Here is a 56,882-nt window from a genome sequence, read left to right as displayed (position 1 = left end):
CCCGACTATGACACTTATGTCGAGCACATGCAGACCAAGCACCCGGACAAGCCGGTGATGAGCTACGAGGCGTTCTTCCGCGAACGCCAGGAAGCGCGTTATGGTGGCAAGTCCGGGCCCAAGTGCTGTTGAACCCGCGACACATGTGAATCGGTGGGAGCCCGGGCAACCGGGCTCCCACTTTCGTTTTCAGCTCCAGGAGACAACCGCGTGCAAACGCCGATTCCCGTTACCGTGCTGACCGGCTTCCTCGGCGCCGGCAAGACCACCTTGCTCAAACACATGCTCAAGGCCGAGCACGGCCTGAAGATTGCCGTGATCGAAAACGAGTTCAGCGAGGCTGGTATCGACAGCCAGCTGCTGGGCGACGAACCGGTGCAGGTCATGACCCTGGCCAACGGCTGCGTGTGCTGCAGCATCCATGGCGATCTGACCCGCGCCCTGTACCTGCTGCTGGAGCGCCTGGATGCCGGCGAGATCGCCTTCGACCGCCTGGTGATCGAGTGCACCGGCCTTGCCGACCCGGCGCCGGTGGCGCAGACCTTCTTCATCGACGAGGAGCTGCGCGAGCGCTACATCCTCGATGGCATCATCACCCTGGTCGATGCGGTGAACGCCGATGTGCACCTGACCCAGGCCATTGCCCAGGCCCAGGTCGGTTTTGCCGACCGCCTGCTGCTTAGCAAGACCGACCTTGCCGAGCCTGCGGCAGTGAATGCACTGAGCGAGCGCCTGGCCCGCATCAACGGCCGGGCGGTAATCCGCGTAGTCGAGCATGGCCGTATCGACCTGGCCGAGCTGCTAGATGTGCGAGGGTTCAACCTCAACCCGGAGTTGGGCATCAGCCTCAAGCCCAGCCTGCGTCCGGTACTCAAGCCGGCAACGCCGGACCGTATCTCCACCCTGGTGCTGCGTACCGACACGCCGCTGGACATCGACCGTCTCAGTGACTTCATGAACGCGCTGCTGGAAGAGCACGGTAAACAGCTGCTGCGTTACAAGGGCGTGTTGAATATCGTCGGTGAAGATCGCCGTTTGGTATTCCAGGGAGTGCTCAAGCTGTACGGCTTTGACTGGGATGCCGACTGGAAGGACGACGAGGGGCGAGAAAGCGTGATGGTGTTTATTGGTGATGAGCTGCCGGAGGAGAAGATCCGGGCAGGTTTCGAGGCCCTGAACCACGCCTGAGTGAGACCTGGCTGACTGTTAGATGCCGCCGTAAGGCGGCATTTTTTTGGCCTCGTTTCAGCAATCAGGCCATTAGAAGTGGCCACTTGCAGGGAGTACTTTTTTTGGTACACTTGGCCGCGTCGGATCTAAAAGTAGATGTGCAGTTCTTCCGCAGTGCATTGGGTAATGAGCCCGTGAGGGAGTGGCTCAAGGGCCTGGCACGCGAGGAGCGCTACCTGATTGGTATGGAAATCAAGACCGTTCAGTTGGGATGGCCGCTTGGCATGCCCTTGGTCAGAAAGCTGGAGCACGGACTCTGGGAAATCCGTATCGACATGAGGCATGTCATTGCCCGTGTGCTGTTCACGATCATGGATGGAGTGATGTTCCTGCTCCATGGATTCATCAAGAAAAGCCAGAAAACGCCCTCGGCAGATCTGGCACTCGCCAGGCAACGCAAAGCCAGCTTACGGAGGTCAATCACATGAACCCGCATATCGGTTCGAACTTCGATGATTTTCTCGCCGAAGAGGGCATCCTCGAAGAGGTCACGGCCGCTGCGCTCAAACGGGTGATTGCCTGGCAACTGACCCAGGCAATGAAGCAGCAAAAGATCAGCAAGAAGGCCTTGGCCGAGCGGATGCACACCAGCCGGGCGGCGGTAGATCGAGCCTTGGATCAGACTGACGCTGGCATGACCCTGGCAACACTGGCCAGTGCAGCCAGGGCCTTGGGCCAGCGTGTGGAAATACGCCTTGTACCCGATTTCGTACCTGCTCAATGACGTAACAGCACCCACAAAAAAGCCCGGCATCAAGCCGGGCTTTTTCACATCAGGCAATCGCCAATCAGTTGCCGTACACCGGCAGCTTCTTGCAGATGGCCTTGACCTTCTCACGCACGGCGTCGATCACCGCTTCGTTGTTCAGGTCAGCCAGGATGTCGCAGATCCAGCCCGCCAGCTCTTTGCACTCGGCTTCTTTGAAGCCACGGGTGGTCACGGCTGGAGTGCCGAAACGCAGGCCCGAGGTGACGAACGGGGAACGTGGGTCGTTCGGCACCGAGTTCTTGTTGACGGTGATGAAGGCCTTGCCCAGGGCGGCGTCGGCGTCCTTACCAGAGATTTCCTGCTTGATCAGCGACAGCAGGAACAGGTGGTTCTGGGTGCCGCCGGAAACCACGTCGAAACCGCGCTCGATGAACACGCTGGCCATGGCCTGGGCGTTCTTCACCACTTGCTGCTGGTAAGCCTTGAACTCGGGCTGCAGGGCTTCCTTGAAGCAGATCGCCTTGGCGGCGATGACGTGCTCCAGCGGGCCGCCCTGGGCGCCTGGGAAGACGGCGGAGTTCAGCTTCTTCTCGATGTCGGCGTTGGCACGGGCCAGGATCAGGCCGCCACGTGGACCGCGCAGGGTCTTGTGGGTGGTGGTGGTGACCACGTCGGCGAATGGCACCGGGTTCGGGTACACGCCAGCGGCGACCAGGCCGGCCACGTGGGCCATGTCGACGAACAGGTAGGCACCGACCTTGTCGGCGATTTCGCGGAAGCGTGGGAAGTCCAGGACCTGCGAGTAGGCGGAGAAGCCGGCAACGATCATCTTCGGCTTGTGCTCGACGGCCAGGCGCTCGACTTCGTCGTAGTCGATCAGGCCGTTGGCGTCGATGCCGTACTGGATGGCGTTGTACAGCTTGCCCGACGAGCTGACCGAGGCACCATGGGTCAGGTGGCCACCGTGGGCCAGGCTCATGCCCAGGATGGTGTCACCGGCCGACAGCAGGGCCAGGTAGACAGCGGCGTTGGCTTGCGAGCCAGCGTGCGGCTGGACGTTGGCGTAGTCGGCGCCGAACAGCTCTTTGGCGCGGTCGATGGCCAGTTGCTCGACCACGTCGACATACTCGCAACCACCGTAGTAGCGCTTGCCCGGGTAGCCTTCGGCGTACTTGTTGGTCAGTACCGAACCCTGGGCTTCCATGACGGCGGGGCTAGTGTAGTTTTCCGAAGCGATCAGCTCGATATGCTCTTCCTGGCGCAGGGCTTCTTGCTGCATGGCTTCGAAGAGCTCGGCGTCGTACTTGGCAATGGTCAAATCACGGCTGAACATGGCGGTCCTCAAGGATCGGGCTGGATTGGGGGGGCATTCTAACCGATTGATTCGCCGCTGGCATATGAAGTGGCATCAAGTCGCGGACCAATGGCCCTCATGTTGCAACCCGCGTGGGGACTGGGCTGGAGTTGACCTTTGGGTCCGATTTTGCAGGGGCCTGTAGGAGCGGCCTTGTGTCGCGAAAGGGGCGCGCAGCGGCCCCAGGTTCATGCGTTTCAACATAAATTGCCGGGGCTGCTACGCAGCCCTTTCCGGCCGATCCGGCGCCCCGGCAAGGCCGCTCCTACAGGGACCGTGTGGCACCACAGTCACTGGAACATGAACAACGTCTCGTTGCTGAACTGCGCCTCGAACTGGTTGGCCGGCATGGGGCGTCCGAACAGGTAGCCCTGCACCTCGTCGCAATCATGTTCGCGCAGGAACTCCAGCTGTTCATGGGTTTCCACGCCCTCGGCGATCACCGCCAGGTTGAGGCTATGGGCCATGGCGATGATCGCCCGGGCGATCTGCGCGTCCTGCTCGCCCTCGGGCAGGCCATCGACGAAGGTACGGTCGATCTTCAGCACGTCGATGGGGAACTGCTTGAGGTAGTTGAGCGACGAGTAGCCGGTGCCGAAGTCGTCGACCGCGATGCTCAGGCCGAGGTTCTTCAGGCTGTCGAGGATCTGCATGGCTTCGTTGACCTCGCGCATCAGGATGCTCTCGGTCAACTCCAGCTCCAGGCAGGCCGGTGGCAGGCCGGTCTCTTCCAGGATGGTGGCGATGCGCGTGCCCAGCTGGCCGTCGGAGAACTGCCGGGCGGAGATGTTCACCGACACTTTGGGCACCCGCACCTTTTCCTTGTGCCAGGCCTTGAGCTGGCGACAGGCCTCACGCAGTACCCAGTCGCCGACATCCACCACCAGGCCGAGCTCTTCTATCACCGGGATGAAGTCGCCCGGCGGTACCAGGCCGCGGGTTGGGTGCCGCCAGCGCAGCAGCGCCTCGGCACCGGTCAGGCGCTTGCCGTCACCGCTGAACTGCGGCTGGTAGTAGAGGATGAATTCGTTCTGCTCCAGGGCGTGGCGCAGGTCGCTTTCCAACTCCAGGCGCTCCAGGGCACTGGCGTTCATGTCGGCCTGGTAGAACTGGAAGTTGTTCTTGCCGCGTTCCTTGGCGTGGTACATGGCGGTGTCGGCGTTTTTCATCAGCTGGCTCAGCTCGCCGCCGTCCTGGGGGCTGAGGGCGATGCCGATACTGGCGGTGACGAAGAACTCGCGGTTTTCCAGGACGAACGGCGTCACCAGGCTGGCGAGGATGTTCTCGGCGACGTGGATGGCACGGTTGAGCGCCAGCTCGCGGGTGGCCTTGGGTTGCAGCAGCAGGGTGAATTCGTCGCCGCCCATGCGCGCCACGGTATCGTCATTGTCGACACAGGCCAGCAGGCGTTCGGCCATGTCCTTGAGCATGCGATCGCCTGCGGCATGGCCGAGGGAGTCGTTGATCGGCTTGAAGCGGTCGAGGTCGAGGAACATCAGCACCACCCAGGCCTTCTGCCGCTCGGCCTGCTGCAGGGCGGTGTACAGCCGGTCCTGGAACAACGTGCGGTTGGGCAGGTGAGTCAGGGCGTCGTAGTAGGCCAGGCGGTGGATGCGTTGCTCGCTGGCCTTGCGTTCGCTGATGTCGGTGAAGAAACACACATAGCTGGCCAGGTCGCCTTCATCGTCGAGCACCGCGGTGATCCCTACCCAGGCCGGGTAGTGCTCGCCATTGCGGCGCTTGAGGAACACCTCGCCCTCCCAGCTGCCACGCTGGTTGAGTTGCTTGAGCACGTAGCCCAGGTGCGCGTCCTGCTGGTGCTCGACGGTGAGCATGCCAGGCAGCTGGTCCAGCACTTCGGCGACCGCGTAGCCGCTGACCCGGCTGAACGCCTCGTTGGCCTGGACGATATAGCCTGCCGGGTCGGTGATGAGGATGGCCGAGGTGGAGTGTTCGAATACCGTGGCCGCCATGCGCAGGTCTTTCTCGGCCCGGCGCTGCTGGCTGATGTCGCGGCCCACGCCCAGTACGCCCTCGAAGCGTTCGTGCTCGTCCCATACCAGCACCAGCCGCAGCTCGATGGGGATCTTGCGGCCATCGGCGCGCAGGCAGTCGAACAGGAACAGTTGCGTGTTCAGCGTGGTGCGCAATTGAGCCAGTTGCTGCGCGTCGCCCAGTGCCTTGCTGACCCGTTCGATTAGTGCATAGGCGCCCGTGAGCTGGGCCGGGTTGGCGACGATCGACTGCCAGCCGTTGGCGAAGATCCAGTCGGCCTGGTAACCCAGCACCGCCTGCACCGAAGGGCTGACGTAGTTGAGCTGCAGCAGGCTGTCGGTGGAGAAGATCACATCGCTGATGCTCTCGGCGAGCATGCGGTAGCGTTGTTCGCTGTCACGCAGCGACTCGCTGGCCTCGATCTGCACGGTGACGTCCTTGCCGACCCCGATGATGCGGGTGATTGCACCATCGCTGTCGCGGCTCAGTACCTGCTCGCGGATCTCGTAGCAGCGCCAGCGGCCATCGCGGTGGCGGAAGCGCAACTGGCAATGCAGCGATTGCTCGCGGTTGCTGTCCAGTTGTCGCCGGCGCAGGTCCTGGTAATGCTCGGCGTCCTCGGGGTGCAGCAGCAACTCCCAGAAGCGCTCGCCCATCTGTGCCAGCTCCGCGCGCTCGTAACCCAGGGTCTGGCCAAGGTGACGGTTGCTGAAGATCATCCGCTGGCTATGGACATCCTGCACATAGAGCTGGTCGGGCACGGTGCGCACCACATCCGACCAGAAGCTCTCACGTTCGAGCAGCGACAGTTCCACCTGCTTGCGGCTGGTGATGTCGCTGATGCTCAGGATCACCGCCTGGTAGTCCCGGCGTTGCTGGGGCAGGCGTACCATCAGCCACAGGTGCAGCTCGCCGCCCAGTGGAGCCGGCAGGCGCACCTCCAGCTCCAGCTGCTGGCGCTCCTCGATCAATGCGTCGAGCAGTTTCATGCCCACGCTGTCACGGCCATCGCCGCTGCCGTCGATCAGGCGCTGCCAGGCACCCTCGTGGCACTGGACATTGAGCAACTGGCGGGCAACCTGGTTGATCTCGGTGATCTTCAGTTCGCCCAGCAGCGAGCGCCGCAGGTTTGGCTCGAGCGCCAGGCTCTGTTTGAGCGCGGCGCGATTGCGCAGGTGGTAGCGGTCCAGTTGCCCCGGCAGGCTGGAAAGGTCGAGCACGCACAGGGCGACACCGGTGCCTTCGAAAATCTCGTGGTAGCGCCGACGGTCTTCCTGCAGGGCGCGCTGGCGGCGGCGCATGTTGATCAGCGCCAGCACCGGCAACAGGGCGCAGAACAGCACCAGCACGCACTTGCCGATCAGCGCGGGGAGCAGCCTGTCACGGGCCAGCCCCGCATCGAACAGGCCACGCAGTTGCCAGGTGCTGTTGTCGATGAAGGCCAGCATCACGCTTTGCAACGGCTCGTCGCTGGTGGTCGTCGGGCCGTGGCGCTCGATGACCTCGCCGTTGCGGCTGTTTTCCAACAGCCACAAGGGATGGCTTGGGCCGTCCAGGTGCTGTGCCAGCTCCTTGTAGTAGTCGGTGCCCAGGCGCAGCAGCCAGTAGCCGCGGCCCTGCTCGTTGGGTTGGCGCAGCAGCAGGTAGACGGTCTGGTTGTCGGTGGCGTTGCTGAAAAAGTAGGCGCGGCCTTGGTTCAACTGCAGGAGTTCGTCAATCAGCGGGCGGTCGTTGCCGTTTGCCAGGGTGTCGGCCAGGATCCGCCCGTCGCTACCCAGCCAGGCCACGTGGCGCAGGGCAGGTAGACGCGATTGCAAGGTGTCGAGCAGGGTTGGCAGGGCTACGGGCGCCGGTGGTTTGACGTAAGGCTGCACCAGGTTCAATGCCTGTTGCGCCTTGAGCGACATGTTCAAACCCAGGTGATCGGCCAGTTGAGCGCTGGTCGCCAGGCTCTGCTGGCGCAGGTCGGCCTGGGTGTGGCGGAACTGGGTGAACAGTTGCCACAGCAGCAGCCCCAGCAGCATCAGTGCGAGCAGGGCCAGCGCCCCCTTGAGCGAGCCACGCAGGTGTGAGCCGGCCGTGGCGGTGGCGGGGCGCAGGGATGTAGGTTGCGTGAGGTCGGTCAAGCGGCGGTCCTGCGATTCGCTGGCGGCAGGGAGTGGTACATGCACGGCGCGTGCCGCAGCCAGGCATGTTGCCGGGGGCACTATAAGCCGCACGATCCAAGCCGCCTAGCATGCCTTCAAACATGGCAAAGTGCCAGTCCGTGTATCGCGGGCAGGCTCGCAGTTGGTCACGTCGGTTCGGCAAGTCCCTGCATCCTGTGCGAGAATGCCGCCCGCTTTAATAGTCAACGCATCGGAGAAGTACGGTTTTGGTTACCCACTATTCCACCAATGGCCTCGATTCCGCCTGTGGGCGCAGCAGTCAGACCCTGGTCAGCACTGCCGTGGCCGAGGACGTATCCTGCAAGACCTGCCAGCGCTCGCTGGCCAAGCCGGACGCGGCTGCAACCGCGGCGAACAAGACGCCTTCGCTGGCCGAGCTGCGCAAGTCGGCCCAGGCGGCCAAGGCCGCTGCCGAGCCTGCCGCCGTGGTTGCCGCGCAACCTGTGGCCAAGCCCGCCACGCCAGTCAAGGCCGTGAGCAAACCTGCCACCCAGGCTGCCGACAAGCCTGCCCGCAGCGGCGGCTTCAGCGTCAAGTCGGCCTGGGCCGCGCGCCTGGCCGAGCAGTCAGACCGTTGCCGCCTGCCGCGTGGCAAGGCCAGGCAAGCGCACGTCTGACCAGCGCTACTTCATCGCGGGGCAAACCCGCTCCCACAAGGGGTGACATGACACTTGTGGGAGCGGGCTTGCCCCGCGATGCTTGAAAACGTATCCCTCCTGCCATCTACCCCATCTGTGCAACGCCACGACTTGGCGTAGAATGGCCCACTTTGTTCAACGTATCTGTCCTATTAAATTTTAGTCACGTTTTACGATCTGCAGCCGAGCCCTCATGGCCACTAGTTTTCCAGCCTGCCCAGCATCTTCTTTTTCTCAATCCTGTGTCAGCGCAAAGCTTTTAGTTAGCTTTTGCTGATTTTGAGCCAAGTTTAGGCTCCAAAACTTAACTTTTCTAAGTGTGGCTGTGACCGCTTCTTGTCAAGGTATGCGCGAGATCCAAGCGCATTTGCAGGTGATGTATTGCGCTGATTCTTCCCCCAGTCTTATCTCGTCGGTAGCCAGGCGACCTGTTTGAGTCGGGTACGTTATCTGGTTCCAATCCTGGCTCGTTCGGCAGCCTGCTGGTGATTACCGAGGGCGGCAAGCGCTCGGTAGTGCTTGTCAGCGGAGAGATGCGCAAGTTCCTTGAGGACGGCGATGAAATCATTCTTCGAGCCCGTTGCGTGCGGGCAGGCGTGACCAGCATCGGCTTCGGTGAATGTCGTGGCAGGATCACCAGCGGGCGCCTATCTAGAGCCCAAGTTCTCCTAGCTCTCCTCGGATTCGCTCCAACAGCTCGTCAGCGCTTGCACCGTCTGCTAAGGAGAGGTATCCAGCAAGAATGACACTCGCGGGGTGCACTCCGAGCACATCGGACATTTGCTCGATCTTCTCTAGCGACGGGCTCCACCTGCCCCGCTCGAGGTTGCTGATGTAGGCCTGGCTCGGCCCTAAACTTTCCTGAGAGAAATTTCGTTTCAGCCGATACGACTTGAGCACCGTACCAAGCGCACGCTTGAGTTCCGATCGCATTGAAGCAACTCGCAAAGGGAACGATGAAGCCGCTTCGATGCGTTCTGCACTATACTGCACACAGTATATTTAGAGATGCACTGATGTTTCTGACCTACCAGCACGCAAAAATCGATCAATTTAGTCTTTTTGGAGAGGACCCCGCCGCATGGAGCTATGTGGAACACAGCATCCATAGGCCCTGGTTCTACGTCGCCACCCAGGAGCAGGGCGGGGATTTTGTCCAGCATCCGATGCTGATGCTGAGCAATGACCAGCTCCTCCAATCTCTCGTTAGCGACCAGGAAAGCGGGTTACGAGTGGAAAGTGTGCAACTCATTACTCCGGACCATGTCAATCACGCTGGTCGGTGGATGATGGAACCCTTGGAGTCGATTTTGCGATTCAAATCTGACGAAGGCATTGCATACGTATACAGGGTTCTCGGTGATAAAACCTACATCTATGGGGACGCTGAGATCGCATCCTTGAAAGGAGCAAGCTACGAGACAATCTTCAGCAGCTCGATGCTCTTTGAAACCGCGCAAGAGTCCGTAGCCATGGCGGATCGCGAGTGAGCTACGCGGTCGCTCTAGCCCTCAGCCGGTGATCTCGGCCTTTTCGAGGCTAGGAGAAATATATCTCAGCCGGCCAACCGCCCAACAGGCTCGAAATCCGAGCCGTTTGAAAGGGCCACGTTCAAAAAACGACTGCTCTTCAAGGTTCGCTTTGCAAGTGCAGCTCTTGCATCAGCTCGCAATCTCTCTTCTTCCACAGGCTGCGTTTCCTGCTTTGTTTTTTTCACCTAATACCCCCAATTGCCGTGAACCGCAGGAACGAATGACGTTCCGCCCATGCCGAGCATCAAATATCACCATCGATCTCGGAGCTCGTTTCGAGGACCAGGATACATCAACTCGCCGAGCCGACGACCGCATCTGTCGGTCAAGGGCTGCCGTAATGTCTAGAATTGGGTGCTCGGAATATAGTTTGACACAGCCAGCGACAAGCACGCGCCATGCGACCTCATCAGTGTCACCACTATCCTGTTCAAGCCGTGTGCCGCACGCTAAACCGCCCGGTAGAGAACTCAGCATTGAGGAAGCCTGTGGGAGTACTATTGTCTTGGTGAACCAGCCGAGGCATTTTCATGACCCAATCAGCGCGCACGAAGGTCAAATGCCAGGACCCCGGTGATGGCTCGGGGGATGTGATCGTCGAGTTACCCCCAGACATCCTGAAAGAGCTGAGCCTTGCTGTAGGCGACAGGCTCAGCATCGAATTGGTCGACAGTACGATCGTGCTGAGACCTATCCGTGAGCCTAATCCAGAATAACTGCTGTCTGTGCCTGGTCGGTCTCAGCCAAAGCAGTTTGTGCACGGACCTCTACCATCTCGATCAACTCAAAGTGTTTGGGGAACTCGCGCTTCAGCCAGTCACTCGGCACGAAATGGTGATCAAGATGCACCGCAGTGCTCTGTCCATCACCAGATGCGCAGAGCATGACGTTCATCTCAGTCTCATCACCCGCCATCGCCGCCGGCACAAAATCTACTCCACCGTCACTCACGCCGAAGGACCGTCGCCACTCAGGAAAACGCTTTCCATCTGGGTTGGAAACGCAGAACCAGTGAATCTTGTTCATTTAGTCATTCTCGAATGGCAGTAAAGTGGAGTACGGCAGTTCGTCGCCTTCAACCGCAGCAAGCACCTGGTCAAGCACTGTGGCCGGCGCATCAAGGGCTCCCAATATCACATAGAGCTCGCTCATCAGGTTGGCTCTGGCCTGCCGATCAATACCAGCGTCCCCAGCGACCGTTTCAACCGAATCGAAGGCTTTGTTCACGCATGCCTCACCAATGAGGTAGCGGGCACCGCAGCCACATAGAAACGGATGATTGCCATTGTAGAAGCGGTCTTTTGCCTCCCACCCGCACAGTTGTGGATCGATGGGCTTGCCACATTTGGGACAGAACGCCGGCTGTCCATCGGTAAGGTAAAGCATGCGAGGAGATCCTTTCGCTAAGCCTGAGGTAGGTAATGCCACGTTTCGGAATACCCGATTGTCACGCCGCACATTTCATCCTGTCCACGAAAGGTACAAATGTTCATTGGTCTGGCTCCTCGGAGCGAATTCGCAAGAAAATCAGGCCACCAAGCGTGATGTCACTGGGCTACAATCAGCTGATGACACACGCTCAGCCATCACGAACGCCCCGATGATGCCTGGCCAGAAATATGGATATTTCAATGCCCACGTCTGCTGTACCTCGAACAAATCCAACTCTTTCGCCCCCGCCCCCGTCGCCGTGCACTCCCTCAACGAGCGGGCACCTTGGCGCGCGCCGCCAATAGGAACCACGACTGTCTATGAATTATTTCACCGATACGGCAGCCAACATCCTTGGCAATAAAAAGCTGCGTAGCCCCCAGATCGAGGCCTACATCAAGGCGCAGGAGCATTTCGAAAGCTCCAATGAGGATGCGTTGATCGTCCTGCCAACGGGGACGGGCAAAAGCGGGCTGATTTCCATTGTGCCGTTCGGCCTGGCCAAGGGCCGCGTCTTGATCATCACACCGGGCTTGGTCACAAAACAGAGCATTCGAAAGACCCAGGATCTGCTGGAAGACAACTTCTGGATTAATTTTGATGTGATCTTCAGTGCCGAGGATCTACCGGTCACCTGCGAATTCACCTCCGACACGCATCAGGCCAGCCTGGAGCAGGCCCATTTCGTCTACTCGAACATTCAGCAGGTGTACAACGAGCGCGGACAATCACTCATAAAGCGGGTGCCTCCTGACTTCTTCGACCTGATCATTATCGATGAAGGACACCATGCGCCGGCGGGCAGCTGGCAGAAGACCTTGGCCCATTTCGCCAACGCCAAGAAGATTTTCGTGACGGGGACCCCATTCCGTGGCGACAACCAGGAAGTGCCAGGAAAACTGATCCACAAGACGCCACTGTCTGAGGTGATGCGTGATCGGTATGTGAAATGGCTGAGAAAAGAGACCGTTAGTGCCCACGAGCTCTATTTCACAATCGCTGAGCAGCCGGGGGCCCGCCTCTCCAAGGAGCAAGTCCTCGAATATAAAGACCGAGAGTGGGTAGAGCGCAGTGTCGCTTTGTCTCCAGAATGCTCGATGGACGTTATCGACCTGAGCATTCAAAAGCTCAATGAGCTTCGGAAAACCTCCCCAGAAGTACCGCACAAGATTCTGGCTGTTGGTTGCAGCATCACCCATGCCGAAGACCTACGCACCTGGTATCAATCCAAGAATCTGACTGTGGCTGTCGTGCACAGCTACATGGACCAGGCCGATATCGCTGCAGCGTTTCGGGTGATCGACAACCACCAATGCGATGTCGTCATCTCCGTGAACATGTTGATGGAAGGCTACGATCATCGGTACCTCACGGTTCTCGCGCTGTTCCGGCCCTACCGAAGCGAAAACGCCTTTGCACAGATTATCGGCAGGGTCCTGCGGGCGATTCCGGAAGAAGAAATCACGGCCTTTGAGATCGATAACAACGCCGTGGTGATCTATCACAAGGAGACCGGTCTGGACGCGATGTGGACGGCCTTCCAGACTGAGGTTGATCGGGCAAAACACCAACGGACCCGCGACTACACCATCACGGATGAGGACTACACCCGCAAAGAGCAGGAACTGGGTGGTGTTTCCACCTCCGAAGCGTTTGTCAGTGACCAGGACTCCTACCTTGCAGACTTGGACTTCAACAAGATTTTTTCCGAGAAAAGGGCTGAGGTCGAATCCATTGCGACCCAGAAAGTCCAGGCGCTTACTGGCCTTGAGGGCTACGACGCGGATGTTTTGGCACAGCTGAAGAACGTGTTCCTCAACGCCGAGACGAAGAAAGCGGCTCAGATCATAGACCCCAACCTTGTGGAGAAGCGGCCTGAGATCGCTCGCAAACAGCTGCGCGAGATCCTGACGAAGAAGGCTCAAGACGAGGTCGCGACCTTGCTCAGCGACCTGCAGATCCCAGAGAAAGCTTCTACCCTTTATCCGATATTCAAAAACCACCTGCCGATGGTGAAAGCGAACACACCTAACGACGGTATACTGGTGAGCTTTATCAACACCAAGCTGGCGAAGAAATTCGGTAGGGTTGCTGACCGCGACAATGGCTTGCTGACCAGGTCAATTGAGGACGTGGAAGTGATCATCGACGAACTGAGGAGAATGCTGAAATGAGTCTTGAATCCATCAAAATGTTGGTTGATGAGCTCTCGACTCTTCACGTAACCCGTGGTGTTCAGCCCGGTGAGCTCATCGAAAATCTCTTCGAGGAGGTCTACGTCGAGTCCTCGGCCCGGAAAACCTCTCAGGGCCTAGTGTTCGAGATGACCTTCCAAGAGGCAGACGATGACGGTGCGCCTAGCAAGGTCACCATGCGCTATAGCTATGATCTCAACCGACACCTGGTACTTGTGGAACAAAAAGTCGCGGCCAAGCGATTCAGCATTCAGTGGGATCGTGCTCAAGCCGTCCGGGAACGGCTCGGCAAGCTTGAAGCTTTGCTCGATCAGAAGCTGCCACGAGAGAAGATCGCCGCAATCCTAGCTACCATGCCCCAAGACTACCTTGCACTCGCCCCTCAACTACAGCTGGTAGCCTAACCCTAGACAATGCCCTCGCTGCGGCTGATGCTCAAGCAGTCCTAATTTCGCCGCAGTGAATCTGCTTGGGGAGCCAGCTTTTTGACTCCCCAGCGTTCTCACGCAATTCTCTACTTCAACAGATTAATCAACCCGCGCAACTCTTCAGAAGCTGACTTAATGATTTCAGGTCCTGGCACTTCAACTCCGTGGACCAGAAAATTACGAAACTTCTGCAGTCGTTGAGCTGCTTGCCCAAACGAATTATAAACTTCTGGGAATGACTGGCGCAGGATCTCGAACGGACGTATCACAGAACTTGAGTGGCGCGAATTCGGATAATTATCTTTTGAAGCCTCAAACAAAATCCTTTCATACTCAATCCACAACTGAATAAACTCCCCAATAGCCTCATGCTGAAGGTAGGAGTCATTCGCTGCAACGAGAGACATGGAGGGCGTGGACTCCACCCGCCTAACTTTATCGTACATAGCATAGCGGCTTCTGACCATGCGTGCATAAGTACTGAAGCAACTTGAATCTCTACCTTAGCCTCTGCATATCTTTGTTGAGATTCATGGAGCGAAGACTCTCTCAAAACCACTCTGTAGTGCGTCGCCCAATAGCCTGAAAAACGTTTTTTATAAGACGGGTCGGCCGTAGTAGGAAAGTCTTTCGGGTCCTCTGTCAGGTCGAAGAGCGATCGAACAATACGACCTACTTCCTGCCTTTCGCCAGGGAAATAGAGAGCAACCCGCACCCCCGCTAGATCTACAATATCTTCAAATATCGCAGAAACGTTTTGGTATTGACGCTTAATTTCACGTTGGCGAACCTTAGCTTCCAACCGTGTATGATTTTTGGCGCGTGATGTAACTATAGCTCGCACACCAGCGGAGCGCAGATTTGCCTCCAACGCCTGAGCAACCATTCGACAAGCTTGCTCGTAAAAATCGTATTCCTTGCGGTACCGCGCGATGAATTCTGCGATCAAATCCAAGGTATTCGTCCATCGAACTTCTGGTAATCCGAGCAACCTAGCGTACTGTCACAATGATGTCCATTAGGGCGTGAGTGCCCACCAGGTACCTGGCGCCATGTGACGTACTCCAATGAAGCATGTCTAATTAGCTACTTCGCTGCTTGCCTTCGGCGATGGCAACCCGCTGTACATCAGTTGCTACCTGATGGCCCTCGGAGTCTTGCACTGTTCGCTGTCAGGGCAATGAAGAGCGTTTCTGAGCCGACCCAAGCGCATGCCCATGTGACTCCCACGACCTCAAAGGCCACAGCGACCAAAACCGCGAAGATGATGATGTAGATCTCCTCCAGTAGCATGACCGAGCCCTCGTAGCTAAGTGGGTCGAAAAAGTGGGAAATTGCGCCGTACTTGACCAGTGAGACTCACCGAAGCTGACCACCTGTTTGCATTCGAAATTGCATTCGACTTGACCAGTCGTTCGCATTCAGCGCCGCCAGGCGTACATCCCACTGCAGATTCCAGCAGCAAGCTGGATAAATCGATAAGCAAAAAGCGTCGCATGCAGATGCCCTCGCCGGACTCGAATCTCTTTGAGTATCGGCAGGTACACACGCAGATGCCTGACATTTATCAATCCCATGAAACAACGCGTGAGTTCTGATCTTTATCAATCGCGTGATACCCACGGAGAGTAGAAACAGGGACTCAGGTTACCCATTGAACAGAACCCGGAGACCATCATGAACGATCTAAACCTGCGCGACTTGGTGCTCGAAGAGCTGGAGTTCCAACCCGAAATCAATGCTGCCTGCATAGGTGTGGCAGTGCAGGATGGCGTGGTTACGCTCTCCGGCCATGTCAACAGTTATGCCCAGAAGATTAGTGCCGAGCGCACCGTTAAGGCCATGAGGGGCGTGCGTGGGCTTGCCGAAGAAATCGAAGTTCGGCCGAACAAGCTGGAGGGTACCGCCGACGATACGATAGCTAGCCGAGCGCTGAACATAATCGCCTGGAGCTCGGATGCCAATGTGGAAGGGATCAAGGTCACCGTGCAAAAAGGCACAGTAACCCTGGAAGGTGAGTTGGACTGGCAGTACCAGAAGGAAGTGATCGAACAGGCGGTATGGCGCCTGTCGGGCGTCATCAACGTGCACAATCGCATCACCTTAAAGGCGCGGGCCAATGCCAGCGATATCAGGCGCCATATTGAGGATGCGCTCAAGCGCAGCGCCGAAATTCAGGCCGAAGGCATCCGCATTACCGTAAACGGTGGTGTGGTGAGGCTGGAAGGCAAGGTGCATCTGCTGCGTGAACGGGAGGTGGTAGAGCGCGCCGCCTGGTCGGTACCCGGCGTGAGCAAAGTCGAAGACTACTTGCTGATCGCCTAGTCTTGCAGCCATCAAGAGATAGGGTCATGAACAAAGCGCAGCCGTGGAAGCTTTGTTTCCTGGCGATCGGGCTGTCCGCGCTCGCCGCCGTCCAATTCGGCCTGTTCAGCCAACCAGCAGCGCAGGCCATCTCCTACAGTCAATTTTTACAGTTACTGGACCAGCAGAAGGTCAGTGATCTGCGGATCAAGCACGACCGCATCCTGGGCACGTTGCAGGAACCCATCGATGGGCGTTCGATGTTTTACACGTTGCGGGTCGACCCGTGGCTGAGCGAGAAACTGGGGCGCTCGAACGTAACCTTTACTGCGGCAGCCCAGAGCAACACCCTAGCCAATTGGGTGGGCTGGTTAATACCGCTGCTGATGATGCTGGTGCTCTGGTACTTCCTGTTTCGTGGCGTGCCCAAGAAACAGGGACTAAGCGGGCTGATGAGTGTGGGCAAGTCACGCGCACGTGTCTATATCGATCGTGATATCAAGGTCACCTTCGCCGATGTGGCCGGCGTAGATGACGTCAAGGAAGAACTGACCGAGATCGTCTCCTTCCTCAAGAACCAGGCATTCTATGCCCGCTTGGGTGCTCACGTACCCAAGGGTATTTTGCTGGTCGGCCCACCGGGTACCGGCAAGACACTGGTCGCCAAGGCCATTGCCGGGGAAGCGGCGGTACCGTTCTTTTCGATTTCCGGGTCGGAGTTCGTGGAGATGTTCGTGGGGGTAGGTGCCGCGCGAGTACGCGACTTGTTTGAACAGGCCCGACGAGCCGCGCCCTGCATCATTTTCATTGATGAGCTAGATGCCCTGGGCAAGATGCGCGGGATCGGCAGTTTGGGCGGCAATGACGAAAAGGAGCAAACGCTCAATCAGCTTTTGGCCGAACTGGACGGCTTCGACCCGCGCGAGGGCGTCGTCCTGCTGGCGGCGACCAATCGCCCGGAGGTATTGGACCCGGCGCTGCTGCGCGCCGGTCGTTTCGACCGGCAGATCCTGATCGACCGGCCCGACCGCAAGGGCCGCCTGGCGATCCTGAAGGTTCACTTACACAAGATCGTCTATAAGAATGATCTGGATTGTGAACACATCGCAGAAATAACACCGGGCCTTACCGGCGCCGATCTGGCGAACCTTGTGAATGAGGCCGCCATCGTCGCCACTCGGCGGGCCAGCCAATGGGTTGAGTTGCAGGATTTCACCGTGGCCGTCGAGCGACTCGTGGCGGGCGTGGAACGCAAAGGCAACGTACTGCGTGAGGATGAACGTCAGGTCGTGGCGTACCACGAGATGGGACATGCCCTGGCAGCAAGCAGTCTGCCGTCGATGGACCCGGTGCACAAGGTATCGATCATTCCCCGTGCTGCCGGCTCGTTGGGGTATACCCTGCAACGACCGACCGATGATCGCTTCCTGATCAGTGCTCAGATGCTCCGCGATCGTATTGTCGTGCTAATGGCCGGGCGAGCCGCGGAAAGCCTGGCATTTGGTCAAGTGTCCACTGGTGCCGCCGACGACCTGGGGCGTGCCACCGACATTGCCCGACAACTAATCACCCGCTTTGGCATGAGCGTGGAGCTGGGCCAAGCCGTGCTGGAGCGACAACAGGCCACTTACCTTGGCGAGCCCCTATTGCGTCAGGCGCACAAGGATTATTCCGAACAAACTGCGCGTGAAATCGACCTGGGCATTCGGGGCCTGCTTGAAGAGGCCTACACCCGGGCTATGAGGTTGCTCGAGCAGCGCCGTGCCGACCTGGATGCTGGGGCACGACTGCTGCTGGCCAGGGAAACCATCACGCCGGAAGACTTCCAAGCGCTGCGGCCGCAGGCCGGAGAACCTATAACCTATCACCTAGTCGACGTGCACCGATGAAGCCCCTCCGACCTGAGCATCGAGCATGTTTACCGTCACATTGATCAACATGCTGATTGTGATTCTGGTGGTGATTATTCACTACGAGTGCCTGCTGCGCCTGAATGACTGGCTACCCCGTCTGAAGCTGTGGAGCCGCTTTCGCATTGTGGCAGGAGTGTTCGGTGCGCTCCTGGCCCATGCCCTGGAGGTCTGGTGTTTTGCCTTGGCGTATTACCTGATGGCCCATGCCAAGGGCTGGGGTAGCCTCAGTGGCAATTTCGACGGCAGTTTCCTGGACTGCGTTTACTTTTCCTTCACCACCTATACCACAATAGGGTTCGGCGACATCGCCCCTACTGGCCATCTTAAATACCTCACCGGCCTGCAAGCATTGACGGGGCTAGTGCTCATCACCTGGACAGCTTCATTCCTGTTCCTAGAAATGCAGAAATACTGGAAAGCCAAATAGGCGACTTACGTGTGCGAGTGTGGCGTCCAGTACCGTTGTGCAATGTCGGACATGTTGAGTCATTGCCACTTCTACTGTGCGAGAAGGCATTACGATCCAGGTGTGAAACATGCACTTAATAGCGGAGCATCCCTGCCCCTGAAAGCGGTACGTACCGTTGATCACTTGCTGCTTCTGATCGGAATCACTTTTTCAGGGCGAATCGCTTCGGCGCGCTTGGGCAAGTGGACCAACAGTACCCCCTTGGCGAATTGCGCATGGATCTTTTCAGCGTCGACTTCACGGGGTAATTGGAACGCCCTCTCGAAGCTTCCGTAGTACCGCTCGGAAAGGTGATACTCCTTGCGCTTTTCATCGACATCCTCGTGCTTCTCACCGCGAATCAACAGGTTGCCATTGACGAGCTTGATCTTAATATCCTTGTCGTCCACGCCGGGCAATTCGGCACTGATCCGGTACTCCTCGGCCAGCTCACTGATATCCATCGCCGGCAGGCCATGGGTGAACAGGTCACGACGCCAGAAGGGCTCGATATCGAATGGCGTGTGGCTGAACGGCATACGCAACGGCCGGCGCCCGAAATCCTCGAACAAGGTGTCGATCTGGCGTCGCAACTGCTGAAACGGCCGCCACAGGTCCGATGGTTCGACGCCGGACGGCGAAGCCTTGGCTGGCTGGGTGGCTGCGGGGGTAACAGGTACTTTTTTGGCTACTTCGGACATGGCGACCTCCTCGTATGAGTGCTGTCTCCGGTGGAGACGCCTCGATCTTGCGCTTGGAGGTCAACCGGCACTTGACCTTTGTCAACCAGCGGCCGCCACCGTCGCCTGGCGATTTGATCATAGTCAAGGTCGTGCGGTGGCAAGCGCTTAGCCTAAAAACAGGGTCGTCACTCCGAATTCATGCGAGGCGCCTATGGGCCAGTACAATAGCGGACGTGTCCGTTTGCTGGAAATGCTTCCGGCACCCGGTGCTCAACAGTGCTTGCGCCTAGCGCTATGCGGCCCGCAGCGTACCGAGGCGATGCCCGGTCAGTATTGCCTGCTGACCCATCGAAACCAACGCTGGCTGTGCGGCTACATCAGCCTGCCGGGCGCGGCGGGACGGTTCATCGTGGCCACCCACCAGGCCCAGGCACTGGGGCAGGTCGAAGCCTTGCTGGGTTACTCGGGCCCGCTGGGCAACGGCTGGCCGATTCCGTTGCAGTGTGCAAGGTTGCTGGCCGTTACACGTGGCGAGGGGGTTTTGACGCTACTTTGCGCGCTGGATGAAATTCGCTGCTGGTTACCCTGGGTGCAGGTGCGACTGCTGCATGAAGGCTTTGCGCTTGAACACCTGCCCCTCGAGTGCCTTGCATGGGCTTCGACGCTATCCACCCTTCCGCGCAAAAGTTGTAGCGGTTGGCTGCAATTGGCACACCAGCTGGAGGCGTTCCGGCCAGACACCGTCTTTTGCTGCGCACCGCCGCAGGTAGCCCGCCAGGTGGCGCGCACCTGTTGGCAAAAAGGGGTCGCACCACAGTGCATCTGGCTGCGTACAGATCACGTTCACGATCCGATCACCGATGGCTACGCAGCCCTGGCGGGGCCGGTGCAACGTTATGATAGGGTGTTGGCAGCTCTCAGGTGGGCTCCTCCAGCCGGCTGAGGTTGACCAGGCTTGGTTGGTCGACAATGCGTACTTCCCGACCGACACAGTGCACGAACCCCGCCTGGGTGAAACGGCAGAACAGCCGGCTGACGGTTTCAAGCGTCAGGTCTAGATAATTGGCGATGTCGCTGCGGGACATGGGCAGGGTGAACACGTCTGCCCGCAAACCTCGTTCGTGGTAACGCGCCGACAAGCCCAACAGGAAAATCGACAGGCGCTGGTCGGCTCGCCCGTGGGAGCAGCGCAGGTGTTCGTCCTTGCCCTGGATACCCAGGCTCAGCATGTGCAAGAGTTGGTAGCGCAAGCCTGGGATCAGCCCTGACAGGTCGACCAGCTGATCCAGCCTGATGGAACACACCAGCGAAACCTCCAGTGCCAGCGCATAGCTCCGGTAACAGGTCGCACCGATGGCATCCAGGCCGAGCAACTCCCCCGGCAGGACGAAGCCGGTGACCCGCTCGTTGCCCTCGGCGTCGAGCAGGTACTGCTTGATCGCCCCTGAGCGCAGGGCAAATACATGCTCCATGGGCTCGTCGGCCTTGAACAGGTACTCGCCCTTTTTCAGCGGGCGGTTGCGCCGAACGATACGTTCCAGCTGATCCACTTCGTCAGCGCTGAGGCTGGCGGGTAGGCAGAGCCGGCTCAATGTACATGCAAGGCACTTCACATGGGGCCTTGCCCCCTGATCTGCCAAGCCGGACATGCTCAAGACTCCACGTCGTTCATGGCTCATCCTTATAAGTTAGCCGCTTCGCTCGGCGTTGCCGCAAGCACCGACCAAGGGTTGTACTTACTCCCCACCCGGCTTGATGAAAATCAAGCCAGCAAAGGAGCAGAGGCCGAAACTGGACCTTCCTGTCCATTCCGACACTCGAGGATACCGCCATGGCACCCGCCGAAACCTCCCGTAAAGCCCACGTTCCCCCATTTCCCGCGCCTGCGGGCGAACACTGGATCGAAGCCCTCGACAATGGCACCCATGTGCTGGTCAGGCCACTGCAGGCCAACGACCGCCAGCGCGAGAAGGCCTTCATCGAACGCCTGTCACCGGAGTCGCGGCACTTTCGCTTCCTGGGCCAGCTCAAGGAGCCCGGAGAGGCCATGCTCGACCAGTTGATGAAGGTTGACCAGAACCGACAAGCGGCCTTCGTTGCGCTGGCCCACGTGGATGGCGAGTTGCGGGAGGTCGGTATCTCCCGCTACGCCGCCTGTGCCGACACGGATGAATGCGAGTGCGCCGTCACCGTACTCGACAGCTGGCAGCACCACGGCCTGGGTCGCCTGTTGCTCGGGCATCTGGTCGAGCATGCGCGGGCCAGCGGATTGCGGCAGATGTATTCGATCGACTCAGCCGCCAACCAGGCGATGCGTGAGCTGGCCAAGGCGGCGGGATTTACCACGATGACCGACCCGGATGATCCAACCATGGTCATCCATCGCCTGGCGCTGGCCTGAAGCGCAGGTGCGGCGGCCACCGGACGGCCGCCGCGCTTTGCCCGTGCGGCCTGACTCAAGGTTTAACCGCGTGAGCCGCCTGAGGAAGCAGGTCGAACTGCTCTAGGCAGCGCTGCTCGTCCACTGGCGTAAGGGGCTCGAACGTACTCACCCCCTGCAGCGGCGTTTCGAACAAGGCCAGGCGGATCACCCCATTGCGATCAAGAAAGGTTTGCGCAAGGCAAGTACATACAGGCTTGCCGACCACTGCGCCGAGCCGCGCGTCCCCGGGGATGTCCACCTGGGCCTGCAGGTTGGCCTCGCAACGTTCTACGATATGCGCCACCGAGCGGCCCGCCAGCCAGAGGGTGGCCGCGCTGAGGAGGGCCAGCAGCACCAACATTCCCAGCAAGATGTTCGATTCCCTGGACACCGAGCGCAGGAAGCCAAGCCTGGCCTGCCAGTGGGTGGCGCGACCGGTGAAAATGGCCTTGCCGACCGTGCGCTTCATGGCACGCTGCACCGCCCATCCCAGCGCCACGCTCAAGGCCAGCAAGGTCAGCAGCACCGCCGGACTCTGCAATGGCAGGCGCCAGGGGGGGCTGACGGCTTGGTAGGCAGACGCCGCGACCAGCAATGTAACGATGCCCACGATCCAACCCAGGCTACCTCTGGGTCGATGCATCCAGGCCCGCAGTTTCGCCCTCGACTGGGTATCCATCACAACCTCCCGCACCGGCTAGCGCACCGGCTCAATGGAAACGGTTTGCTGGTACTCGGGCACGTCAACCTGCCAACCGAGCTCCTGGCTGATGCGTCGCCGCAAGGTGTCGGCGGCGTGCGGTTCGCCATGAATGACGTAGGTGTGGCGCGGCGGCCGGGTGAAACCGCGCAACCATGCCATGATTTCGTCGGAATCGGCATGCGCCGAAAGGTTTTCCATGGCATGCACCTGTGCCCTGATGGGGACATCCTCACCCTGCAGACGCACACTGTGCGCCCCCGCGACGATCTCGGCGCCACGCGTGCCCCCGGCCTGAAAACCCGAGAAAAGAAGGCTGTTGCGCGGGTTGGGCGCTAGCGCCTTGAGGTGGTGCAGAACCCGACCGCCGGTCGCCATGCCACTGGCGGCAATGATCACCGCCGGCTCGCGCAACTGGTCAAGTCGCCTGGACTCATCCACCGTGCGGATGATGTGCGTGCCCCGGCACATCGCTGCGCACTCGTCCGCCGTCAGGCGGTGCTCATGCCTGAACTGCTGGTACAACAGGGTGGCGTCGGTGGCCATCGGGCTGTTGAGGTAGACCGGAATGTCGGGTATCAGCCGATCGCGCTTGAGCTTGTACAGGTAGTACATCAGTAGTTGGGCACGCCCCACCGCGAATGACGGAACCAGGGTGATGCCATGGCGCAGGAGGGTCTGGTTGATGACCTGGCTCAGGTAGTGCTCGACGGGTTGCGCGGGATGCTTGCGATCGCCATAGGTAGACTCCACCAGCAGCACGTCCGCTGCGCCCACCGGCTCGGGTGCGCACATGATCGGGTCTTGCGGGCGCCCCAGATCTCCCGAGAAGAGCAGTGTCTGGCCTGCGGTATTGAGCTGCACCGTCGCGGCCCCCAGGATATGGCCGGCTGTGCGCAACAACAACACCATGTCCCTGGCGATCGGGGTCGCATGGTGCAGCTCTACAGGGCGCAACAGCGCCAAGGCCCGTTTTGCATCCTCCTCGGTATACAGCGGGCGTGCCGGGGAATGCCTGGAGTAGCCATGCCGATTGGCATGCTCAGCCTGCTCCTCCTGCAACCGGGCGCTGTCGAGCAATAGGATTTCCGCCAAGGCGCAGGTTGCCGGCGTTGCATAAACCGGGCCGGTGTAGCCTTCGCGCACCAGCACCGGCAGATAGCCACTGTGGTCGAGATGGGCATGGGTCAGCACCACGGCATCTAGCTTGCGTAGCGCCGTCGGGAGCGGTTCCCAGTTGCGCAGGCGCAGTTGCTTGTAGCCCTGGAACAACCCGCAGTCGACCAGTATCCGGGTGCTGTCGTGGGTCAGTAGAAACCTGCTACCGGTCACGGTACCGGTGCCACCTAAAAATGTCAGTTCCATGGTCACGGCTCCCAGGTATCAACCACGTGAGGGTGAACCGTCAGCACGCTGCAGGGCGGGTGGCTGACGATACGTTCTGTGGTGTCGCCTAGCAGCTTGGCCAGCCCCCGGGGCTGCACGACCCCCATGACCACCACGTCGATGTCCAGCGCACAAACCTGCTCGCGGATCACCTGCACGGGGCTACCTTCCACGAAATGTCGGCAATCCGGCGCGACGCCTTCGGCATCGGCCAACGCCTGGAAAGGCTCCTGCAGGGCATTGCGCATCTCATCGATCCACGCCTCGGTGACACTCATGTCCGAGGCAAACACTCCGGACAGGTCATAGGCCGACAGCAGGTGAAGCTGGGCGCCGCACTGAAGTGCCAGGGCCTGCGCAGCGCGGACCAGCCCACGATTGAAGCGCTCCTGGGCACTCGGCGCTTCTCTGAACGAGGTGTCCACGGCGATCAGGATGCGCTGTGGTAGCGACACGGCAGCCGAGGGCACGAAATGCATCATGCCCTTGCAGCCCCGCATCAGGGCAAAGTCCAGCGGGGTACCGAACAGCCGTGCCATGGCCGGGGCGGACTCGCTATTCTTGATCACCAGGTCCGGCTGCAGTTCGCTGATGTAGTCGATCGCCTGGCTACGGATGTCGTCTGCATTGAGGCTATCGTGCGTCAGGGTGACGCCGCTGTGGCGATGCCGCTCGATCAACCCTGCCAGCTGTTTGTGGTATTGCTCGAACTGGCGCTTGATGTCGGCCTCGCTCAGGCATTCTTCCCGTAGCAGGTGTTCCTCAACCGGTTCGAATAACCCCAGCACGTGCACATTGGCACCGTTGGCATGCGCCAGCGCCAGCGCCCTTCGCAGCGCGGCTGAATGCGGATTGACCTCAGTGAGTAGCACCAGCAATTGTCGATATTGACCCATGGTGGACCTCCGGGCTTACGCAACGGGCGGGATGATGTAGCGATTTTGCGAAAGCAGGCCCATTGCCGCTTGATACAAATCAGAAATGCCTCACCCAGGCGCGAACTTGACGATTGTCAGATCCAAATCCGCCAGCCACGGTACAACGACAGCACACAGCATCGACCGGGCAATCGGGAGGCGACATGAAAAGGCGGCCGGCTGAACAACCAGGCGCGTGCGAGCATTGGGTAGAAAAACTTTCAGACGGTTCAGCGGTACTGATCCGTCCGCTGCGCGAGGAAGACCATGAAAGGGACCAACGGTTTGTGAGCACCATCGTTTATGAGGCCCGCCGTTTTCGCTTCATCGCTGGGCTGAGCAGCGGCATGCCAGGCCTGGATACCCAACTGATGCCAGTGGACTATCAGCGGCGCATGGCCTACGTCGCACTGGCCCATGTAAACGGCCAACTACGGCAGATCGGGATCAGCCGATATGCTGCTATTCCCGAAAGCCGGAATTGCGAATGCGCACTGGCTGTAAGCGAAGAATGGCAACGCAAGGGGCTGGGCAGTCTCTTAATGCAACATCTGATCGCAGCCGCGCAGCGAAATGGTTATCACTGTATGATCTCCAGGGATCTGGCGAACAATTACGCCATGCATCGCCTGACCAAAGGACTGGGATTTACCTCGCGCTACTTGGCTGGCGATGTCAGCGAGATCCTGCACGAACTCGATCTGCGCACCTGAAATCAAGGCCCTTTCGGGCCTTGTACCTCACCCCTGGGAGTGCTCGGGCGAAATCACCAGTACACTACTGTTCAATCTGTACATAACCCGCTCTGCGGTGCTGCCGATGAACCAGCCAATGCCATGGTGGTGATAGCGGCCCATCACCAGCACGTCGATGTCGTTGTGCTCCATGAACAGCCCAAGAACCTTGGCAGGGTCCCCCAGCCGGAGGTGACGGTGCTCGGCGGCGATGCCATTGCGTTCGGCCAGTGCCTGGAATGCCTCGCTCTGCGCCTCATGAAGGGTCTGGGCACGATTGGCGTCGAACAGGTAGGAGTGCGGTCGACCACCCGCTGCGTCCAGGTACATCGATCCCGCGTCATAGGCGTACAGCAATTCGATCTGGGCATTGCACTGCAACGCCAGTTTCAGCGCTTCGCTGATGATCTGGTCGTTGAATCCCTCGAACTGGTTCTCTGGCTGGGACAGGTCCACGGCCGCGAGGATCTTGCGCGGCAGCGCATGGCGGGCGTAATGCACTAGGTGCACTGGGATCCGGGTTTCACGCAATAGCTGGATATCGAGCGACGTGAACATCGCACGGATCCACCAGGGTTCATGTTCGAACGCCTTGATCAGCATGGTGAAGGGTTGCTCGCGCAAGTGAATGAGGATCTCATCCAGCGGACGCTGCACCCACACCACTTCGGTAGTGACCGTTAAACCGTTACGCCGCATCGGCAGCGCCTGAGTTTCCAGCCATTCACGGTGTTGCTGCACATACCCTTCGCGCAAGACGGCCAGCGCCTGGTCATTGACCAAGCTTGCTGTAGCAAGCCCCTCGAGGTAGTCGAAAGCAATGATGTGCAAGGCCATGCCCTTGGCCTTGGCTAGCGCTGCCGCGCGGTCGAAGGCCGGCGTGCGACGCATCAGCGATGAGGCGATCAGTAGGAGTCTTTGCGGGTTGTCCATGGCACACCTCTGCAGGTTGGGAAGCGTCTCTGGATCATCGGCCACTGCCGCATTCCGGGTTTGATGTTTATCAACTCCAGTACTCGCCAGACGAACGGTAATCTCCTGGGCGCTCGAACTTGACGCTGGTCAAAGTCTTGAGCCATTTGCGGCGCACGCTGAACCGACATCAACAATAACCACGTAATGCCTCGGAGGCGTGCCATGGCGCTCATGAAAGCCGCGGTGTTCATCGAGAAAAACCGCATCGTGCTTGATGAAAAACCCATACCCAACATCGGCCCGCTGGACGCGTTGATTCGTATAACCAGCACGACGATCTGCGGCACCGATGTGCATATCCTGCGTGGCGAATACCTGGTGGCCAAGGGCCTGACGGTGGGCCACGAACCTGTGGGCGTCATCGAGAAGCTGGGCTCGCAGGTCCAGGGTTTTCATGAAGGGCAAAGAGTCATCGCCGGGGCCATCACCCCCAGTGGCCACAGCAATGCCTGCCTGTGTGGCTGTGCGTCCCAGGACGGCGTCGGCACCCCGCATGGTTTCAAGGCCATTGGCGGCTGGAAGTTCGGCAACATCATCGATGGCTGCCAGGCCGAATACGTTCGCGTACCAGACGCGATGGCCAACCTCTCACCCATTCCCGACCCGCTCAGCGACGAACAGGTGCTGATGTGCCCGGACATCATGTCCACCGGTTTCTCCGGCGCCGAGCGCGGTGGCGTCACCGTCGGCGACACCGTGGCCGTGTTTGCCCTGGGGCCGATTGGCCTGTGTGCAGTCGCCGGGGCCAGGCTGCTGGGTGCCACCACCATCATCGGCGTCGACACGGTTGCCGCACGGATCGGCGTAGCGCGCCGGCTAGGTATCGACCATGTGGTCGACTTCAAGCAAGGCAATGTGGTCGAGCAGATCATGACGCTCACTGGCGGTCGCGGCGTGGATGTGGCCATTGAAGCCCTTGGCACCCAGGCCACCTTCGAAGGCGCACTGCGTGTGCTACGCCCCGGCGGTACGCTGTCGAGCCTGGGCGTGTACAGCGCCGATCTGCACATTCCCCTGGGTGCCTTCGCGGCCGGCCTGGGCGACTACCGCATCGTGACCACGCTGTGCCCGGGTGGCAAAGAGCGCATGCGCCGGCTCATGGCGGTGATCGCCAGCGGCCGGGTCGACGTTTCACCGCTGGTCACCCACCGATTCCGACTCGATGACATCGAAGCCGCCTATGCACTCTTCGCCAACCAGCGTGACGGCGTGATGAAAGTAGCCATCACGCCCTGAGCCATGTACCTTCTGGAGGTTCCGATGCACGTCTATATCGAGAAGAACACCGAACAGAATCGCTGGTGGGTCTGCATGGATGACTGGCGGGCGGGTTTCAATACCTGCGCCGAGGCCGAAGCGTTCGTGGAACGACTGGCTACCCGGATCAACGCACCGCATTCGTTGGACATGCTTGCCGACGGGGCACCGCGTGCGGGCCTGAGCGGCAAAGGCATGGCCAGTGCCAGCGTGCCGGCCCAGGCCGATCTGCCATGCGCGAAGGAAGCCTGATGATGCCCGGCCAACTGGATGCCACCCAGCTCGACCTGCCTGCACGGTCGCATCCGGCAATGCCGATCCACCTGAAGCCCCTGGTGACCTTGTGCGAAGACTGCCGAGTCAGCGGGTTGTGCCTGCCCACGGGCTTGCCCGTGCACGACCACAGTTGCCTTGGCGCCCTGATCGGCCCGCGCATGCGCGTTAGAAAGGGGGCCGCGCTGATCAACGCCAACGATCCGCTGACAACGCTTTATGCCGTTCGGTGCGGTAGCTTCAAGACCCGCCTGAACAATGTCGAGGGACAGGGCGTGGTGATAAATTTCTGCATGCCCGGCGATGTGCTTGGGCTCGATGCCATAGCGACCGAGCGTCATGTCTGCGACGCCATTGCCCTGGAGGACAGCGAGGTCTGTCCTGTCCCGTACCACCGATTGCAAGCCCTTGCGCGTGACTTCCCGGTCCTCCAGCAAAGCCTGAACCGCTTAATGAGCCGGGAAATTGTCCGCGAACACGAACGCGTGCTGATGCTGTGCAACCTCACCGCCGAGCAGCGACTGGCCAGTTTCCTGGCGGGATTGTCCAGGCGCTATGTCAGCCGCGGTTATTCAGCACACGGTTTCATGCTGCGCATGTCCCGGGAAGACATGGCCTCGTACCTGGGCTTGCGCCTGGAAACTGTGTGTCGGTCGCTCGCACGATTGCGTACGCTGGGAATTGTAAGCCTGCACGGCCGACTCGTGGAGATTCTCGACATGCCTGCACTGATGGCGCTGGAGCAAGGCAGTGATGAGCTCAAGCGCAAGCCTGCCCAGAAGACGCCATGCTCGACGCCGTAACGATCGGCCATGGAGCCGTGGCGCTGGGTATCGGCATGTTGGTGGGGCTTGAACGCGAGCGCAAAAAAGGCCGCAGTGAAGATCACGCTGCGGCCGGCCTGAGGACCTTCGCAATCACCGCGCTGCTTGGCTACGTCTGCATGTTGCTGGCGGGGGCGATGCTGGTCGGAGTTGTCAGTGTGGGCCTGGTGTTCATGGTGTACATGCATGGCAGCAAGCAGGCCGGCGCCGCACCTGATGTAACCGGCGAGAACGCCTTGTTGCTAGTATTGATGCTAGGTGCGTTGAGCCTAAACGAGCCAGAGTTCGCTACCGCGGTAGGTGTGATATTGACCGTGCTGCTGGCTTTGCGGCGCGAGCTTCATCATTTCGTGCTACAGCAACTGAGTGAGGAAGAGGTCCGCGACGGCCTGATGCTGCTGACCGTCGCTCTGGTGGTGCTACCGTTGACGCCGGACCGGTTTCTGGGGCCCTACGGCGTTCTCAACCCTCGCACGATTTGTACGCTGGTCGTCCTTCTGATGGCGGTCGGTGCCTTGGGGCATATTGCCGTGCGCCTGATGGGGCCGCGATATGGTTTGCCCATGAGTGCAATCGCATCGGGTTTTGCCTCAGGCTCGGCAACCATTGCGTTGCTTGCACATGAAGCCCGGCGGCAAGGCACTGCGTTACGATCCCTGGCGGCAGCCGCTGTACTTTCGAACCTTGCCACCCTCACGCAATTTGCCTTAGTGCTGGGTTTTGTTGAGCGGCGCCTGCTGACACCCTTTGTGACACCCATCGGCCTTGGTGCGTTGGTGACCGTAGTGTGCGGTATGGGAGTGCTTGCGCCCTGGCGCACCGCGCCAAGTGGTTCGGCCGCGCATCAGGGGAATGGCGCCTTCAGTCTCTGGACCGCGCTGATAATCACCGGAGCCCTGACCGGCGTTGCGTTGTTTTCGGCGTTTCTTCTTCAACAGCTGGGCCGTAACGGCCTTGGTATCGCGGCCTTCGTCAGCGGTTTGGGCGATGCCCATGCGGCCATCGCATCGGTTGCCTCACTGGTTGTTGCCGGGCGGCTCGAGGCGGTCGACCTTTTGGTGCCGGTCATGATGGCGTTGACGGGAAACGCGCTGACCAAATGTGTGCTGGCATTCAGCAATGGTGGTTTTAAGTTTGCCCGCTACCTCATTCCTGCACAAGTTGCCATCCTCGCCGCGATGTGGTCAGGGCTTTTGATTCAAGGATAAAGCGACACGTATCTACCCTCGCTGCCGAATTGCTGAAGGAGTGTCCGCTTTGGGATACCGGCCAATCCATCGCAGGCACTTAGCGGTGCCCACGAAAGGATATTCAGATCTACGTTCTTTTCATCTCCAGAATTGCTTTCAAACCACCAGAAGGACGATTTTCCAACCTCACCTGACCCTGTAGGCGGCGTGCGATGGTCTGCACGATCGTTAAGCCCAATCCAGCACCTTGGTCGTTCTTACGGCTGTAGAATCGCTCGAACAACCGGTCCCGTTCTGTTTCATCGATGCCTGGGCCCTCGTCCTCGATGCTGAGCTCGAAGTGATCCTCCTCGCTGAGCAGCCGCACCGTGATAAGACCTTTGGGCGGTGAAAAATTCGCGGCATTGGTCAGGAGGTTGTGCAGTGCAATAGTTACTGCACCTGCATCGAGCCGGGCCTGATAGTCGCCAGGCCCGACCTCGAATTCAAGTTCGAGCCCCTTGTCGAGCAGCCAAGCCGTGAGTTGCGCCAGGCTGTCACGAATGGTGTTTTCCAGATTGATCACAGGCCCGGGCACGATGCGGGCCTCAGGTTCGAGGCGGGCCATCGTCAGAAGCTGGTTTACCAGGCGGGTCGTGCGGTCAACACCGCTGATCAGGTGACGCAGCGAATCACTACGCTCCTCCTCGGATCCCGGCTCCAGCAGGTTCTGTGCGTGCACCCTGAGCACTGCAAGCGGCGTGCGCATCTCGTGGGCAGCATCAGCAATGAAGCGTCGCTCACGCCCCAGCGTATCCTGTATCTGAGCTAGCATCCGGTTCAGCGCAGACTGCATCGGCTCAAGCTCCGACGGCAACGGCATCATTTGCAGCGGTTCCAGCGAGCCCGAATGTCGGGCTCGCAATGTCGCAGCCATGTCCACCAGGGGCTTGAGCCCCCAGCCGATCGCTAGCCAGACCAGCCCAGCAAGAGTAAGACTGCCCAGCACATTCGGCCAGAGCGTATGGCGAACAATGCGGTTCACCAGGTCCGAGCGCACGTCATCACGCTCGCCTACCCAGATACGCACGTTATTTTCTCGGTCCTCAAGCAGGAACGCTCGCCAAGTGCGCTGCCTTAAGTCAATCACATCGCTGAAGCCTGGCGTGGACGGTGGTTGCTGAAAGCTGGGCGCACTGGCCGTTTTCACCAGCACTTCACCTTGGGGGTTCCACACCTGGAAAGCGATCTTGCTCTCATAGGGATGACCATCCACCTTCGGCATTGCTTCACCCAGCGCCTTGTTGAAGGCCTGGTAGAGCTCGGCATGTTCGTGGGATGCCATCGGCAATCGCATCACGCCCTGTAGCAACCGAGCATTCTGCGCTAATTGGGCATCGTAGACCTCGGCAATCTCATGATTACTGTCGTGCAGGTTGAGCAGACTGATTATCAGCAGGCCACTCAGCAGTAAGCCGATAATCAGCGTAAGGGTTCGCTGTCGAATAGAGCTCATGGACACTGCTCAATCCGGTACCCCACCCCGCGGATTGTTCGGATCAGGTCAGTGGAGAGTTTCCTACGCAAGTGGTGGATATGAACCTCCAAGGTGTTGCTCTCCGCCTCGTCGTTCCAACCGTACAGCAACTGGGTCAGACGTTCGCGGGTCATGACCCTGCCCGGTGGGGAAAGCAGCTCATGCAGCAGCTGGTACTCCTTAGGGGTCAGTGGCACGGGTTGGCCGTTGTAAGTCACCTGCTGCGAACCTGGGTCTAGACTGATCCCAGCGTGCTGAATCAGCGCGCTGGCACGCCCGGCACTGCGGCGTAGCAGTGCACGCAACCGGGCCTTGAGTTCGGCGAGGTCGAAAGGCTTGATCAGGTAGTCATCGGCGCCGGCATCTAGCCCCGCGATCCGGTCTTCGGTTGCATCCCTGGCTGTGAGGATCAGCACAGGAAGTGCCGAACCACTTTTACGTAATCGACGTAGTACTTCCAGACCGTCCAAACGTGGCAGCCCGAGGTCTAGCACCGCCAGGTCGAAGGGGTCGCTGAGCAGTGCATGCAAGGCATTGGCCCCATCCTGCAACCAGTCGACGGTATAGCCCTCGCGCCCAAGCGCCTGATGGATACCCTCGCCGAGCGCGAAGTCATCTTCGATCAGTAATAGCCGCACCGGAGCTCCTCTCAGTCAGCTTTCTTGTGGATATCGGCTAGCAGCGCCTCAATATCTTTGCGCCGCCCTGCATCAGCGCTTTCACGGCCAGGGCGAGGTGGCGCCTGCAAGGCTTTCTGCAACGCCATGCGGGCCTCGCTGTATTTCTTCTGACGGTAGAGGTGATCGCCCCAGAAGTACAGGCTGTCGATGCCATTGGGGTTGAGTTTCAAAGCCTCCTGCAGCAATTCACCTGCTTTATCGGCGTCGCCGAAACCAATCGGCCAGCCCGGCACTCGGTCATACAAGGCCGCCAGGCTAGTGTAAGCTGAGCCCTGCAAGGCTTTGGGGTCGAGGCTCAACGCCTTCTCTAGGTCGGCCCGGGCCGCTTTGGCCTTGCTCAGCGCACCAAGTCCTCCCTGAGCACCGGCCCAACTGCTGGTGACGATACCCGACCAAATCCAGGCTTCAGCAGCCGTAGGGCGGTCATGGGTGAAGCCCGTGGTTTGAGTGGCTAGCTGCTCGAAGGCTGCGGTGCGCTGCTCGGCGGGGAGTTGGTACTGGATCGTCGCCCAACGCTGTTGGATATCGGCCAAACGTTGCTGGTCGCTGGCATCCAGCGCCGCCCAGGCCCCCTGACTTAACAATCCAATGCTCAGGCAAATTGCGAGTTTTTTCATGGCTTGAGGTGCTCCTTTCCAGGTTTCTGACTAAGGCGACGGATCAGTGGCAGATGTTTGCGAAGTCCACGGTCCACCAAGTTGGGAAGCAGATTGTTCAGGCGTACAAAAAATCGCTCGGGCCAGCCCAGGTACAGATCACGATGGTCGCTGGCGATGGCATGTAATACGGCCGACGCGACATCGCGCGGCTCGTCCACGCCCGACTTAAGGGCGACGTTGAGAGCCTGGGCCGCCAGGCTGTTCATGCTTGTGCGTGTGGCCCGGGGGGCCACGTACAAAACGTTCACGCAGGTGTCGGCAAGCTCCCGTCGCAAGGCTTCGGAAAAACCGCGTAGTGCGAACTTGCTGGCACTGTAGGTGGCATAACCTGGATAGCCAATGGAGCCGTAGGTCGACCCGACATTCACCACCATCGAGTGGCTCGCCCCGCGCAGCAGGGGCAGCAGTGTGCGTGTCAGGATAATCGGGGCCGCTACGTTGAGCGCCAGCATGGCGTGGATCTCGGCGTCATCCAGTTGCTCGATCATCGCGAAGCGGTTGATGCCTGCGGCGTTGATCAGCAGGTTGATTCCGCCGATGGCCTGGGCAGCCATCAGGATCTTGTTGCGATCGGAGGCGAAGGTCAGGTCGCCCCCCACCCAGGTGAGGTTCTGTGTATAGCGTTGCAACAAGGGCTCCAGCGGGTCGCGGTGGCGCGACACTGCAATCACCCGTGCGCCCTTGGCGCAAAGCGCATCGGCAATCGCCTGGCCGATGCCACCACTGGCCCCGGTCAATACCACGCGGGCGTCAGACAAGCGCATTCGCGGATTCCTCATGACGGGGTAGCTCGCGGAACATATCGGCGTACAACCGATACACCACTTTCGAGGCCTGAATGACGGCTGCCTGATCTTGCGGGTCGTCCAGCTGGTCCATGAGCCGTCGGTAGGTGTTCATGTGCTCGATGTCGAGCGAGCCGTGAGAGTTCAGGTAGCTGAAGGCATTGTCTGGAAGTTCCAGGCGTGTCTGGATACTGCCGGCCGCATGGGTCGCCAGGGCAATGCTGGTTCCTTCCAGTACGTTGACCATGCCGAACAGGCCCACCGGATTCCCACGAGCGATCAGGTCGTAGAGGTAGCTGACCATCAGCTCAATCGGCAGGCCAGGACGACCGTCGCGTACAGCAGCTTTGTCGCCGCCACAGGCTTCAATATCGTTCAGCACCCAGGTCTCGTGACCGTATTCATCTTCGATATAGTCGGCAACGGCTCTACGTAGCCATTCCAGGTGCGACGGCAAGCGGGCGCCACACGCCATCATCAGTGGCACGGTATGGCGCACGTGATAGTAGGCCTGGGTCAGGAATGCCCGGTAACTGGCCAGGCTGACCTGGCCCTCTAGGGCGTCGCTAATGATCGGCAGGCCGAACAATGCCTGGCGCTCATGCTGAGTTTCTTGTTGCAAGGATTCGAAAAAGCTCATGGTGCGATTTCCTCGGAAAGGTCATCGGCGTGCAGCAATCGCTGGTAACGTTCGATGATGGCGTCGCGGCGTGGGCGGCCATTGGCAGTCAACAAGCCGTTTTCGGGCGTAAAGGGTTGTTCCAGGCGAGTCCAGCGATGGACCTGGGCGTAATCGGGGAGCAACTGATTGGCCTGATTGACGGCGCTCGTCAGCTGTTCGTCGGAGAAGTCGGGTGACGATGGCCAGAGCAGTGCGTGATTGCGCGGCATGGCCTCACCATAAACAAACGCCTGGGCAATCAGGCCGCGCTGAGTCAGTTCGGCTTCCACCCATTCCGGGTTCACGTTGCGGCCAAAGCTGGTGACGAACTGGTGCTTCTTGCGACCCTTTAGGTACAGGAAGCCGTCGTTGTCGAATTCACCAAGATCGCCACTTGGCCACCATTCACCCGTGTGGGCCGGCTCGTCCAGGTAGCCGAGCAGCACGGATCCTTTAATCTGCACTTCGCCGTCCTCGGCCAAGCGCACCTGCAGGTGCGGCAGCGGCCTTCCGACGCTACCAGGGCGGCAGGCCATGGGGTGGTTCAGACACACCACCGAAGCACACTCGGACAGTCCGTAACCTTCATACACGGGCATGCCGAGACGCTGCGCTCGGGTGAGCAGGGCCATGGAAACCCTGGCGCCGCCGACGGCGGCAAAGCGCAGGGATGTCGGGTCGAACGCCTTCTGTTCAGCGGCGCTTACCAGCAACAACAGCAGTTGCGGCACCAGGATCAGGCTCTGCGGAGCACGTGAGGCAAGCAGACCCAGCAATAGCGGCACGTCGACACCGGTGGCACCCTGCATCCCGGATGTCTTCAGGCCAGGTAGGCTAAGTGTGGCGCCGGCGATCAAGGCCGCATAACAGCCCAGGTTTTCCAGCAAGATTGCCAATGGCAGTAAAGCCAGGTGGTGCTGGGGGGCGCTCATCGCACTGGCCTGATGCAGTGCCTGGGCGACAGTCAGCAGGCTAGCAGCGCTGAGACAGACCCCTTTCGGCGTGCCGGTGGTGCCAGAGGTGAAAGTCAGCTTGGCGGTGCCGTCCGGCATAAGCGAGCCGGTCGTGCAGTGCCGATGCCAGAACTCACCACGCTGCACGTAGCCGGCATCTTCCAGCTCCGTCGCCAGACAGGCATCGCCAATCACCAGGCTGGCTGCGCTGCGCTCGAGGCAATGCTTGCGCTGGACTGGGCTGAAGAAAGGCGGAAGCGGTACGCAAGTCAGGCCTTCAAACAGCAGGGCCAGGTCCCAGAGCAAGGCGTCGACACCATTGTCCAGTGCCAGCGCTACGATCGATGCCTGCTCGTCGCGCAAGCGCTGCTGCCGATAGGCAACTTCGACGCATAGCGTGCTGTAGTCGACCTTCAAGTTATCCCCCCACAGGGCAATGCAGTGCGGCTTGCGGTCGGCATGTTCCTGAAGTGTTTGCCAAAAGTCGGTCAGTTCAGGCGACATGGCTGCCCTCCGCCCTGCAAGTCGGCAGGCCAAGGCGGTTGAATAGTCCAATGTTTCGAAGATGAACGAAGCCTGCGCGGATATTCCCGACATGCACATGGGGCTGGCTTTGATAGTAACTGCCCCAGAGATGCCGCTCCTCACCGAGCCGCTCTGGGTCGGCGGGGGCCAAGGTATGAGGTTTGAGACCCAGGCGATGAAAACTGTTCACCAGTCCGATGCTGCCGGTGAACGCCACCCACTCCAGGCCCCCCATGGCAAGCAGGTAGGTAATGGTGATGATGCTCAGGCGTGCGCTGCCCGTGTCGGCGGCGGCGAGATTACCGACTTCGACAATGCTAGAGCGCTCCACCTGGCCATCCTCGGGACTGCTGAGCAGCGTTTGCAGCGGCGCGTCTAGGTACCGCTCGAGGAACAGCGACTCTCTATCGGCAAGGCGTACCCCCGCGACCGCACAGAGCGCTCCGCCCGGACCGCTGACACCGAATAGCTCAGGCATGAATTGCCGGATATGTGCACCGTGAGCATGTCGAAACCGCTCCTGGATGAAGCCTTCGAAGACGCTGCGCTGGTTTTCGCCAGGCACAGCCCGGCTGAGCGTCAAGGGGACGTCCTGCTCGGCACCAAAGTGCAATGGCAAAGGAATGTTCCAATCAAAGTCGGGCATGAAATATCGCCTCCCGGGCGTAGCGTCAGGAGGAGTATTCGAGGGATTTCTTAACGGAATCTGAAGACGGTCAAATTGCGGGCCTCAAGAGGACCTTCAGACTTCCTTAAGGCGTGTCGGGCAGGTTGTTGCTGTTCGTTCGGGTGGCCCAGGAAGCCGGCGCTGGCCCTGACGAACGCCAACTGATAACAACGAGGCCCTGGATTATGACCCGCAAAATGACTCCTGATCGTTACGGAAGGCTCTCGATTGCCCTCCACTGGTTAATGGTCGCGCTATTCATTGGCATCTACTCCTGCATCGAGATTCGTGGGCTGTTGCCCAAAGGCCATACCTGGAAAGGAGCGCTATTAGGCGTTCACGCGTTGTTGGGAATGACCGTCTTTGCGTTGGTGTGGGTCCGTTTGCTCGCTCGCGTCACTCCAAAACCACCCATCGTTCCACAACCCTCCAGTTTGCAATCGGGCTTAGCGGCATTGATGCATCTGGCTCTTTACGGCCTGATGATCCTGACGCCATTGCTTGCATGGCTGATGCTTGGCGCGGCGGACAAGCCGGTGCCTTATTTCGGCTGGCTTCTGCCTTCACCGGTTCCTGTCGATCCCGCACTGGCACGGCAGCTCAAGATAGGGCACGAATGGTTAGGAAATGCGGGCTACTGGCTAATCGCCCTACATGCTGCGGCGGGCCTCGTTCATCATTACTGGATGAAGGACAACACCTTGAAGCGGATGCTGCCCTGGCGATCCTGATCTGGACACTCCTGACGAGGAGATTTCTCACGGGCCGGCAGCCAGCGCTCGCCGACGCCTGGTTGCTATGGGTCGGAAGTAGTCGCTCAGGCCTGGCCTCAAGCCGTCCTGATGTGAAGCGGCAGCAACAAGGGGAGGTCGAGAACAGCAGTTAACGTCCGCTATGGGTTGTGGATTCAACCGGTCGATGCAACAGATTGGCTAAATCGTTCAGCGGGCGTTTCGTAGTTTAGTGTTTTTCGAGGGCGGCTATTTAGCTGCCTTGCTACTTCATTGAGTGTGGCTTGCGAGTGTTCCGCTAGGTCGGTTCCTTTCGGGAAGTACTGCCTTAACAACCCGTTGGTGTTCTCATTCGATCCCCGTTGCCAAGGACGATGAGGATCGCAGAAGTAAACCTTGATGTCGGTAGCCACCGTAAAGCGCTTATGCTCAGCCATCTCTTTGCCGCGATCCCAGGTCAGCGATTTGTAGAGTTCTTGGGGTAAGTTACGGGCGTTTTCGATCAGGGCGCTGATGACCGTCTCGCTATCCTTTCCGTCCAATTTCACCAACATTACGTAGCGGGTATGACGCTCCACAAGAGTGGCAATTTGGCTGTTCCTGCTACCGCACAGCAGGTCACCTTCCCAGTGACCTGGCACCGCCCGATCCTGAGCCGCGGCCGGGCGTTCGCGGATCGATACCGCGTCTGTGATTCGACCGTGATTTTCTTTCTTCTGCGTGTGATGGCGCGAGCGACGCATGGCTCGCGTTCGCCGTAAATGCTCAAGCAACTCCTTCTTCAGAGCCCCGCGAGCCTGTATGAAGAGGGTGCGATAGATCGTCTCGTGTGACACCTGATAGCTCGTATCGTCCGGGTAGGTGCGCTTCAGCCACCGGCAATTTGTTCCGGTGACCACTGCAATTGAAGCTTGTCTGCAACAATTTGCGCCACCGCTCGGTGCTCAACAAGCTTGCAGATCTTGGATCGATGGGCGCGATCCCAGGCAGCCTGATCCGCTCGATTAGCCCGGTAGCCTCCTTGGCCACCGTTACGCCTGATCTCACGACTGATCGTAGAGGCTGCTCGTCCTAGCAGCGCGGCTATGGAACGGATCGAGTTACCTGCCACCACTGCACGCGAAATCTCTTCGCGTTCAGCCAACGTCAGCGCCAATCTGGACCTGCGACGTACAGCGGGTCTGATCCCCCGGTCTCCGCCAAGATGCGCTGTATCGATGAGTGGTTCCGATCAAATAGTTGGGCGATGTGCTGGAGAGAGTCGCCTTTTTGCCAGTGATCCCACATCAGTTTTTTCTGGCTTTCGGTGTAATAGATCCGAGGTCTCTGCTTCATCTGCAACACTCCTTCTGCTTACATAGAATTTAGTTGTGTTGCATCGACCGGTTGAATCCACAGTCGTAAGCAGCCGTTGGTATCAACATTTACTGAAGGGGCCGTGCTGGCCCTCCAAACGCTCGAAGTTGGTACTCCGAGACTGCCTGGAACAATGACTCCGCCAACATTTTAAGGCGCTCGACCTCATCGGGCGGGCTCTCTGCGGCTTTGGCTTCGTGGTACCGTCGCAATGCCTCAATGGCCTGCTGCATCAGCGGCTCACCCGCCTCTATCTTCTCTCGCAAGTTGCCCATGCTGCCCTCCCGTTGTGACCTGGGCAGTATAGGACTGCCTAGCAGGTCAGGCCGTTAGCTGCCAACCGTGGAGGGTAGCTAACGGCCAACAGCTGCCTGTCGGCGGATGAGAGTCGCGCTGGCTTATTTTTGAGTAGCTGGTCCTTAAGGAGAGCCATTGCGCACTGTAAACAGGAATCTTGACGTTCAAGAGGAGCCTCAGACTTCGCAGTGGAGAAGGTCCATTCGCTGCATTGCCCGCTGCGCATCGTCAAGCACTTCATCAAAGATGACTTCCACCGACTGCACGGCGTTGGCAAACACCACCGATGGACCATAGTCGAGCATGCCAAGACTGCTGTCCCCAGTCAGGTAGGCTTGGGTCGTGAGCGTTCCCATTACATGCGGACGGTAGCGTTCGAAGTCGCTTACTCCTATCGCATCCAGGGCAGCAACCGCCTTGGCGCTTTCATTGTTCAGCACCCGGTGATGCTGCCGCAGCCCGGTCTTCACAACGACGCTATCCGTACCATCGCTCTGAACCAGTAGATCCTTGTACTGGGGGTGAATCCACAACTCCTCCGCTACCAACATTCTCGAACCCATCAAGACGGCGTCTGCCCCCATCATCAAGGTCGCAGCCAACTGACGGCCTGTCCCTATTCCTCCACCAATGACCAGTGGAATGGAGATCTCGTTCGCAGCATGGGGCGCCTGGACCATACTGCTGATGCCATACGTTCCGGGATGGCCGCCACTGTCATTGCCGACCACGATCACTGCATCCACGCCAAGCCGCGCAGCAGATCGTGCGTAACGGACGGCAGGAACCTTGTGCAGGACCTTTAAGCCAGCATCCCGCAGGGCTGGAAGTATGTCTTCGGGGCTTGCGCCCGAGGTCTCTACGCAAAGGACCCTTTCTTCGGCAAGAACCTTCACATGCTCTTGCAAGCGTTGCGTTGCCTCGGCTTGAGCTGAAATATACAGGTTTACGCCGAAGCCCTTGCCGGAAGTCAGCTCGCGGCATTTTCTAAGCTGTTCACGAAATACGTGCGGATCGGGAAAACCAGCAGCAACGATAAAACCCATTCCGCCAGCATTGACCACAGCTGCGACGTAATTCGCGTCGGAGACACCAGGTCCCATACCGCCGCACAGGATGGGATGGCGAATGCCGAGCATTTCGGTGATGCGCGTTTTGAACAACTGGCTTCGCACGAGAGTTCTCCAGCTAATTGACGGCACGGGGGGCGATCCAATTTGGACGAAAGAGGTCTAACCCACGCGACAGCCGCACAGAATCGGAAGGTCATGACTTTATAGCTGAACATCCGTTCAGTAGCAAAGAGGCAAGCGATTGACCTGTACGTATTGCGGTAGCAGACATGCCAGGTCTATTAACTGAGGGCAGCAACCGGCCAGAAGCGGACATTGGGCCTGTTACCTTCCCTGGAGCACAACTAGGCTCATGACGGTGCCGCCAAGCCCTCCAAGGTGTTTGGGCTGAGCGTCTAATTACACCTGCTAGCCATCGAGTTGCAGCCGTGACCGTTTCACTGGGAGTTGATAGCCCAAGGAAGGGGCCGCAGGTAAACCGGTAAGTAGAGTGAGATGGGTCGGCAGCCCGAGACTGGATCGAAGTGTCACTCCTAACCCCGTGGTGACGGCCGCCCAGATAGCGCTAACACTGGGGCTGGTCAAAGCGATTCGCCAACGGATAACCGTAACGTCCAACTATTCGAGAATTACCTGGTTAGCCAGCTCTTCACAGGCCTTAAGATAAGCAGCATCCGCTCGTTTCAGAGCTGACTTCGCTTCATCGTCAGAATGCGCCAGATAAGCTTTTTCGGCGCTCAAGCGAGCCGCTCGTGCTGATTTAACCGCGTCCAAGTAAGGTTTCAGTAGTCCATCATCGGCAATGAACATCGGCGAGATCCATTCATTTTTCATCAGCTAAAGCCAAATTATAGATTTTTCGTGCTTGGCGCAAACAGGTGGCAGAGAGACTCAAACAACTGACAAATTCAAACGCTTCTTCCCAGCATGGCTAGCCTTAGCCTGCCAGATGCTTAGATTTACTAGCCGCGCAGGGTAGAGCGGATGGCCACCTTCTACCCAGAGCGGATTGCCAGTCGCGGCTTTGAGGATTCCCCTTGCACCAGCGTGCGGATCTCAAGCGCCTTCCGCAGACTTAGCAGGTTTTGGCGGCAGTGGACCAATGAACATCGCTTTCAGTCGATCTCGGCCGATGACCCGTGCCAGTTCGGCGATTACGCAGTACATGAAAATCAAGGTCAAGAGCAGGATCTGAATGGCCCAGAAGCGCGGCCAGTTCATCGAGGACCATAGAAGCGAGTTAGCATCCATGAGGCTCGGCGTCTCTTTCCAGTAATCGTAAAGCCGCTCCAGGTAATGAACGACGAGCGCGACCAAGGCATACATGAGGGTTTTCCAGCTGACATTCCATATCAGCGGTTTATCCGGAAATCGGTTGATGAAGGGCAACATGTCTGCCACTAAGACAGACTTGCCGAGAATCAGAGATGCAATCAGCACTGACGCAGAAACGGGAAGGTCCACTCCCGAGCCTTTGATCATGAGTGAGCGAATCAAGGCAACGATGTGCAGAATGATGAAGAAAAAAATGGTCGGGGGAAGGGCCTTCATGAATTCATGTTTGATCTTCAGCAGCACGGTATTCATTGTCGCTCCTTCAGAAAGTGAAACCCTTTACTTGGAATCTACTCAAAACCTCTGAGTCCTCCTGCCTAAATCAGTTCGGCAGGAGGACATTCGAGCTATTTTTTCAGCGCCTGGAACGCATTGACCATGTCTCTCGCCCAACCATCGAGTACCGCGCGAGCATCCTTGGCCTGCATTACTTGCGAGGAGTTTTCCAGGTCGGCGCCGGCGCCTTTGCGTACTACCTCGGCGACAACTTCATTAGAGCGCCCGTCAATGAACGCAGCCTCAGTGGCGACACTGGTGTCCTGGTCGCGAATACCGGTCGCCGTGCTGATACCAGCAGCGACCAGTGCGATCGGGATTACTTCATACGGACGCAGGCCCTTGGTTTTGGCGCTTACCCCTGTGATTGCCGGACGCACCACCAGCACCCCAGGTCCCGGACTGGTAGCCAACGGCAGGGCCTTGGAGAACTGGGTCTTCAACGCCTGATCGTAGTACTGGGTGATCCCTTGCAAAGTCTGCTGCGGGATCTTTTCGGTTGGTTGAGGCTTGGGATAGAACTGGCTGGGTTCGACATACACACTGTTGAACTGGCTGACATCAATTCCTGGCTTGATCCAGCGCATGACCGCCGCACCCGATGGCGACTTCTCCTCCTTGAGTTTACTGTAGTCCTTAAGAAAGCCCGAATACTGGTCCGGCTCGACGTACTTGCTGGCACAACCATGCAGCAGTAGCGATGCGAGGCACAGTGTTGCAACCAACGATTTGCTCTTCATGCAACTTCTCCTTCTGCGTTAAGCGGGATTCAGCGAAAAGCCTTCAAAAACGCCAGGTAGCACCGCCGCCGATGATATGTAAGGCGGCGTTGTCATAGCTGCCCGACAGGGAGTTGCCGGAGCGCGCTTTTGTTTGCTCCACGTCCATGTCGCCGAGCCAGACCAAGGTGTAGGCCATGTGCAAATCGAAGCCTTCCTCAACCTGGTAGTTCACCCCGGTCGCGAAGCGCCAGGCCTCGCCCATTGGGTTGTCGACCGTACGGTCCTCGTCATCGACAGCCGAGCTGTCGTAGCCGACGCCAAAGCTCCAACGCAGCTGCTTGCTGATCTGGTACTGAGCGCCGACCGAGGCATGCCAGGTATCCTTGTACTGGCGATCGACCGTGCGGCTGACGTCTGCGGTGTTGGCATCCACCTCCACACCGATTTCCCCAAACTCGCTCCAGTCCTGCCAGCCCAGGCTTCCCAGCAAAGTCCACTGCTCGTCCAGCTGGTGGGCCACGCTGAGGGTCACGGTCTGCGGCACATTCATGTCCAGTTCCAGCGTGTCGACGTCCAGGCGGTTCAGCGCGGCATTGATAATCGGGTTGTTGATGTCGCGGACGTGCGGGCTGTCCTCGAACTCCAGCTTCACCTTGCTGGTGTAGGCGAGGCCCAGGCGCGTGCGCGGGTCGAGCTGGTAGAGCAAGCCCAGGTTCAGGCCGGCGCCGAAGTCGGTGTCCTTGTATTCGAGCTGGCCGTCCGGGCGGTCCACCAGCCCAAGCAGACTGTTGTTGATGGCCATTTCGGTGCGGTAGTAGCCCAGCATCATGCGTGGGCCGAAACCCATGGTGAGGTCGTCGGTGACTTTGTAGGCGAAGGTCGGCTGGAACGAAATGCCGATCACCGCCGCCTCCTGGGTGAAATATCGCCCAGCCCAGTCATCGTCATAGTCCAGGGCCAAGCCGAAGTTGCCGTACATGCCGAAACCAATAGCAGAGCGCTCGTCGATTTGGTGGCTGATGAACAGGCTGGCCCCCGGCAAGTACTGTAAGGCGTTGCCGCCTTCATTACCATCAAACTGGTTATTGCTGTCACGAGAGAAGCCAATGTCGCCGAAGATCACTTGGGCATTGGCGCTGATCTGCGTGCCGGGAAGCAGTGCGATGCCAGCGGGATTACTCATCAGCACACTGGGGTCGGTAGCCAACGCCGCCGAGCCGGCATTGGCCAAGCCGTTACCTTCCTGTCCGGCTTCATAGATGAAAATGCCGCCAGCCAACACACTGCCGCTCTGGAACGTCAAGAAAAGCAGTGTTGCGGGCACCAACCTTTTAGCAAGGCTAACTGAATACGTCGTGGTCATAGTCCCTTACTCCGCACTTAAAAAGAGCAGGACACCGACGAATCGGTGTCCTGCTTGACGACCAACTGCGTCAAGGGAGCAATCAAGGTGTAACGATCGGGAACCAGAACTCGAAGTTATCCATGTAGCTCATCAGCTCCTCAAGCTTGCTTTCGGCGCCATCAACCTTCACATCGCCTTTGCTGACAGCGTCCTTGAGCGTGGTCTGCTTGAGCATGATGTTGTTCAAGGTGTCACGAGTCAGGCTGATGGTTGCGTCGGCATCCTTCGCTTGCACGCCCTCGGTGTGGTTGAGAACACCGTTGACCATCTCTAGCGTGTACTTCTGCTTGAGGTCAGTGAAGTCCAGATTGAGGGTGATGTGCTTGTCGCCCACTTCAGGTCCTTTCAGGCGCATGGCCAGGAAGTCGAAGAACAGGTCCAGGTCCATCGCCTTGACGGTGTCGGGGCTAGCCGTGTCCGGTGTTGGCAGTTTCTGCACACCATTGCGCAGTTCCTGGGCGCCGGTCAGGTAGAAGTTGCGCCATGGGCCACTCTCGGCCTGATAGCCCAGTTGCTCCAGCGTGTCGGCTTGCAGGTTCTTCGCCGCCTGATTGCTCGGGTCGGCGAAGACCACATGGTTGACCACTTCGGCCACCCAGCGGTAGTCACCCTTGTCGTAGTACTCTTTGGCCTTTTTCAGCACAGCGTCGGCACCACCCATCATATCGACGTAGCGCTTGGCTTGTTCATCCGGGGGCAGTTCCCACAACGTAGCAGGGTTGCCGATGAACCAGCCCAGGTGCAGCACATAGGTGGCCTTGACGTTGTGGTTCAGCGATCCGTAGTAGCCACGGTTGGAGAAGCGGTTGGCAATCGATGGAGGCAGCTTCACCTGCTCGGCGATCTCGGTCATGGTGTAACCCTTGTTCGCCAGACGCAGGGTCTCATCGTTGATGTAGCGGTACATGTCCCGTTGCGAGGACAGCTGGTCCTTCACTTCCTTGTTGCCCCAAACCGGCCAGTGGTGCATGGCGTACATCACTTGTACGTCGTCACCCCAGATTTTCAGCGCTTCGTTCAGGTATTTGGACCACGGCAGCGGTTCGCGAATCTTCGCACCACGCAACGAGTAGGTGTTGTGCAAGGTGTGGGTGGAGTCCTCGGCCGTGTTGAGGGCCTTTTTCTCCTTGATGTAATAGAGCATCTCAGCCGGTGCTTCACTGCCCGGCGCGTAGAGGAACTCATAAGTGAGGCCGTCGATTACATGCTTCTCGCCGGTCTTCTCGATGATGTCGGTCGGCGGGATCAGGGTCACGGTGCCAGCGGAGGTGGTGGTGCCCAGGCCGGCACCGAGCTGGCCGGTTTCACTCGGCGGCAGTAGGTTGCCGTACATATAGCTGGCACGCCGGCTCATGGCGGTGCCAGCCATTACGTTCTCGGCCACGGCGTGTTCCAGGAAGCCCTTGGGCGCGTAGATCTTGACCTTGCCGGCCTTGACGTCCTTCTCGTCCACCACGCCGCGCACGCCGCCGTAATGATCCACATGGCTGTGGGTGTAGATCACCGCCACCACGGGCTTTTTCGGCCGGTGCTGGTAGTACAGGTCCAGCGCTGCCTTGGCGGTTTCCGAGGAGATCAGCGGGTCGAAGATGGTGATGCCTTCCTTGCCCTCGACGATCGTCATGTTCGATAGGTCGTAGTTGCGCACCTGGTAGATGCCATCGGTGACTTCGAACAGGCCAGAGATATTGATCAGCTGGGACTGGCGCCACAAGCTCGGGTTGGTGGTGTCTGGTGCCGCTTCGCCTTCTTTGATGAAGGCGTATTTGGCCGGGTCCCAGATCAAGTTGCCCGATGCGCCCTTGATCGGCTCTTTCGGCAGAGGCGCGATGAAACCCTTGTGAGCTAACTCAAAGGAGGTCTTGTCATTGAACGGTAACTCCTTGAGCAGCGCGTCATTGGCCGCCTTGGTTGCAGCGGTAGCCGGCTTGGCCTTCTCTTCCGCCCAGGCCTGCGATGCCATGGCGATGGCGGTCGCCAAGAAGAAAGTTGAACTGACTTTCCACAGGCGGCTCGAACTCGATGGAGAACTCTGACGGGAAAACGCTTTTACGGCCAATCTCATAACAAGCTCCTTTTGCCTACTAGATACGCCGTGCCGATTAGGGCAACTGCCAGCGAGGATTTCATGCTGCTTAGATAGGCTAGCTACGATTGCGGGTTAGTCCAAATCGCGATTAGACTTTTTTGAACCCGCCCCCACTTAGGAGCAAAAGGCCACTACTGCTGGCTCAGTACACTTTTCCAAAGGGGTGGATTGCTATCAACTATGGCCCGCGACAAGCCAACATGAGCCGTCCCCGAGTAGGTGTTCGTGCCTGTCCGTTGCTACGAGAACCTTTTGCTGATTTCTGCCCCCCACGAAGGGCAGCTTTGGGTCGATTGCAGCCCTTCGCGAATGTCCGCTATGGGTTGTGGACCATCACGACTGGCGGTCTGGCCATACAGCGGTCGGGCCGAGGTCGGACCAGCACGGCTTGGCGATTCCAGAATGGCCAATCTACGGAGGAACATCTAGAGTTGAATTTGCTCCCACGCATGGAGGCAATTCATTTATTTGTAGGTTTCAGTCCACTTCTCCCGACCCCTCGCGGAGAGGTGGATTTTTTTTGCCAACATGCCTCTAGCGCGGGTGGTTTACAGTTTCGGAGTAACGGTGTGGCTAACTGCGAATGCTTCTGCCTTACTTAAAGCTCCACTTAAGGAGCAGGGCATGCGAAATCGAGGTGACACCTATTGGGAATGGGCCGATCTAGGGCTGCACTGCCGGAGCCATGAAGAAGAGCTTGATGACGGCTCGACGATCGATGTGCAGGTCAGGCTATCCCGCGAGGGTGTTACACAGATGTTCATCGGCGTGTACGGCAGCGACGGCCAGTCTCTGTATGAGGAGGCGCACAACACCCGCCCAGGACAATCGATGACCCGGGCTCTTGCCTGGGGCGTTGGCCGGGCTGGCCAGATCGCGGAAAAATCCAACCCGATTAGCGCGAAGATTAGATAGATCGCGTTTCATTCGCTTCCCCCAATCCTCTTGCGGAAAAGCGGCTTTTTTGCTTGTGCTCAATATACCTAGGACGGCCAAGATCGCGCGTGGACAACAGCGTCGTTGAGAAGTCGCAGAAAGTGCTCTTCTCAGGTTTTGTGACTTCAGGTCGACCGTACACTAACGGTCTACGAGCAAGTCAACGGCGCTCTTTTTGAGGTTAGAGAAAGATGGTAGCGGCTATCCAGACCCACAGGACGGTTCCGAGAAGGCAACACAAGGCGATTACGCGGATGGTCATAGCGTCACCAACGCGGCTCTTCGGGAACGAAGGCTCCTACATTGCATTTTTTAAAGCACGTTTATCTTCCTAGCAGCTCTCGCGCCTTTCGCACGACACTCAGGACAGCATAGATCATTCCTAGCAGCTCATGCTGCGCGGCCGGCTGCGAAGGTAAGCTGTTATTGAGCGACTTTAGGTTTTCGATCTTGATCTGGTCGTCGTTTCTGCCCCTCTCTGTGCCGTCGTCCGCGGCAAAGGGCATTACGAATTGGAATGGGAATTGCTCTGCGTGAATGACCATCTCTATGAGGGGCGCGGGCCATGCTATTAGAGGAGATTTACATCATCGCATTTACGGTTCTGACAGCTGTTGCCGTTGACGTCGTAGCCATATGTGTCCATTTACACTCCAAAAGGCGCCCGTAGTTGGGGGCAGCGCCCCCAAAAATTGGGGAGCGAGCGGTGTCCATTTGAGGTTTGGATTATTCGCTTCTCCATCGATACGATTTGCCGTACGCGAACCTCACCTGGACAGTTGTCCTCGTCGTACCGATCGGCCTGATCATGTCCTCGGCGTTCTCTGCGCTGGTCGTATACGCCCAGGAAGCCGCACCGGGTCGTGTCGGCATGATCTCGGGCGTGATGTTCGGCTTGATGTTTGGCATCGGCGGCATTGCTGCCGCAGGCCTTGGTGGGCTAGCTGACAGCTACGGAATCGAATGGGTCTACAAAGCTGCGTCCTTCCTCCCACTTCTTGGGTTGGCAACGGCCTGTCTGCCTTCAACCAAGAAAAGAAGTTGAGACGCTTGTTTCTTCGCAAAATATCCACGGTTCGCAGAGGCGTCCTTCGAAAAGGATGTGTCAGGCGATTTCAAGATGGGTGAGCAAGCAGGTCCTCCGCATCGTATTTGTGGAGGGCTCTAATGCCTAGAAATCTAGACATTAAGGTGGGATTTCTTGCTTATTGCCTAGATTTCTAGACATTACGCCATGACTTGTCCCCAGCTTCGGTGAGTCTCACTGGTCGAGTGCGGCGAAATTTCCCAATTGCGCTATCGCTTCCTGCTCATCTTCTTTTGAAGCTGTGAAACCGGCCGCTCCAACATCGATTGTGTTAACCCGTGCATATCCGCATTGGCTTGCCAGATCAAAAACCGGCTATGCATATCTCGAACAGCAGCTAACAGCTTCTGATTGGTCGCTGTCAATTTCTCAATGTGTTCGTTGGCTGCCTGAATATCGCTAATCCAGCCCGGCTTTAACTTCTGAGCCTTCAATGCCGCCTTGCAATTTTTCATCGCTAAATTCACGGCAGGTAGATTCATCAGGGACTGGCGAGCACGGCTGATGCCCAGCTTTTCTTTGCAGGCCTCAACGAGCAATGGCCAGGTCAGCTTCGGCTCTGACCATTCCTCAATCAGCTTAATGATACGTTTCTCATCCTTTGGCGTTAAATGCCCCATCGTTAACCCTCGATCTCATCCAGCAAAGCCACGACGTCATCCAACGATGGCAACGCCTCTTGCAGCTGATTCTCTTCAATGAATTTGACTTCGATCAGCCCCGACATTGCGGCGGCGTTCTTGGCCAGCGTCCAACCGTTATCGGCGTTCCACACAATGGCGCCGTTTTCTAGTTCGGGGTTTTCCAGCGTTTGGATGAACGCCTCGCACTTATAGAGCTTCTCACCCAGCTTTTTGGCCGACTCCGATGCCCCAAAAACACCCCGAGACTGCGCATCCAGGGCATTATCGAGGCGGAGTTTAAGATCGTTGCGTTCTTCCTTGAGGTTGCCCAGCTTCACGTCATCCCCTTTGACGCAACCGAGCAGCCCGCAGTCCAAACAGGCTCCCATTTTCGGGCAGGGCTCGGAAGCAAAGTTGTGCACACAGACGCCTAGATGGGTTTGATGGATAATGCGGTCCTGCTCACCCTCGCGCAGTTCCTTCACATCAACCAGGCTCAGCGGCTGATTGGTTTTGACCTTGTCCAGACGCTGAGTAGCGGTTCTGTGCTTCGTTTTGGGGTGGTAAGCCGCAACCCCTTGGGTGCGTTCCTCGATAGTTTCATGGTTGTAGATCGATCCCATCGTCGTGCGCCCGGAGAAGGCGTCAATCAGGAGTTGCGACAGACCGGCCTGGTGCATCCGCGTGTTCAATTCGTGCCGAAACGCATGCGTCTTGACCTTGACACCGGTGTAGCCATAGCGCTCGAACAGGCTTTTCTTTTTCGGGTTGTTCGTACCGCCTAACTGCACATTCAATCGTCCAGTGTTCGCCGCGATCTCCACGCCAAAGTCGTGTGGGCGACCTGAGTTTTCAACCAGTGCTCCCGTGCGCACGGTGAACAACGCATCACGGTACTTCACCCGAGCTTTGCCTTCCGTGTATGGCGTGGTATATGGAAAATTCTTTGGAAGATACTTCTCCCGCAACAGCACATTGAGCTTGCGCAGCGTGATCACACGCCGGTCTTCAAGCTCAACACGCTGCACTCCTGGCCTGTCCTCGACGAGGATCTTCTTCCCTGTGGCTTTCCAAGTGTCACGGATCTCGGCCAAGAGGGCTCGGGCGGCGGGGCTGAGCGCATTTTGCTTCTCCATACCTTTCAGGAACGCGGCATTGAATACGTATCGCGGTGTGTGGTGCTCATGAACAAAGAGTTTCAACGCGGCACAGGCTTCGGCGTACGTGAGCGGTTCATCAGGCCCCTTGGGTGGCAGCCCTTCATGGGGCGGAAACTCATCGGGATGGTCTTCCAGCCAGGCGGCGTAAGCCCGCGCCTCATAGGTGATCGGTTTCAGTAACGTGATGGCCCGCTCGACGACCGCCTCCATCTCAGGCTTAACGACGGGTTTCAGCGTCACTTGGTTTATTTTTTCAGCGTACCAGCGCAGAAACATGCGCCGATTTCCCTGGGTATCCTCTTTGAATACCTGGCAATCCAATTCAACATCCGCCAATTCACCTACGCGACTGGGTACACTCAGCATCAGCGCACAGGCGGATGTCACAACGATATCGAGGGGGCTGGTCAATTCGTTACTGAACACGTTTCCGAGGGCTCTGATCGCGTCAGGGTTGGGCAGCTTCTGTTCCCGATCCGCTTTTTGCTGCTTGAGCGTGCCACGCGGCCTCTGCGTCAGCGGAGAGGTCCACCGGAAATCCGACTTGAGCAGTTTTTTGGCCCGCATCAGGGTAATGATGGCTTCAAGTGACTTACCGCAAAGGTATGCGGTGTTGCTTTTTGTCCAGTGACGGTTCATGTGCTCGCATGCTTTATTGCAGACAGCTGCAGACACCCGCGTCACATCCCGCGTGCCGGTCAGTTCGAACAGAGCGATGTCTAACGCCTTCAGGGCTTTCAGCCAGTCATCCACCGTCTTTTTCTGCAAATACACCTTTCGGTACACCAGTATGGCTTTGGCAAACTCCGTGTAAGGTGCTTGCATCGCCTTTGGGGCAGATATGGTCGATCCGAACGCAGTGAAGCTACAGCCTTGGCAGCCATGCGGGTGCCAACTGCCGTCTTCCCAGCGAATACTCGCGCGCACTCGATTCGGAATGCCTTTGGGCAGGGTCTGTTTTGCCCAGTCGATAAACGCCTCGAGCTGAGCTTCCGCAGCCAGTTGGCTCCTGGGCTTAAAATCGACGATGTTGGTCGTCGGTTCAGAATAAAACGCATCGGTCATTCGCCTTTCCTCCCGGATCGGAGCATGGCCTCACAATCCAGAATCACCTTGCGGCAAGCCAGAATGGCCCGATCCCAGAGCACACCGGTTATTTTATCCGTGGCAATGGTTTGCTCCCGGCGACGTTCCAATCGCTCAAGGACCGCGCGGTGATTGGCGTACAGAAGGGGTTGGAATTTTCCGCATGCGTAACAGGTGTACGGCGCATCGAGATGGCAGGCGGCAGTGGCACTGCATACTGCCACATCCTCGATTTGTCGATCCGCTCGATCCCCGTTTTTTGCTGAGGTGCGATCCGTGACGATGATCCCGGTGAACGCATTCGCAACCAAGGCCAGATGGTCGCTCATCTTCGCGTCTATCAACGCCAGCAACTCCGGCGACACGGCGCGGTACTTTCGCACTGACCGAGTATCTTTTTGCATCAAGGCGCGGGCCATCGTCCACTCATCCAGTCCCGCATTGGAAAGGTCCGTGCCGAGGGTGTGCCTGAACCGGTGCCCCCGCGTCACTTTCAGAGGCTGATGGGTGCGAGGCGAAATCGGAAAGCCCTTCATCCTCTCGATGCACCTAAGCCAACGTCTGATCGTGCCTGATCCGACATGAAAGATCGGCTGCGGCGCGTCTTCGAGGTCTTTTTGAAGGGGGCTATCGAGCAAAACAGGGGGATTCATCCGCTCCCAAGGTCCTGCTTCATCATCATTCACTTTCCGACGAAAGAGGGGCACATTCTCAATGGCTGCATTCCAGTCGGCACCGTCTGGATACGTTTGCCACAGTTGCGCCAGAACCATTGCCTTGTAGGCCTGCACGGTGTTGTAGAGGTCCTCATCCAGACTGAATGTTTCGGGCTTTGCTCGCCAACCCGCCTTGTCGTCTTTTTGCTTTGCCCAATGAAACCTTACCTTGCAGCCCTGATCGCTCTTCGTGAAATCACCAAAAATCATCATTCGCACCTGAGCGCCACGCTGCCCGTAAATCATCAACATGCGCAGGTAAAGGTACTGCTCGAAATCTAACTGCCCGTGACCAAACTGCTCATGTGTCCATTGGTGCAGCGCGTCTTGCTCCACCTGCGTGAACGGGCCTTGTTCGGGGTCCAGGCTGAGGATCACATCGTTGCTGGAATGCTTTTTCCTGGGCAGTGCCTGGTAGGCATCGATCAGGGGTTGCGACGGGCGCTGTTCGAGGGATTCGCAGTCGTGCCAAAACGCCAAGAAAGCGGCAATGGCACTAAACTCAGAACTGTTCAAGCGTTCCCGCAGAGCGATCAGGTGATCCTCGTTGAGCGGGTCAATTCCGGCCTGAGCAGCCCGCGACAACACACTTGTGGTGTTTGCAACCGTACCCGCTTCCAGATCGGCCATTCGGTACGCAAGGGCGGCGTGCAACCAAGGCTGCCAATCCGGCGAGACGCAGACAATAGCTGCTTCCCAGTTGACTGATTGATGAGCGGATTTATCCGGTTTCCACATTGAGTGAGTCGGTGTGAAAACCTCCCCGCATTTGGCCAGGCGAGGTATGTTCAGCCATGCATCGAGGCTGTCCTTCGTGGGGGCCTGAAGTGCTTCGACAGCGATGTTCACTCTGAACCTCCTTATGTCGTGCCGGCCTTCTGACGGTTGGCTGTAAACCGCTTGGCCCGTTTCTGTATCGCTTTGTCTGCCTCTTCCTTCCAGAATTTCGCGCCGTATAGGCCGGGCATGTTTGATTCGGGACTCCAGCCGAACATCCATGTTAGTGTCTTTTGAACTTGCGTGGTGCGATCCTCCGGCGTGAGCGCTGCCAGTTCCTCACGCATGCTTTCCAGCATCGTGTAGACTGCGTCATGCCTCAGAATATGTGGGTGCACATGAGCCAGTTCCGGCGCTATTTCTCGGACCCTGGACAGAACACCATCCACTGCCTTGATGGTCAGAGGTCCGCCCTCATTTCGCTTGTGCGCCACCAGCAAAAACGGATGCGTTCTCGCCCGCGATGAGCCGTTACGGGGCTTTCTGTGGCGATATTTCGATTCGTACTCAGTGATCGCGTCATACAGGTCATCGGTCATCACCAGCATGCGTTCGTGAGTTTTGAATTGCGGGGCCATGGTTCGTGGATCGAGACTCTCATCCTCCAGGTTGACCACCGCTAGTTGACGACTGTGCCAGTGAATATCGCTGGTCTTGATCAGCAGCATCTCGGAGCGTCGCAGCCCCATGTCGAGGCCCAGCAGCAAAATGATGTAGTTACGCAGCCTAATGGCTTCATCTGAAAAAGGGTTCTCGGCGCTATCCGGATGCATGATTTTCAGCAATCGAGTCCGCTCCTGACTCGTAAGCCCTTTCATTTCGTCCGTTCGCTTTTTTTTCCATGCAGGACTGGCCGCTTTGATCTTGCGGTTGATGCGCTTCTTGAGATCGTCAATCGCCTCCAATCGTTCTGAGTGATCACCCAACTTGTCATAGAGGAAGGCCAGATAGTCGCGCACCGCCTCGATTCGCTGCTGCGCATGGGCTTTGCCGACGGATTTGTAGGCAGTCGGATGTAAGCGCACCCCCGCATACTTCATGGCCAAGGTTTCTTTGCTAAACCCCGCGTCCGACACAAACCTAGAAAGCTAGTGCTCCATGGTGACGTATAGGTTGGGGTAGTACACAGGGATGTAGTCTTGCACCAGCAGCTTTCTTCGAGCAGCATTCACCACCAGCTCTATGACTTGGAAACCCATGTTGCTCCCTCATAAAACATAACTTTTCTAAGTATAGTCAGGGGCATCGGACAGCCAGCGAAAAACCTAACGTTTTATTTTCCTGTGTTTAAGCGCCTGTCTCTACCCCCTAAAGCACTGAAAATACAGGATTAAAGGAGAATCAAACCATGTCCAAAAGTGACAAAGCAGGCAAAACAGGCTCTTACGTCTACACCATGCATCGGCTGAGCAAGGTCGTGCCGCCGAAGCGGGAAATTCTCAAGAACATTTCCCTGTCGTTCTTCCCTGGCGCCAAGATCGGCGTACTCGGCCTGAACGGCGCCGGTAAGTCCACGCTGCTGCGGATCATGGCGGGCGTCGACAAGGAATTCGACGGCGAAGCCCGTCCGATGCCCGATATCAACGTCGGCTACCTGCCCCAGGAGCCGCAGCTGGACCCAAGCAAGACCGTGCGTGAAGTGGTCGAGGAAGCGGTCAGCGTGATCAAGGACGCCCAGGCCCGCCTGGACGAGGTGTACGCCGCCTACGCCGACCCGGATGCCGACTTCGACAAGCTGGCCGCCGAACAGGCCAAGCTCGAAGCCATCCTGCAGGCCGCCGATGGCCACAACCTGGAGCGCCAGCTGGACGTCGCCGCCGACGCCCTGCGCCTGCCGGCCTGGGACGCGAAGATCGAGCACCTGTCCGGTGGCGAGAAGCGCCGTGTAGCGCTGTGCCGCCTGCTGCTGTCGGCCCCCGACATGCTGCTGCTGGACGAACCGACCAACCACCTGGACGCCGACTCGGTGGCCTGGCTGGAGCGCTTCCTGCACGACTTCCCCGGCACCGTGGTGGCGATTACCCACGACCGTTACTTCCTCGACAACGTCGCCGGCTGGATCCTCGAACTGGACCGCGGCGCCGGCATCCCTTACGAAGGCAACTACTCGGGCTGGCTGGAGGCCAAGTCGGACCGTCTGGCGCAAGAGTCCAAGCAGCAGAGCGCCCACGAGAAGGCCATGAAAGAGGAACTGGAGTGGGTGCGCAAAGGCGCCAAGGCTCGCCAGTCCAAATCCAAGGCCCGTCTGCAGCGCTTCGAAGAAATGCAGTCGCAGGAATTCCAGAAGCGCAGCGAGACCAACGAGATCTACATCCCGGCCGGCCCGCGCCTGGGCGACAAGGTCATCGAGTTCAAGAACGTCACCAAGGGCTACGGTGATCGCGTGCTGATCGACAACCTGTCGTTCGCCATGCCCAAGGGCGCCATCGTCGGCGTGATTGGCGGTAACGGTGCCGGTAAGTCGACCCTGTTCCGCATGCTGATGGGCAAGGAACAGCCGGACGCGGGCAGCATCGAGATCGGCGAAACCGTGCAGCTGGCCTGCGTCGACCAGAGCCGCGAGGACCTGGACGGTGGCAAGACCGTGTTCCAGCAGGTCTCCGATGGCTCCGACATGATCAAGATCGGCAGCTACGAGATCCCGTCGCGCACCTACGTCGGCCGTTTCAACTTCAAGGGCGGCGACCAGCAGAAGTTCGTCAAGGACCTGTCCGGTGGTGAGCGTGGCCGTCTGCACCTGGCCCTGACCCTGAAAGAGGGCGGCAACGTCCTGCTGCTCGACGAACCGTCCAACGACCTCGACGTCGAAACCCTGCGTTCGCTGGAAGAAGCCCTGCTGGACTTCCCGGGCGCCGCCATCGTGATCTCCCACGACCGTTGGTTCCTGGACCGTGTGGCCACTCACATCCTGGCGTACGAAGACGACTCGAGCGTGGTGTTCTTCGAAGGCAACTACACCGAGTACGAAGTGGATCGCAAGAAGCGCCTGGGCGATGCCGCTGCCCAGCCGCACCGTGTGCGTCACAAGAAACTGGCCCAGTAAGCCGGTTTTGCTTGCACAAGAATGGGGCCCTCAGGGGCCCCATTTTTGTGCCTGGTTGGAAAGCGGCGGTGGTCTTTTCGCGGGCAAGCCCGCTCCCACAGGTGCAGCGCAGGTGTTCAGCGTGGCGCCGTCCCTGTGGGAGCGGGCTTGCCCGCGAAGAGGTCAAAACAGAGCGTAGGTTTGTATACAGTTATAGAAAATGCACCAAATAATTTCATAAAAACGACATTGCGCCCTGTCCCAGTGCGATTGGTTCTTGGTACATTCCCAAAAAAACCAAAAACAATCCCTCTTGGTGAGATGTCTACCATGATCGAATCTGTCGACGCCTTCCTGGCCCGTCTGCAACAGCGCGACCCTGCCCAGCCCGAATTCCACCAGGCCGTGGAAGAAGTGCTGCGCAGCCTGTGGCCGTTCCTCGAACAAAATCCCCACTACCTCCAAGCCGGCATCCTCGAGCGCATGGTCGAGCCCGAGCGCGCGGTACTGTTCCGTGTGTCGTGGGTGGATGACCAGGGCAAGGTCCAGGTCAACCGCGGCTACCGCATCCAGATGAGCAGCGCCATCGGCCCGTACAAGGGCGGCCTGCGCTTCCACCCGTCGGTCAACCTCGGCGTGCTCAAGTTCCTGGCCTTCGAGCAGGTGTTCAAGAACTCGCTCACTTCGCTGCCCATGGGCGGTGGCAAGGGTGGTTCGGACTTCGATCCGAAGGGTAAGAGCGACGCTGAAGTGATGCGCTTCTGCCAGGCGTTCATGAGCGAGCTGTACCGCCACATCGGCGCCGACCTCGACGTGCCGGCTGGTGACATCGGCGTGGGCGCCCGCGAGATCGGTTTCATGTTCGGCCAGTACAAGCGTCTGGCCAACCAGTTCACCTCGGTGCTGACCGGCAAGGGCATGACCTACGGCGGCAGCCTGATCCGCCCAGAGGCCACCGGCTACGGTTGCGTGTACTTCGCCGAAGAGATGCTCAAGCGCCAGGACAAGCGCATCGATGGCCACCGCGTGGCGATCTCGGGCTCGGGCAACGTGGCCCAGTACGCGGCGCGCAAGGTGATGGACCTGGGTGGCAGGGTGATCTCGCTGTCCGACTCCGAAGGCACGCTGTTCTGCGAGGCCGGGCTGAGCGACGCCCAGTGGGATGCGCTGATGGAGCTCAAGAACGTCAAGCGTGGTCGCTTGAGCGAGCTGGCCGGTCAGTACGGCCTGGAGTTCCGCAAGGGCCAGACGCCATGGTCGCTGCCGTGCGACATCGCCCTGCCGTGCGCCACCCAGAACGAGCTGAACGCCGAGGACGCCCGCACCTTGCTGCGCAACGGCTGCATCTGTGTGGCCGAAGGCGCCAACATGCCGACCACCCTCGAGGCTGTGGATATCTTCATCGAGGCGGGCATCCTCTACGCGCCGGGCAAGGCCTCCAACGCCGGTGGCGTGGCCGTGTCGGGGCTGGAGATGTCGCAGAACGCCATGCGCCTGCTGTGGACGGCCGGCGAGGTGGACAGCAAGCTGCACAACATCATGCAGTCGATCCACCATGCCTGCGTGCACTATGGCCAGGAAGCCGATGGCAGCATCAATTACGTCAAGGGCGCAAACATTGCCGGCTTCGTGAAAGTTGCCGATGCCATGCTGGCGCAGGGCGTGGTCTGATCTGAGACCCAATCGCCGCGGTTCGCCGCTGCGACAAGCCGGCTCCCACAAGTCATATGTGGGAGCAACGGTCTTGCACAGGTCTTCTGTAGGAGCGGCCTTGCCGGGGCGCCGGACCTGTCGGAAAGGGCCGCATCGCGGCCCCCAGGCTTCTATGTGGCATTCACGATCGCTGGGGCTGCGATGCAGCCCTTTCGCGACACAAGGCCGCTCCTACAGAGACCGCGCAAGATGTAGGGCTTGCCGTCGAAAGGGCCGTGAAACGGCCCCGGAAATCTCAGCTTTCACCGGTGATCTTAACCACCTCGATCATCTGATCCCCCGCCGGCCTTCGCCACAGCACTTCATCCCCAGGCCCGGCCCCCAGC

At 58.8% G+C, this 56,882-nt stretch carries 52 protein-coding genes and 6 pseudogenes (1 of these 58 running past the window's edge); 25 read left to right on the top strand and 33 right to left on the bottom strand.

The window, feature by feature from the left end; genetic code table 11:
• The 4 genes from IX761_RS13065 to IX761_RS13050 form a co-directional block, all read left to right on the top strand.
• Positions 1–132, top strand: partial view of a YbdD/YjiX family protein gene (locus IX761_RS13065; protein ID WP_194789998.1) — the 3' portion only. The gene continues 66 nt to the left of window position 1, outside the view; only the last 132 of its 198 coding nucleotides appear in the window; its start codon lies off the left edge, out of view; it ends in the stop codon at positions 130–132.
• Positions 133–210: 78 nt separating this feature from the next.
• A complete protein-coding gene (yjiA, locus tag IX761_RS13060) occupies positions 211–1,188 on the top strand; it encodes a GTPase (RefSeq protein ID WP_194789997.1) in 978 nt (325 codons plus the stop codon).
• An 86-nt stretch (positions 1,189–1,274) separates the two neighbouring features.
• Positions 1,275–1,658, top strand: coding sequence for a type II toxin-antitoxin system RelE/ParE family toxin (locus tag IX761_RS13055; RefSeq protein WP_228533518.1), 384 nt, complete (start codon positions 1,275–1,277; stop codon positions 1,656–1,658).
• Positions 1,655–1,954: a helix-turn-helix domain-containing protein gene (locus tag IX761_RS13050; RefSeq protein WP_194789996.1), complete on the top strand. Its 300-nt coding sequence runs from the start codon at positions 1,655–1,657 to the stop codon at positions 1,952–1,954. Before IX761_RS13055 ends, IX761_RS13050 begins: the two co-directional genes overlap by 4 nt.
• A gap of 64 nt (positions 1,955–2,018) precedes the next feature.
• Here IX761_RS13050 and glyA read toward each other — a convergent pair whose 3' ends face one another.
• Positions 2,019–3,272, bottom strand: coding sequence for a serine hydroxymethyltransferase (glyA, locus tag IX761_RS13045; RefSeq protein WP_054900658.1), 1,254 nt, complete (start codon positions 3,270–3,272; stop codon positions 2,019–2,021).
• Between the two features lie 311 nt (positions 3,273–3,583).
• On the bottom strand, positions 3,584–7,414 hold the full coding sequence (locus tag IX761_RS13040; RefSeq protein WP_194789995.1) for an EAL and GGDEF domain-containing protein: 3,831 nt from the start codon (positions 7,412–7,414) through the stop codon (positions 3,584–3,586).
• 248 nt (positions 7,415–7,662) lie between these two features.
• On the opposite strand from IX761_RS13040, the gene IX761_RS13035 reads away from it, so the two are divergent.
• Both IX761_RS13035 and IX761_RS13030 read left to right on the top strand, forming a co-directional pair.
• The gene (locus IX761_RS13035; protein WP_194789994.1) at positions 7,663–8,073 is read left to right on the top strand and encodes a hypothetical protein; all 411 of its coding nucleotides are present in this window, start codon (positions 7,663–7,665) and stop codon (positions 8,071–8,073) included.
• A gap of 440 nt (positions 8,074–8,513) precedes the next feature.
• Positions 8,514–8,729 (top strand): annotated as a pseudogene (locus IX761_RS13030) (fumarylacetoacetase); the annotation flags it as partial.
• Between the two features lie 16 nt (positions 8,730–8,745).
• On the opposite strand, the gene IX761_RS27625 reads toward IX761_RS13030, so the two are convergent.
• On the bottom strand, positions 8,746–9,027 hold the full coding sequence (locus IX761_RS27625; protein ID WP_194789993.1) for a helix-turn-helix domain-containing protein: 282 nt from the start codon (positions 9,025–9,027) through the stop codon (positions 8,746–8,748).
• Between the two features lie 83 nt (positions 9,028–9,110).
• Here IX761_RS27625 and IX761_RS13020 point away from each other — a divergent pair, with 83 nt between their 5' ends.
• Together IX761_RS13020 and IX761_RS27135 are read left to right on the top strand one after the other, a co-directional pair.
• Positions 9,111–9,584, top strand: coding sequence for a hypothetical protein (locus IX761_RS13020; RefSeq protein WP_194789992.1), 474 nt, complete (start codon positions 9,111–9,113; stop codon positions 9,582–9,584).
• A gap of 572 nt (positions 9,585–10,156) precedes the next feature.
• Positions 10,157–10,342, top strand: coding sequence for an AbrB/MazE/SpoVT family DNA-binding domain-containing protein (locus tag IX761_RS27135; protein ID WP_228533516.1), 186 nt, complete (start codon positions 10,157–10,159; stop codon positions 10,340–10,342).
• On the opposite strand, the gene IX761_RS13015 is transcribed toward IX761_RS27135, so the two are convergent.
• Both IX761_RS13015 and IX761_RS13010 read right to left on the bottom strand, forming a co-directional pair.
• Complete coding sequence (locus IX761_RS13015; protein ID WP_194789991.1) at positions 10,329–10,652, bottom strand: hypothetical protein; 324 nt, start codon at positions 10,650–10,652, stop codon at positions 10,329–10,331. The genes IX761_RS27135 and IX761_RS13015 overlap by 14 nt on opposite strands.
• Positions 10,653–11,012, bottom strand: a complete 360-nt coding sequence (locus tag IX761_RS13010; protein ID WP_194789990.1) for a hypothetical protein — start codon at positions 11,010–11,012, stop codon at positions 10,653–10,655.
• Between the two features lie 365 nt (positions 11,013–11,377).
• Here IX761_RS13010 and IX761_RS13005 point away from each other — a divergent pair, with 365 nt between their 5' ends.
• Both IX761_RS13005 and IX761_RS13000 read left to right on the top strand, forming a co-directional pair.
• Complete coding sequence (locus IX761_RS13005; protein WP_194789989.1) at positions 11,378–13,231, top strand: DEAD/DEAH box helicase; 1,854 nt, start codon at positions 11,378–11,380, stop codon at positions 13,229–13,231.
• On the top strand, positions 13,228–13,656 hold the full coding sequence (locus IX761_RS13000) for a hypothetical protein (RefSeq protein ID WP_194789988.1): 429 nt from the start codon (positions 13,228–13,230) through the stop codon (positions 13,654–13,656). The genes IX761_RS13005 and IX761_RS13000 overlap by 4 nt, the downstream gene beginning before the upstream one ends.
• 289 nt (positions 13,657–13,945) lie before the next feature.
• Here IX761_RS13000 and IX761_RS12995 read toward each other — a convergent pair whose 3' ends face one another.
• Entirely contained in the window at positions 13,946–14,635 is a 690-nt protein-coding gene (locus IX761_RS12995; RefSeq protein WP_228533515.1) for a RelA/SpoT domain-containing protein, read from the bottom strand.
• 722 nt (positions 14,636–15,357) lie between these two features.
• Between IX761_RS12995 and IX761_RS12990 the strand changes: the two genes are divergently transcribed.
• The 3 genes from IX761_RS12990 to IX761_RS12980 are packed head-to-tail and all read left to right on the top strand — an operon-like array spanning position 15,358 to position 18,324.
• A complete protein-coding gene (locus IX761_RS12990) occupies positions 15,358–16,005 on the top strand; it encodes a BON domain-containing protein (protein WP_194789987.1) in 648 nt (215 codons plus the stop codon).
• A gap of 26 nt (positions 16,006–16,031) precedes the next feature.
• Complete coding sequence (gene ftsH / locus IX761_RS12985) at positions 16,032–17,873, top strand: ATP-dependent zinc metalloprotease FtsH (RefSeq protein WP_194789986.1); 1,842 nt, start codon at positions 16,032–16,034, stop codon at positions 17,871–17,873.
• Positions 17,874–17,898: 25 nt separating this feature from the next.
• Positions 17,899–18,324, top strand: coding sequence for a potassium channel family protein (locus tag IX761_RS12980; protein ID WP_194789985.1), 426 nt, complete (start codon positions 17,899–17,901; stop codon positions 18,322–18,324).
• A 161-nt stretch (positions 18,325–18,485) separates the two neighbouring features.
• On the opposite strand, the gene IX761_RS12975 is transcribed toward IX761_RS12980, so the two are convergent.
• Complete coding sequence (locus tag IX761_RS12975) at positions 18,486–19,046, bottom strand: Hsp20/alpha crystallin family protein (RefSeq protein ID WP_194789984.1); 561 nt, start codon at positions 19,044–19,046, stop codon at positions 18,486–18,488.
• Between the two features lie 193 nt (positions 19,047–19,239).
• Here IX761_RS12975 and IX761_RS12970 point away from each other — a divergent pair, with 193 nt between their 5' ends.
• Positions 19,240–19,971: a hypothetical protein gene (locus IX761_RS12970; protein ID WP_194789983.1), complete on the top strand. Its 732-nt coding sequence runs from the start codon at positions 19,240–19,242 to the stop codon at positions 19,969–19,971.
• Here the strand turns inward: IX761_RS12970 and IX761_RS12965 are convergent.
• The gene (locus IX761_RS12965) at positions 19,946–20,677 is read right to left on the bottom strand and encodes a cyclic nucleotide-binding domain-containing protein (RefSeq protein WP_194789982.1); all 732 of its coding nucleotides are present in this window, start codon (positions 20,675–20,677) and stop codon (positions 19,946–19,948) included. The genes IX761_RS12970 and IX761_RS12965 overlap by 26 nt on opposite strands.
• A gap of 182 nt (positions 20,678–20,859) precedes the next feature.
• Here IX761_RS12965 and IX761_RS12960 point away from each other — a divergent pair, with 182 nt between their 5' ends.
• Complete coding sequence (locus IX761_RS12960) at positions 20,860–21,429, top strand: GNAT family N-acetyltransferase (RefSeq protein WP_194789981.1); 570 nt, start codon at positions 20,860–20,862, stop codon at positions 21,427–21,429.
• Between the two features lie 55 nt (positions 21,430–21,484).
• Here the strand turns inward: IX761_RS12960 and IX761_RS12955 are convergent, their stop codons facing one another.
• The 3 genes from IX761_RS12955 to IX761_RS12945 are packed head-to-tail and all read right to left on the bottom strand — an operon-like array spanning position 21,485 to position 24,432.
• Positions 21,485–22,129, bottom strand: a complete 645-nt coding sequence (locus IX761_RS12955) for a hypothetical protein (protein WP_228533514.1) — start codon at positions 22,127–22,129, stop codon at positions 21,485–21,487.
• 18 nt (positions 22,130–22,147) lie between these two features.
• A complete protein-coding gene (locus tag IX761_RS12950; protein ID WP_194789980.1) occupies positions 22,148–23,515 on the bottom strand; it encodes an MBL fold metallo-hydrolase RNA specificity domain-containing protein in 1,368 nt (455 codons plus the stop codon).
• 2 nt (positions 23,516–23,517) lie between these two features.
• The gene (locus IX761_RS12945) at positions 23,518–24,432 is read right to left on the bottom strand and encodes a universal stress protein (protein WP_194789979.1); all 915 of its coding nucleotides are present in this window, start codon (positions 24,430–24,432) and stop codon (positions 23,518–23,520) included.
• Between the two features lie 185 nt (positions 24,433–24,617).
• Between IX761_RS12945 and IX761_RS12940 the strand changes: the two genes are divergently transcribed.
• Positions 24,618–25,166, top strand: coding sequence for a GNAT family N-acetyltransferase (locus IX761_RS12940; RefSeq protein ID WP_194789978.1), 549 nt, complete (start codon positions 24,618–24,620; stop codon positions 25,164–25,166).
• A 27-nt stretch (positions 25,167–25,193) separates the two neighbouring features.
• Here IX761_RS12940 and IX761_RS12935 read toward each other — a convergent pair whose 3' ends face one another.
• Positions 25,194–26,120: a universal stress protein gene (locus IX761_RS12935; RefSeq protein WP_194789977.1), complete on the bottom strand. Its 927-nt coding sequence runs from the start codon at positions 26,118–26,120 to the stop codon at positions 25,194–25,196.
• 204 nt (positions 26,121–26,324) lie between these two features.
• On the opposite strand from IX761_RS12935, the gene IX761_RS12930 reads away from it, so the two are divergent.
• From IX761_RS12930 to IX761_RS12915, 4 genes are read left to right on the top strand one after another with little or no spacing between them, the layout of a single operon-like run.
• Positions 26,325–27,398 carry an NAD(P)-dependent alcohol dehydrogenase gene (locus IX761_RS12930; protein ID WP_194789976.1) on the top strand — a complete coding sequence of 358 codons (1,074 nt, stop codon included), beginning with the start codon at positions 26,325–26,327 and terminating at the stop codon, positions 27,396–27,398.
• 24 nt (positions 27,399–27,422) lie between these two features.
• On the top strand, positions 27,423–27,671 hold the full coding sequence (locus IX761_RS12925) for a hypothetical protein (protein WP_194789975.1): 249 nt from the start codon (positions 27,423–27,425) through the stop codon (positions 27,669–27,671).
• A gap of 2 nt (positions 27,672–27,673) precedes the next feature.
• Positions 27,674–28,495: a helix-turn-helix domain-containing protein gene (locus tag IX761_RS12920; protein WP_194790042.1), complete on the top strand. Its 822-nt coding sequence runs from the start codon at positions 27,674–27,676 to the stop codon at positions 28,493–28,495.
• A complete protein-coding gene (locus tag IX761_RS12915; protein ID WP_194789974.1) occupies positions 28,480–29,724 on the top strand; it encodes an MgtC/SapB family protein in 1,245 nt (414 codons plus the stop codon). The genes IX761_RS12920 and IX761_RS12915 overlap by 16 nt, the downstream gene beginning before the upstream one ends.
• A 109-nt stretch (positions 29,725–29,833) precedes the next feature.
• Here the strand turns inward: IX761_RS12915 and IX761_RS12910 are convergent, their stop codons facing one another.
• From IX761_RS12910 to IX761_RS12880, 7 genes are read right to left on the bottom strand one after another with little or no spacing between them, the layout of a single operon-like run.
• Positions 29,834–31,201 (bottom strand): ATP-binding protein, encoded by a 1,368-nt coding sequence (locus IX761_RS12910; RefSeq protein WP_194789973.1) that lies wholly within the window; start codon positions 31,199–31,201, stop codon positions 29,834–29,836.
• A complete protein-coding gene (locus IX761_RS12905; protein ID WP_194789972.1) occupies positions 31,198–31,860 on the bottom strand; it encodes a response regulator in 663 nt (220 codons plus the stop codon). Before IX761_RS12905 ends, IX761_RS12910 begins: the two co-directional genes overlap by 4 nt.
• 11 nt (positions 31,861–31,871) lie before the next feature.
• The gene (locus tag IX761_RS12900; protein ID WP_194789971.1) at positions 31,872–32,519 is read right to left on the bottom strand and encodes a hypothetical protein; all 648 of its coding nucleotides are present in this window, start codon (positions 32,517–32,519) and stop codon (positions 31,872–31,874) included.
• The gene (locus IX761_RS12895; protein WP_194789970.1) at positions 32,516–33,325 is read right to left on the bottom strand and encodes an SDR family oxidoreductase; all 810 of its coding nucleotides are present in this window, start codon (positions 33,323–33,325) and stop codon (positions 32,516–32,518) included. The genes IX761_RS12900 and IX761_RS12895 overlap by 4 nt, the downstream gene beginning before the upstream one ends.
• Positions 33,312–33,986, bottom strand: a complete 675-nt coding sequence (locus IX761_RS12890) for a TenA family transcriptional regulator (RefSeq protein WP_194789969.1) — start codon at positions 33,984–33,986, stop codon at positions 33,312–33,314. Before IX761_RS12890 ends, IX761_RS12895 begins: the two co-directional genes overlap by 14 nt.
• Entirely contained in the window at positions 33,983–35,464 is a 1,482-nt protein-coding gene (locus IX761_RS12885) for an AMP-binding protein (protein ID WP_194789968.1), read from the bottom strand. Before IX761_RS12885 ends, IX761_RS12890 begins: the two co-directional genes overlap by 4 nt.
• Positions 35,454–36,131 carry a thermostable hemolysin gene (locus IX761_RS12880; protein ID WP_194789967.1) on the bottom strand — a complete coding sequence of 226 codons (678 nt, stop codon included), beginning with the start codon at positions 36,129–36,131 and terminating at the stop codon, positions 35,454–35,456. Before IX761_RS12880 ends, IX761_RS12885 begins: the two co-directional genes overlap by 11 nt.
• Before the next feature lie 206 nt (positions 36,132–36,337).
• On the opposite strand from IX761_RS12880, the gene IX761_RS12875 reads away from it, so the two are divergent.
• Positions 36,338–36,883 carry a cytochrome b gene (locus IX761_RS12875; protein ID WP_194789966.1) on the top strand — a complete coding sequence of 182 codons (546 nt, stop codon included), beginning with the start codon at positions 36,338–36,340 and terminating at the stop codon, positions 36,881–36,883.
• Between the two features lie 176 nt (positions 36,884–37,059).
• Here IX761_RS12875 and IX761_RS12870 read toward each other — a convergent pair.
• From IX761_RS12870 to IX761_RS12840, 9 genes and pseudogenes are all read right to left on the bottom strand, one after another.
• Positions 37,060–38,218: pseudogene (locus IX761_RS12870) on the bottom strand (IS30 family transposase).
• Positions 38,219–38,307: 89 nt separating this feature from the next.
• On the bottom strand, positions 38,308–38,514 hold the full coding sequence (locus tag IX761_RS27130; RefSeq protein WP_228533512.1) for a hypothetical protein: 207 nt from the start codon (positions 38,512–38,514) through the stop codon (positions 38,308–38,310).
• A gap of 198 nt (positions 38,515–38,712) precedes the next feature.
• The gene (locus IX761_RS12865) at positions 38,713–39,711 is read right to left on the bottom strand and encodes an NAD(P)H-dependent flavin oxidoreductase (protein WP_194789965.1); all 999 of its coding nucleotides are present in this window, start codon (positions 39,709–39,711) and stop codon (positions 38,713–38,715) included.
• A 342-nt stretch (positions 39,712–40,053) separates the two neighbouring features.
• A pseudogene (locus IX761_RS27620) lies at positions 40,054–40,227 on the bottom strand (LysR family transcriptional regulator); the annotation flags it as partial.
• On the bottom strand, positions 40,228–40,443 hold the full coding sequence (locus tag IX761_RS12860; RefSeq protein WP_194789964.1) for a hypothetical protein: 216 nt from the start codon (positions 40,441–40,443) through the stop codon (positions 40,228–40,230).
• A 222-nt stretch (positions 40,444–40,665) separates the two neighbouring features.
• Entirely contained in the window at positions 40,666–41,196 is a 531-nt protein-coding gene (locus IX761_RS12855) for a hypothetical protein (protein WP_194789963.1), read from the bottom strand.
• Positions 41,197–41,291: 95 nt separating this feature from the next.
• A complete protein-coding gene (locus IX761_RS12850; protein WP_194789962.1) occupies positions 41,292–41,960 on the bottom strand; it encodes a DUF3313 domain-containing protein in 669 nt (222 codons plus the stop codon).
• Positions 41,961–42,003: 43 nt separating this feature from the next.
• Entirely contained in the window at positions 42,004–43,305 is a 1,302-nt protein-coding gene (locus tag IX761_RS12845) for an OmpP1/FadL family transporter (RefSeq protein WP_194789961.1), read from the bottom strand.
• An 82-nt stretch (positions 43,306–43,387) separates the two neighbouring features.
• On the bottom strand, positions 43,388–45,412 hold the full coding sequence (locus IX761_RS12840; RefSeq protein ID WP_228533510.1) for an alkyl/aryl-sulfatase: 2,025 nt from the start codon (positions 45,410–45,412) through the stop codon (positions 43,388–43,390).
• A gap of 648 nt (positions 45,413–46,060) precedes the next feature.
• On the opposite strand from IX761_RS12840, the gene IX761_RS12835 reads away from it, so the two are divergent.
• Positions 46,061–46,351, top strand: coding sequence for a hypothetical protein (locus IX761_RS12835; RefSeq protein ID WP_194789960.1), 291 nt, complete (start codon positions 46,061–46,063; stop codon positions 46,349–46,351).
• 772 nt (positions 46,352–47,123) lie between these two features.
• Positions 47,124–47,417 (top strand): annotated as a pseudogene (locus IX761_RS12830) (MFS transporter); the annotation flags it as partial.
• Between the two features lie 251 nt (positions 47,418–47,668).
• Here IX761_RS12830 and IX761_RS12825 read toward each other — a convergent pair.
• The 4 genes and pseudogenes from IX761_RS12825 to IX761_RS12810 all read right to left on the bottom strand — a co-directional run bounded on the left by IX761_RS12825 (position 47,669) and on the right by IX761_RS12810 (position 53,020).
• Positions 47,669–48,079: a hypothetical protein gene (locus IX761_RS12825; protein ID WP_194789959.1), complete on the bottom strand. Its 411-nt coding sequence runs from the start codon at positions 48,077–48,079 to the stop codon at positions 47,669–47,671.
• A gap of 2 nt (positions 48,080–48,081) precedes the next feature.
• Positions 48,082–50,307, bottom strand: a complete 2,226-nt coding sequence (locus IX761_RS12820; protein WP_194789958.1) for a hypothetical protein — start codon at positions 50,305–50,307, stop codon at positions 48,082–48,084.
• Positions 50,304–51,893, bottom strand: coding sequence for a site-specific integrase (locus IX761_RS12815; protein WP_194789957.1), 1,590 nt, complete (start codon positions 51,891–51,893; stop codon positions 50,304–50,306). Before IX761_RS12815 ends, IX761_RS12820 begins: the two co-directional genes overlap by 4 nt.
• A gap of 11 nt (positions 51,894–51,904) precedes the next feature.
• Positions 51,905–53,020: pseudogene (locus tag IX761_RS12810) on the bottom strand (site-specific integrase).
• Between the two features lie 149 nt (positions 53,021–53,169).
• Here IX761_RS12810 and ettA point away from each other — a divergent pair.
• Together ettA and gdhA are read left to right on the top strand one after the other, a co-directional pair.
• Complete coding sequence (gene ettA, locus IX761_RS12805) at positions 53,170–54,864, top strand: energy-dependent translational throttle protein EttA (protein ID WP_194789956.1); 1,695 nt, start codon at positions 53,170–53,172, stop codon at positions 54,862–54,864.
• 309 nt (positions 54,865–55,173) lie between these two features.
• Positions 55,174–56,514: an NADP-specific glutamate dehydrogenase gene (gdhA, locus tag IX761_RS12800; protein ID WP_194789955.1), complete on the top strand. Its 1,341-nt coding sequence runs from the start codon at positions 55,174–55,176 to the stop codon at positions 56,512–56,514.
• Between the two features lie 277 nt (positions 56,515–56,791).
• Here the strand turns inward: gdhA and IX761_RS27120 are convergent.
• Positions 56,792–56,882 (bottom strand): annotated as a pseudogene (locus IX761_RS27120) (GreA/GreB family elongation factor); the annotation flags it as partial.

This window comes from Pseudomonas sp. UFMG81 (genome assembly GCF_015354575.1).
In the GTDB taxonomy this organism is placed as follows: Bacteria; Pseudomonadota; Gammaproteobacteria; order Pseudomonadales; family Pseudomonadaceae; genus Aquipseudomonas.
The sequence above is the reverse complement of the archived record's forward strand: the minus strand, read 5'-3'. Positions and strand labels throughout refer to the sequence as shown.

Excerpts from the sequence above, each read along its gene's own strand:
- IX761_RS13050 (WP_194789996.1), top strand. The coding sequence starts at position 1,655 with ATGAACCCGCATATCGGTTCGAACTTCGATGATTTTCTCGCCGAAGAG.
- glyA (WP_054900658.1), bottom strand. The coding sequence starts at position 3,272 with ATGTTCAGCCGTGATTTGACCATTGCCAAGTACGACGCCGAGCTCTTC.
- IX761_RS27625 (WP_194789993.1), bottom strand. The coding sequence starts at position 9,027 with ATGCGATCGGAACTCAAGCGTGCGCTTGGTACGGTGCTCAAGTCGTAT.
- IX761_RS13020 (WP_194789992.1), top strand. The coding sequence starts at position 9,111 with ATGTTTCTGACCTACCAGCACGCAAAAATCGATCAATTTAGTCTTTTT.
- IX761_RS27135 (WP_228533516.1), top strand. The coding sequence starts at position 10,157 with ATGACCCAATCAGCGCGCACGAAGGTCAAATGCCAGGACCCCGGTGAT.
- IX761_RS13015 (WP_194789991.1), bottom strand. The coding sequence starts at position 10,652 with ATGAACAAGATTCACTGGTTCTGCGTTTCCAACCCAGATGGAAAGCGT.
- IX761_RS13010 (WP_194789990.1), bottom strand. The coding sequence starts at position 11,012 with ATGCTTTACCTTACCGATGGACAGCCGGCGTTCTGTCCCAAATGTGGC.
- IX761_RS13005 (WP_194789989.1), top strand. The coding sequence starts at position 11,378 with ATGAATTATTTCACCGATACGGCAGCCAACATCCTTGGCAATAAAAAG.
- IX761_RS13000 (WP_194789988.1), top strand. The coding sequence starts at position 13,228 with ATGAGTCTTGAATCCATCAAAATGTTGGTTGATGAGCTCTCGACTCTT.
- IX761_RS12990 (WP_194789987.1), top strand. The coding sequence starts at position 15,358 with ATGAACGATCTAAACCTGCGCGACTTGGTGCTCGAAGAGCTGGAGTTC.
- ftsH (WP_194789986.1), top strand. The coding sequence starts at position 16,032 with ATGAACAAAGCGCAGCCGTGGAAGCTTTGTTTCCTGGCGATCGGGCTG.
- IX761_RS12980 (WP_194789985.1), top strand. The coding sequence starts at position 17,899 with ATGTTTACCGTCACATTGATCAACATGCTGATTGTGATTCTGGTGGTG.
- IX761_RS12975 (WP_194789984.1), bottom strand. The coding sequence starts at position 19,046 with ATGTCCGAAGTAGCCAAAAAAGTACCTGTTACCCCCGCAGCCACCCAG.
- IX761_RS12970 (WP_194789983.1), top strand. The coding sequence starts at position 19,240 with ATGGGCCAGTACAATAGCGGACGTGTCCGTTTGCTGGAAATGCTTCCG.
- IX761_RS12965 (WP_194789982.1), bottom strand. The coding sequence starts at position 20,677 with ATGTCCGGCTTGGCAGATCAGGGGGCAAGGCCCCATGTGAAGTGCCTT.
- IX761_RS12960 (WP_194789981.1), top strand. The coding sequence starts at position 20,860 with ATGGCACCCGCCGAAACCTCCCGTAAAGCCCACGTTCCCCCATTTCCC.
- IX761_RS12955 (WP_228533514.1), bottom strand. The coding sequence starts at position 22,129 with ATGGATACCCAGTCGAGGGCGAAACTGCGGGCCTGGATGCATCGACCC.
- IX761_RS12950 (WP_194789980.1), bottom strand. The coding sequence starts at position 23,515 with ATGGAACTGACATTTTTAGGTGGCACCGGTACCGTGACCGGTAGCAGG.
- IX761_RS12945 (WP_194789979.1), bottom strand. The coding sequence starts at position 24,432 with ATGGGTCAATATCGACAATTGCTGGTGCTACTCACTGAGGTCAATCCG.
- IX761_RS12940 (WP_194789978.1), top strand. The coding sequence starts at position 24,618 with ATGAAAAGGCGGCCGGCTGAACAACCAGGCGCGTGCGAGCATTGGGTA.
- IX761_RS12935 (WP_194789977.1), bottom strand. The coding sequence starts at position 26,120 with ATGGACAACCCGCAAAGACTCCTACTGATCGCCTCATCGCTGATGCGT.
- IX761_RS12930 (WP_194789976.1), top strand. The coding sequence starts at position 26,325 with ATGGCGCTCATGAAAGCCGCGGTGTTCATCGAGAAAAACCGCATCGTG.
- IX761_RS12925 (WP_194789975.1), top strand. The coding sequence starts at position 27,423 with ATGCACGTCTATATCGAGAAGAACACCGAACAGAATCGCTGGTGGGTC.
- IX761_RS12920 (WP_194790042.1), top strand. The coding sequence starts at position 27,674 with ATGCCCGGCCAACTGGATGCCACCCAGCTCGACCTGCCTGCACGGTCG.
- IX761_RS12915 (WP_194789974.1), top strand. The coding sequence starts at position 28,480 with ATGCTCGACGCCGTAACGATCGGCCATGGAGCCGTGGCGCTGGGTATC.
- IX761_RS12910 (WP_194789973.1), bottom strand. The coding sequence starts at position 31,201 with ATGAGCTCTATTCGACAGCGAACCCTTACGCTGATTATCGGCTTACTG.
- IX761_RS12900 (WP_194789971.1), bottom strand. The coding sequence starts at position 32,519 with ATGAAAAAACTCGCAATTTGCCTGAGCATTGGATTGTTAAGTCAGGGG.
- IX761_RS12895 (WP_194789970.1), bottom strand. The coding sequence starts at position 33,325 with ATGCGCTTGTCTGACGCCCGCGTGGTATTGACCGGGGCCAGTGGTGGC.
- IX761_RS12890 (WP_194789969.1), bottom strand. The coding sequence starts at position 33,986 with ATGAGCTTTTTCGAATCCTTGCAACAAGAAACTCAGCATGAGCGCCAG.
- IX761_RS12885 (WP_194789968.1), bottom strand. The coding sequence starts at position 35,464 with ATGTCGCCTGAACTGACCGACTTTTGGCAAACACTTCAGGAACATGCC.
- IX761_RS12880 (WP_194789967.1), bottom strand. The coding sequence starts at position 36,131 with ATGCCCGACTTTGATTGGAACATTCCTTTGCCATTGCACTTTGGTGCC.
- IX761_RS12875 (WP_194789966.1), top strand. The coding sequence starts at position 36,338 with ATGACCCGCAAAATGACTCCTGATCGTTACGGAAGGCTCTCGATTGCC.
- IX761_RS27130 (WP_228533512.1), bottom strand. The coding sequence starts at position 38,514 with ATGGGCAACTTGCGAGAGAAGATAGAGGCGGGTGAGCCGCTGATGCAG.
- IX761_RS12860 (WP_194789964.1), bottom strand. The coding sequence starts at position 40,443 with ATGAAAAATGAATGGATCTCGCCGATGTTCATTGCCGATGATGGACTA.
- IX761_RS12855 (WP_194789963.1), bottom strand. The coding sequence starts at position 41,196 with ATGAATACCGTGCTGCTGAAGATCAAACATGAATTCATGAAGGCCCTT.
- IX761_RS12850 (WP_194789962.1), bottom strand. The coding sequence starts at position 41,960 with ATGAAGAGCAAATCGTTGGTTGCAACACTGTGCCTCGCATCGCTACTG.
- IX761_RS12845 (WP_194789961.1), bottom strand. The coding sequence starts at position 43,305 with ATGACCACGACGTATTCAGTTAGCCTTGCTAAAAGGTTGGTGCCCGCA.
- IX761_RS12840 (WP_228533510.1), bottom strand. The coding sequence starts at position 45,412 with ATGAGATTGGCCGTAAAAGCGTTTTCCCGTCAGAGTTCTCCATCGAGT.
- IX761_RS12835 (WP_194789960.1), top strand. The coding sequence starts at position 46,061 with ATGCGAAATCGAGGTGACACCTATTGGGAATGGGCCGATCTAGGGCTG.
- IX761_RS12825 (WP_194789959.1), bottom strand. The coding sequence starts at position 48,079 with ATGGGGCATTTAACGCCAAAGGATGAGAAACGTATCATTAAGCTGATT.
- IX761_RS12820 (WP_194789958.1), bottom strand. The coding sequence starts at position 50,307 with ATGACCGATGCGTTTTATTCTGAACCGACGACCAACATCGTCGATTTT.
- ettA (WP_194789956.1), top strand. The coding sequence starts at position 53,170 with ATGTCCAAAAGTGACAAAGCAGGCAAAACAGGCTCTTACGTCTACACC.
- gdhA (WP_194789955.1), top strand. The coding sequence starts at position 55,174 with ATGATCGAATCTGTCGACGCCTTCCTGGCCCGTCTGCAACAGCGCGAC.